At 42.3% G+C, this 57671-nt stretch carries 47 protein-coding genes (2 of these 47 cut by a window edge); 10 read left to right on the forward strand and 37 right to left on the reverse strand.

Annotated features, from left to right (window positions below; genetic code table 11):
* From C2869_RS20985 to C2869_RS21020, 7 genes are all read right to left on the reverse strand, one after another.
* A protein-coding gene (locus tag C2869_RS20985) for a DUF3570 domain-containing protein (protein WP_108604769.1) crosses the window boundary here: on the reverse strand, positions 1–1045 show its 5' portion. Its footprint begins 149 nt before the window's first position; only the first 1045 of its 1194 coding nucleotides appear in the window; the start codon lies at positions 1043–1045; its stop codon lies beyond the left edge, outside the window.
* A 14-nt stretch (positions 1046–1059) separates the two neighbouring features.
* Positions 1060–1272, reverse strand: a complete 213-nt coding sequence (locus tag C2869_RS20990; protein WP_108604770.1) for a DUF4266 domain-containing protein — start codon at positions 1270–1272, stop codon at positions 1060–1062.
* Between the two features lie 52 nt (positions 1273–1324).
* Positions 1325–1819 (reverse strand): TlpA family protein disulfide reductase, encoded by a 495-nt coding sequence (locus C2869_RS20995; protein WP_159084264.1) that lies wholly within the window; start codon positions 1817–1819, stop codon positions 1325–1327.
* Positions 1820–1898: 79 nt separating this feature from the next.
* Positions 1899–3230, reverse strand: coding sequence for a DUF1501 domain-containing protein (locus tag C2869_RS21000; protein WP_108604772.1), 1332 nt, complete (start codon positions 3228–3230; stop codon positions 1899–1901).
* A 15-nt stretch (positions 3231–3245) separates the two neighbouring features.
* Positions 3246–7922, reverse strand: coding sequence for a carbohydrate-binding domain-containing protein (locus C2869_RS21005; RefSeq protein ID WP_108604773.1), 4677 nt, complete (start codon positions 7920–7922; stop codon positions 3246–3248).
* Positions 7923–8569: 647 nt separating this feature from the next.
* Positions 8570–8926, reverse strand: coding sequence for a Crp/Fnr family transcriptional regulator (locus C2869_RS21015; protein WP_108604775.1), 357 nt, complete (start codon positions 8924–8926; stop codon positions 8570–8572).
* A gap of 92 nt (positions 8927–9018) precedes the next feature.
* Entirely contained in the window at positions 9019–9588 is a 570-nt protein-coding gene (locus C2869_RS21020; protein WP_108604776.1) for a GNAT family N-acetyltransferase, read from the reverse strand.
* Between the two features lie 276 nt (positions 9589–9864).
* Between C2869_RS21020 and C2869_RS21025 the strand changes: the two genes are divergently transcribed.
* From C2869_RS21025 to C2869_RS21050, 6 genes are all read left to right on the forward strand, one after another.
* The gene (locus tag C2869_RS21025) at positions 9865–10746 is read left to right on the forward strand and encodes a mechanosensitive ion channel family protein (RefSeq protein ID WP_108604777.1); all 882 of its coding nucleotides are present in this window, start codon (positions 9865–9867) and stop codon (positions 10744–10746) included.
* Positions 10747–10943: 197 nt separating this feature from the next.
* Positions 10944–12182: a type II secretion system F family protein gene (locus C2869_RS21030; protein ID WP_108604778.1), complete on the forward strand. Its 1239-nt coding sequence runs from the start codon at positions 10944–10946 to the stop codon at positions 12180–12182.
* 1 nt (position 12183) lies between these two features.
* Positions 12184–13074, forward strand: a complete 891-nt coding sequence (locus C2869_RS21035) for a prepilin peptidase (protein WP_108604779.1) — start codon at positions 12184–12186, stop codon at positions 13072–13074.
* Positions 13075–13112: 38 nt separating this feature from the next.
* On the forward strand, positions 13113–13709 hold the full coding sequence (coaE, locus tag C2869_RS21040) for a dephospho-CoA kinase (RefSeq protein ID WP_108604780.1): 597 nt from the start codon (positions 13113–13115) through the stop codon (positions 13707–13709).
* Positions 13710–13855: 146 nt separating this feature from the next.
* On the forward strand, positions 13856–14602 hold the full coding sequence (gene zapD, locus C2869_RS21045; RefSeq protein ID WP_108604781.1) for a cell division protein ZapD: 747 nt from the start codon (positions 13856–13858) through the stop codon (positions 14600–14602).
* A gap of 40 nt (positions 14603–14642) precedes the next feature.
* Positions 14643–14885: a DNA gyrase inhibitor YacG gene (locus C2869_RS21050; protein WP_108604782.1), complete on the forward strand. Its 243-nt coding sequence runs from the start codon at positions 14643–14645 to the stop codon at positions 14883–14885.
* Positions 14886–15339: 454 nt separating this feature from the next.
* Here C2869_RS21050 and mutT read toward each other — a convergent pair whose 3' ends face one another.
* From mutT to C2869_RS21065, 3 genes are all read right to left on the reverse strand, one after another.
* Positions 15340–15735: an 8-oxo-dGTP diphosphatase MutT gene (gene mutT / locus C2869_RS21055; RefSeq protein ID WP_108604783.1), complete on the reverse strand. Its 396-nt coding sequence runs from the start codon at positions 15733–15735 to the stop codon at positions 15340–15342.
* 269 nt (positions 15736–16004) lie between these two features.
* On the reverse strand, positions 16005–18713 hold the full coding sequence (gene secA / locus C2869_RS21060; protein WP_108604784.1) for a preprotein translocase subunit SecA: 2709 nt from the start codon (positions 18711–18713) through the stop codon (positions 16005–16007).
* A gap of 55 nt (positions 18714–18768) precedes the next feature.
* Complete coding sequence (locus C2869_RS21065; protein WP_108604785.1) at positions 18769–19704, reverse strand: M23 family metallopeptidase; 936 nt, start codon at positions 19702–19704, stop codon at positions 18769–18771.
* Between the two features lie 30 nt (positions 19705–19734).
* Between C2869_RS21065 and C2869_RS21070 the strand changes: the two genes are divergently transcribed.
* On the forward strand, positions 19735–20211 hold the full coding sequence (locus tag C2869_RS21070; protein ID WP_108604786.1) for a DUF721 domain-containing protein: 477 nt from the start codon (positions 19735–19737) through the stop codon (positions 20209–20211).
* Positions 20212–20287: 76 nt separating this feature from the next.
* Here the strand turns inward: C2869_RS21070 and lpxC are convergent, their stop codons facing one another.
* The 22 genes from lpxC to C2869_RS21180 form a co-directional block, all read right to left on the reverse strand.
* Positions 20288–21199 (reverse strand): UDP-3-O-acyl-N-acetylglucosamine deacetylase, encoded by a 912-nt coding sequence (lpxC, locus tag C2869_RS21075; RefSeq protein ID WP_108604787.1) that lies wholly within the window; start codon positions 21197–21199, stop codon positions 20288–20290.
* A 274-nt stretch (positions 21200–21473) separates the two neighbouring features.
* Positions 21474–22658, reverse strand: a complete 1185-nt coding sequence (ftsZ, locus tag C2869_RS21080) for a cell division protein FtsZ (protein WP_108604788.1) — start codon at positions 22656–22658, stop codon at positions 21474–21476.
* 95 nt (positions 22659–22753) lie between these two features.
* Positions 22754–23986 (reverse strand): cell division protein FtsA, encoded by a 1233-nt coding sequence (gene ftsA, locus C2869_RS21085; RefSeq protein ID WP_108604789.1) that lies wholly within the window; start codon positions 23984–23986, stop codon positions 22754–22756.
* 2 nt (positions 23987–23988) lie between these two features.
* Positions 23989–24771, reverse strand: a complete 783-nt coding sequence (locus tag C2869_RS21090) for a cell division protein FtsQ/DivIB (protein ID WP_228710720.1) — start codon at positions 24769–24771, stop codon at positions 23989–23991.
* A gap of 15 nt (positions 24772–24786) precedes the next feature.
* A complete protein-coding gene (locus C2869_RS21095) occupies positions 24787–25707 on the reverse strand; it encodes a D-alanine--D-alanine ligase (RefSeq protein ID WP_108604790.1) in 921 nt (306 codons plus the stop codon).
* Positions 25704–27122, reverse strand: a complete 1419-nt coding sequence (gene murC / locus C2869_RS21100; protein WP_228710846.1) for a UDP-N-acetylmuramate--L-alanine ligase — start codon at positions 27120–27122, stop codon at positions 25704–25706. Before murC ends, C2869_RS21095 begins: the two co-directional genes overlap by 4 nt.
* Before the next feature lie 41 nt (positions 27123–27163).
* Positions 27164–28237: an undecaprenyldiphospho-muramoylpentapeptide beta-N-acetylglucosaminyltransferase gene (murG, locus tag C2869_RS21105; protein WP_108604792.1), complete on the reverse strand. Its 1074-nt coding sequence runs from the start codon at positions 28235–28237 to the stop codon at positions 27164–27166.
* Positions 28227–29534: a cell division protein FtsW gene (ftsW, locus tag C2869_RS21110; RefSeq protein WP_108604793.1), complete on the reverse strand. Its 1308-nt coding sequence runs from the start codon at positions 29532–29534 to the stop codon at positions 28227–28229. Before ftsW ends, murG begins: the two co-directional genes overlap by 11 nt.
* Positions 29524–30858: a UDP-N-acetylmuramoyl-L-alanine--D-glutamate ligase gene (gene murD, locus C2869_RS21115; RefSeq protein ID WP_108604794.1), complete on the reverse strand. Its 1335-nt coding sequence runs from the start codon at positions 30856–30858 to the stop codon at positions 29524–29526. Before murD ends, ftsW begins: the two co-directional genes overlap by 11 nt.
* Positions 30859–30899: 41 nt before the next feature.
* Complete coding sequence (gene mraY, locus C2869_RS21120; RefSeq protein ID WP_108604795.1) at positions 30900–31982, reverse strand: phospho-N-acetylmuramoyl-pentapeptide-transferase; 1083 nt, start codon at positions 31980–31982, stop codon at positions 30900–30902.
* The gene (locus tag C2869_RS21125; RefSeq protein WP_108604796.1) at positions 31976–33337 is read right to left on the reverse strand and encodes a UDP-N-acetylmuramoyl-tripeptide--D-alanyl-D-alanine ligase; all 1362 of its coding nucleotides are present in this window, start codon (positions 33335–33337) and stop codon (positions 31976–31978) included. Before C2869_RS21125 ends, mraY begins: the two co-directional genes overlap by 7 nt.
* A complete protein-coding gene (locus C2869_RS21130; RefSeq protein ID WP_159084265.1) occupies positions 33334–34860 on the reverse strand; it encodes a UDP-N-acetylmuramoyl-L-alanyl-D-glutamate--2,6-diaminopimelate ligase in 1527 nt (508 codons plus the stop codon). The genes C2869_RS21125 and C2869_RS21130 overlap by 4 nt, the downstream gene beginning before the upstream one ends.
* Complete coding sequence (locus C2869_RS21135; protein ID WP_108604798.1) at positions 34853–36595, reverse strand: peptidoglycan D,D-transpeptidase FtsI family protein; 1743 nt, start codon at positions 36593–36595, stop codon at positions 34853–34855. The genes C2869_RS21130 and C2869_RS21135 overlap by 8 nt, the downstream gene beginning before the upstream one ends.
* Positions 36592–36921: a cell division protein FtsL gene (gene ftsL, locus C2869_RS21140; protein ID WP_108604799.1), complete on the reverse strand. Its 330-nt coding sequence runs from the start codon at positions 36919–36921 to the stop codon at positions 36592–36594. The genes C2869_RS21135 and ftsL overlap by 4 nt, the downstream gene beginning before the upstream one ends.
* On the reverse strand, positions 36914–37858 hold the full coding sequence (rsmH, locus tag C2869_RS21145; RefSeq protein ID WP_108604800.1) for a 16S rRNA (cytosine(1402)-N(4))-methyltransferase RsmH: 945 nt from the start codon (positions 37856–37858) through the stop codon (positions 36914–36916). Before rsmH ends, ftsL begins: the two co-directional genes overlap by 8 nt.
* Positions 37858–38319, reverse strand: a complete 462-nt coding sequence (mraZ, locus tag C2869_RS21150; RefSeq protein ID WP_108604801.1) for a division/cell wall cluster transcriptional repressor MraZ — start codon at positions 38317–38319, stop codon at positions 37858–37860. Before mraZ ends, rsmH begins: the two co-directional genes overlap by 1 nt.
* A gap of 441 nt (positions 38320–38760) precedes the next feature.
* Positions 38761–40857, reverse strand: coding sequence for a TonB-dependent receptor plug domain-containing protein (locus C2869_RS21155; protein ID WP_108604802.1), 2097 nt, complete (start codon positions 40855–40857; stop codon positions 38761–38763).
* Between the two features lie 258 nt (positions 40858–41115).
* Positions 41116–41586 (reverse strand): Lrp/AsnC family transcriptional regulator, encoded by a 471-nt coding sequence (locus tag C2869_RS21160; protein WP_108604803.1) that lies wholly within the window; start codon positions 41584–41586, stop codon positions 41116–41118.
* A gap of 41 nt (positions 41587–41627) precedes the next feature.
* On the reverse strand, positions 41628–42926 hold the full coding sequence (locus tag C2869_RS21165; RefSeq protein ID WP_108604804.1) for a cysteine desulfurase-like protein: 1299 nt from the start codon (positions 42924–42926) through the stop codon (positions 41628–41630).
* An 86-nt stretch (positions 42927–43012) separates the two neighbouring features.
* A complete protein-coding gene (locus C2869_RS21170) occupies positions 43013–43663 on the reverse strand; it encodes a 2OG-Fe dioxygenase family protein (RefSeq protein WP_108604805.1) in 651 nt (216 codons plus the stop codon).
* A gap of 589 nt (positions 43664–44252) precedes the next feature.
* Entirely contained in the window at positions 44253–47228 is a 2976-nt protein-coding gene (locus tag C2869_RS21175; protein ID WP_108604806.1) for a DUF748 domain-containing protein, read from the reverse strand.
* A gap of 49 nt (positions 47229–47277) precedes the next feature.
* Positions 47278–49455 carry a S9 family peptidase gene (locus tag C2869_RS21180; RefSeq protein ID WP_199915606.1) on the reverse strand — a complete coding sequence of 726 codons (2178 nt, stop codon included), beginning with the start codon at positions 49453–49455 and terminating at the stop codon, positions 47278–47280.
* Positions 49456–49932: 477 nt separating this feature from the next.
* On the opposite strand from C2869_RS21180, the gene C2869_RS21185 reads away from it, so the two are divergent.
* The 3 genes from C2869_RS21185 (at position 49933) to C2869_RS21195 (ending at position 52244) form a co-directional block, all read left to right on the forward strand.
* Positions 49933–50280 carry a PDZ domain-containing protein gene (locus tag C2869_RS21185; protein ID WP_108604807.1) on the forward strand — a complete coding sequence of 116 codons (348 nt, stop codon included), beginning with the start codon at positions 49933–49935 and terminating at the stop codon, positions 50278–50280.
* A gap of 102 nt (positions 50281–50382) precedes the next feature.
* The gene (locus C2869_RS21190; protein WP_108604808.1) at positions 50383–50775 is read left to right on the forward strand and encodes a hypothetical protein; all 393 of its coding nucleotides are present in this window, start codon (positions 50383–50385) and stop codon (positions 50773–50775) included.
* A 107-nt stretch (positions 50776–50882) separates the two neighbouring features.
* Positions 50883–52244, forward strand: a complete 1362-nt coding sequence (locus C2869_RS21195) for an MFS transporter (protein WP_108604809.1) — start codon at positions 50883–50885, stop codon at positions 52242–52244.
* Between the two features lie 388 nt (positions 52245–52632).
* Here C2869_RS21195 and C2869_RS21200 read toward each other — a convergent pair whose 3' ends face one another.
* From C2869_RS21200 to C2869_RS21220, 5 genes are all read right to left on the reverse strand, one after another.
* Entirely contained in the window at positions 52633–53295 is a 663-nt protein-coding gene (locus C2869_RS21200) for a hypothetical protein (protein ID WP_108604810.1), read from the reverse strand.
* Positions 53296–53444: 149 nt separating this feature from the next.
* Entirely contained in the window at positions 53445–54110 is a 666-nt protein-coding gene (locus tag C2869_RS21205; protein WP_108604811.1) for a hypothetical protein, read from the reverse strand.
* A 1-nt stretch (position 54111) separates the two neighbouring features.
* Positions 54112–54402, reverse strand: coding sequence for a hypothetical protein (locus C2869_RS21210; protein WP_108604812.1), 291 nt, complete (start codon positions 54400–54402; stop codon positions 54112–54114).
* Positions 54403–54478: 76 nt separating this feature from the next.
* Positions 54479–56473, reverse strand: coding sequence for a hypothetical protein (locus C2869_RS21215; protein WP_108604813.1), 1995 nt, complete (start codon positions 56471–56473; stop codon positions 54479–54481).
* A 322-nt stretch (positions 56474–56795) separates the two neighbouring features.
* Positions 56796–57671, reverse strand: the end of a protein-coding gene (locus tag C2869_RS21220; RefSeq protein ID WP_108604814.1) for a TonB-dependent receptor. 1569 nt of this gene lie beyond the right edge of the window; the window shows 876 of its 2445 coding nt (coding positions 1570–2445); its start codon lies off the right edge, out of view; the stop codon is at positions 56796–56798.

The raw sequence follows: 57671 nt of genomic DNA on the forward strand, positions 1-57671 counted from the left end.
TAAGGCCAAGCGTTATCGCACCATAGGATGACAAACGGTAGTCTGTCGATTGCAAACCATCAGAGCGAGCGACTTCATAAAAGTTTTCATAAAAGTAAGCCTGTGACTGACTATAAAAACGCAACGAAGGCACAACTTGCCAAGAATCAGCCAAGTTTTGATACCAAGCCAATTCGAAAGTGTGTGAATTAATCTGCCAATCGTCATCGTAATAACGGTAATCCGCATGCAGCGCGGCATTAACCTCTGGAATAAAGTAACGCAAACGCGTACTTAAAGTTGTTGCTTGGCGCTCGGTGGGACGGGTATCAACAAAACTTGCGGCTTGACCACTACCTGGCACCACAATTTTATAAGGGTCGGACAAAAAGCCCGATTTATCAATTAAACCTAGTCCCACTTGCAACTGCATATTCTTATTTAATACACGAGTTAAGCCGGCATAGACAGACCAACTGTCTTTCTCGGCAAAATTGACTGATGGACTTGTTACACCAAAAGTCGGGGATATTTCGTCTTGCGATTGATCTGCGGCCAAGTTAAGCGTTGTGAGTTTATCTGCTAACTCGTAGCTAAGTTCAATACCATAGCTACTAGATTCATAATCATCCTCAGTTGAGCGAGCAATCACAGCAGCCAGTGAATAGTTATCGGCAACATAAGTTAATTTAGCTGAGCTATCTTTGCGGGTATCTTCAATCGACGCACCACTCATCACTTGTACCACTTGGCCGTCAGCATTCTTTTGCGTAAAGTAAGGTGATGCCCCCGACATTTTTTCAACCTGATAATTAACGTCCAGTTGAAATGAATCTGAAAGCGGAGCAATGAGTTGAAATTGATTCACATCAATATCGTAACGCTCACCAGCACTACCTTGTTGCAACTTATTGCTGTCAATCCCTTCCTCTTGATAAGCATGATGACGAACACCAATTTGAAAATTGTCAGCGACACTTGCGGCTTGAACATTGATTGCCGGCAGAGCCATCGCCGCCCCAGCCAGCGAAGCTAATGCGGCATGTCTGTTATTGTTATTTTTCATTTTTAACGTCCTTGCTAGTTACATCCACAACCGCCACCAGCAGTGCTAGTGCCGCCAGACGAGGCTTCTTTACTAAAATAGACTTGCTTGTTCATTGCGGCCTGCATGCTATCCGGCTGCCAATTCATTTCAGGCTTAGCTAAATTACCTTTTTCCCATGGCTTAACGTTAGCGCAAGCGCTAAGCAAGAGGCATAGGGCGAGTAAACTCATTAAGGAAAGTTTCATAAGAGTCCTTACGTTATTGTTATTAGTGCTTATAAATTAAATGATGTCTTAGTTATTGGCGCACAAGCGCATTAATTTGCTTAACTATTTTGTCTTTAGTTTTACTCTTAAACCCTAGGTGGGTTGCGACGATTTTGCCATCGCTATTGATCAAAAAAGAGGTCGGCATGGCCATAACATTAAATGCACTAGCCGCCTTGCCATTTTGGTCATGCAAGAGCGTGAAGTCAGCTTGTTGCTGTTTTAAAAACGTTTCGGCATCGTCTTTAACTTCATCAACACTAATAGCGACCACTTCTACTCCTTTATCTTGATATTTCTGCTGTAGCTCCTGCATAAATGGGAAGGATTTTTTACAAGGTCCACACCAAGATGCCCAAAAGTCTAAATAAACAATTTTACCTTTAAATTGCGCTAAACTGGTTAACTGACCATGGGTTAAACTAGGTAGGTTGATAGGGGGCGCTTGTTTAGCTTGAGCACTGCCAACCAGACAAAAAATGACAATAGCACCCAGCTTACTTAAATTTTTTAATTTATTTAACAAGATAAAGCGGTTCAAGAAGATAACGCAGTTAAAAAGCAACATAACTCATCAATTATTTATTTCAATTAACCTATAAGACCTAGACAACTTGCAAACTATTTCGTGGATCATTTAATTGTGCGGTTTGTTGACTCGAGGCAAACAGATCAAGTTGGCTTTCTTCTCGTAACGGAAAGGCGCTACTAATAACCCCGTGATCAACACCAAACAATTTGCGCCCTGCTGCCATTACATCTTTGGGTAAAATGATAATGCCATTGTTATCATCACGTTCAAGTGTTACTGGGTTTATCTTTAAAGCATTGTGACCTTCATCTGTCACACCAACCACACGATTACCCCATGAGGCATTTTTTTGCATAAAGATGGTACTCCCTATAGGCCAATGATCTTTACCATTACTGTCGTTATATCTTGGCGTACGCCCAAAGTCTGAAGCAATCACCACCACCAACCTGTCGGCGATGTTTGCAGCTTCTGCCTGCTCCCACAAATAATCAACGCCTTGGGTTAAGTAGCTAAGCTCTGTGCTATGTAGGTTATCGTGATCATCATGGGTATCAAACCCCCAAACGATCATATCGGCACTGGCACTCACACCGGAAATAAAGCTAGCCACAGTCACATCAACTTGCTGCTGAAACTGCCCCAATGAAGTGTTGTCGTAGTCACGACCTTGTAACACGGCTAAGTTATCGCGTAAGTCACCTAAAATAGCTCCGTTGGTCACTGAAGAGCGAAACACTTGGCGATTATATTGCTGGCGCGGGGTTAGATTAGTGGCATCAGCCAACCTAGTATTGCGTGCTTGATGATAATTTAACACTCGTTGCCAATCTGCTGATGGAATATGGCTAGTGGTAGGGTCCCAGCGCTGGCCGTTAGGATTAATAATATTAATCAGGGCACTGGGGTTATCTAATCGACTACTGCGGATCAAGCGTGCAGTTTCGCCGTAACCACCATGGTTAACATAAGCAATGGGTAAATCCGGTGCATGAATTGACGCAGCTAACGCGGTTAAACTAGGATACCCTTCTGCAAGGCGGCCACTAAAGTTATGCACGACGCCAGCATCGTGCGAATTTGTTTGCGCATCCACGCCATTGACTACCATCATATGTTGGTAGTATTTATCGAAAAATGCTTGGTTATCAGCAAACGGGGCGTAGCGTATATTACCTGCAGTTTGAATATCACCGGTACGCGCCCAATGATTAATTTCTGCTTCTCCGGGGACGTTCAACTTGGGATCACAAAAACTAGTTACATCCCATCCCCCTTGAGCTTGCACAACAACATAATAATTACCCGTGTAATCTTCTGGTGCAGCAAAAAGGTTAAACGATGGCGCAATACCTGTAACTAAACCAGCAGAGGCGCTCATTTTTAAAAACTGTCGACGATCCATATTATTATCCTCTGCTTATTCGTGAATATACCGGTAGTCCATCATTAAATAGGCGGTTACTGTGCGCCAAGCGGTTAAAATACCATTCGGATCACTACCATCAGACCAATGCTCTAACCGGCAGTGTGAACCCTCTTCGGAAATATGGCGCCAAGCATTTTGTTCATTTATTCGGCGGTTTTTATCCTGCCAAGTATCAATAAACAATTGATACGTATGAGTTAACTCAGCGGAGCTTAAACTCAAATTTTCGCCGAGTAATAATTGGTGAAGCGATAATATTTGTTGTTTTATGGCTAACGTACCATTCGTTTCAGCGTTGGGATCCGTATCTTTTAGTTGCACTAAAATTTGCGCGCTCTCATCTCCGGCTTGCTGACCATAGGCTTGAATTTGAATATGGTAGTTACCCGTAACAGCAGTAAAATTGGCTATTATTGAGCTGGTTGCACACAAGGTAACATCGTTTTCTGCCTGCTGAGCTGCATTAAAACTTTGGTAGGCACAACCACCTTGTGTCGTCACTTGATTGGTTGTGTCTGCAATTAAAGTTCCGAGGTAGTCATCAACAATAATTTGCTGATTAGGTCCTGTGATAGTCAAACGATTAAGCACTAAGTTTCTATCACCTAAGGTTTCGGACCAAAAGTCATTGGTAAAAGTTAAGCTCAGTACCTTTTCACCGGCCTGCACATTGGCTTGCAAATCAATAGTCTGCATTTGATTAGCGGAATCTGCGTCAACAAAGGTTTGTAAGGCGGTTTCGATACCCGGCTCTGTCACTGTCTCGACCGAGTTAAACAAATGTCGTTGGCCTTGCGGTTGTTTAAAATCATTAATGACGATAGGGCATGACGCTTCCACCGCATGAGTGGTAGCAACACTTGTCATGACTGAGCTAACTTCTCGTGCGCGCTCTGTCACATTATCTGAATCAATGCCACCATAATAAATACGATATTCCTCTAGTAATGAGTTGTTTTCTTGCCAATCACTTACCCCCCAATCAAATCCAGTTAGGGCTTTGGTTTTAGCGACTAGTTCTTCCGGTGTTAAAAGCTTTTCAGCGCCCACATTTGCTAATTCGATTAAACGGTCGTTTGTCATTACGTCATGACTCGCGGTTGCCCTAAACCAATTGCTGACGATCATATCAGCCAACAAATCTTTTAAGTTTAAGTTGTTGGCTCGAAAATCGGTTGCTAATTCGCCAATAAACCGTGTTTGAGCATCAAACAAATTGCGCTTCGCGCTATAATCCGCATCACTTTCACTTTGCGGCGCAGTGGCTGCTGCCGTGCCATATATGGTCGGCCACCAAAACTTAATCGTTGCTTCGGCAAATCTATCGTCGTTAACTATTTGCTGTGCAGCCCAAGATAAACTTGATGTGGCATCAGGCGCATCACTGCCATTAAACCCTGGGGTGCGCATATCGCCGTACCAAGAATCGCCTTGTTGGTATAGCTCGTTACGAATATCGCGCCCTAAATCTTCATCCCACAGCCATTTATAAGAATGCGGTAATGAATCTTGCCCGCCAACTTGATCACGGTAAAAACCTTCATCACCATAGTTCTGATATGCACCAGCTAATGGATCTAACGTTTGGTGACATACACTACAATTTTCGTTATTCAATGTTGGGTTATTGGTATCTGCCAAGGCATCTGGATCCATCGTTCGGCTAGCAGATTGCTCGATATCAAAACCTAAGAAATGGAAATAGGTCCAACGGCTACGCGCGCGATTACGATTAGTTGCGGTTGACGGGTAGCGTTTTAAAAATGACAAGGTGTTAAGTACACCGGCATGCGGAAAATCTGTGACCAAACCTTGTTCATTGTATTCAAGAACGCGTAATTCTTCATTCCAGCCAAATGTTTGCCAATCAGCCATGCGCACATAACCTTTATCTTGCGCCGGCAGCCACTGCTCCGTAGTGGTTGAGAAATCAGCATCCGTTAGCATAATTTCATCGGTCGCTGCATTTACCATAGTATAATTGGCGGTTAATATTTCAGAATAAGGCCGGTCATTTTCCACCACATAAGCAATTAACTCTAACGGAGCGCGAGCAAGGCCATAGTTAATAGCCCAATTACGCTCGCGGGTTTGTTGACGCCTTTCATCTGAATCTTCACCTTGATATTGCTCGGCTAAATCAAATAACCAATTGGTATATTCTGGGTAGCGACTGTCTAAACCATTAATTAAACCGCGCCATGGCACTAGCCATCTATCGGTCAGTAATTTGTCGTTAGCTCCGCGCAGAATAAACTCATGAAACGCATCACCTGTCATTAAACCGCGAATTGTTGCTTTTAGTTCTTGTTCACTGCTGCCTTGTACCGCTGCATACTCAGCACTGGTAGGCTGCCGTCCCGCCAAAATCAATGCTGCTCGTTTGAGTGTACTCAAGTTATCTTCAAAGCTAACCCCATCAAAGAAAGGGCGCGCTTGGCTTGGTGGGGCATCAACTTGTCCACCTAGCGCCACGAGATATTCACGTAAAGCGTTATATTCAGTATCGTTTGAGATAAAAATAACACTGCCACCATGGCCATTTAACCCCTGAATTTTATTAAGAATTAACTGCGCATTACTGTCATCTTGCGCAATAAACGATGCAAAGACTTGATGATTATGAAGCAAATGTTGTGTTTCACTAGCGCTGATAAATTGAATGGCAGTTGATTCGGCAGTTCCAGACTCTACATGACAAGTCACGCAACGATTTTGCACTACAGGTTGCGAAATTGTGTCGTTAAATAATATTTGTTCTGCGGTTAACGCTATGTCGTCGTTCGTTTCGCCCGATGACGCGTCGCCATCATTAGGTTGGTCATTGGTGCTATCATTTGTTGTGTCGTTACTAGCGTCACTATTTGTGTCATCGCCAGCATTATCATTTGAGCTATCGCCACTGTTGCCGCTATTATTACCATCAATTGGAGCGTCATCTATTGGTGTATCATCTATCGGAGTGTCAGTATTGCCATTCTGTGGATCATTATTATCTGGGTTCTCATTAGAACTATTATCACTCGGTTGATCGCTAGGTAAACTATCTATTTGTGCACCTAATGCTGTCAAGTAGGCACGCAATGCTAAATTCTGCTCACTACCCACACTAAAAATAATGCCACCACTATGAGTAATATCACCCTGGGTTTTATTTAAGATGAGCTGAGCATTAGCAATATCCTCCGCTAAAAAATCCACTAAAGTTTGATGATTAGTGGTTAAATATCCCTGTTGACTGCTCATTACAAACTGCAACCGAGTCGTATCGGCGACACCGCCATCTACGTGACATGTAATGCAACGAGATTGCACCACAGCCACGGATAATGTGTCGTTATACAATACCTGTTCAACACTGAGTGGTGGGGTATTTTGATCCGGCGCTGAACTATCGTCTCCAGTACTGTCATCCCCTGTAGCATCATTCCCTGTACCATCACCTCCAATACCGTCCGCGCTACCATCATTTGGCTGAGCGTCTGCAGTCAGTGTACCGCCAATATCGAGCAGGTATTGTCTAAGCGCTGTGAATTGAGCTGAATCAGATGAGAATATTTGCCCGCCGCTATGTCCCAGTCGCCCTTGCACTTTATCTAATACTAATTGTGCATGGTTTGCTTGCTGGTTGATCAAATTGATAAACTGATTGTGATTGCTAATTTGATGATCTGGCGCTTGATGATCGCTTTGCTGACTCGAAACAAACAACAAACGCGTTGTACTGGCGATGCCAGTTGCGACATGACAAGCGATACAACGCGCCTGTACTACAGGCTGGGAAATTAAATTATTGAATGTGATTTGCTCAGGAGTCAACTCTTGTGGCGGGTCGCTCGGCGTTGCATTTCCATCATTGCCATTGTCTGTATTAGCGTCTGTACCAGTGTCACTCGAATTAGCATCTCCTAAATTATCTCCACCAGCACTATTATCATCGCTCGAACTATCATCACCAGTTGACGGCTGCATTGATGAGCCACCATCACTATTGGTATTGTCACCCGTGTTAGTATTACCTTCTCCACTGTTACCATCAGCACTATTACCGCTATCATCGCTCTGGGGCTCATCCGGTTCTTGAGTTACGCAACCTGTACACTCTTGCTTTAGCATGCCAACAAAGGTGGTAAAGTGTTGTAACTCAAGGCTGTTGAGCGCTAATTGCACGCCCCCCAAATGACTCACTTGGCCGCTTGGCTTTTGCAATAACAATTGCTCACCGGTAGGAACATTTAGCGCGAAATCTTTTAGCGCTTGCTTATTAAATAAATCAGTTGTTGCAGAACCTGCTGCAGCTTGCACACTAGCATCAAGCAAAATCAAGCGCGAACTAGCGGCAAAGCCATTGGCCGTATGGCAAGAAATACAAGACGCAGCTATGATATTTTGCGCGATGTTTTGCTGATAATAACTCAGTGTCTGGACTGGCGTTATAGCTTGTTCTGAAGGCGGCGCCGTTGGCGGCTCACTATCTGGCGTAGCATTGCCATCACTTGGGGGATTATTGTTTGGTTGCTGACCAGCGTTTTGGTTATTTTCAGGTGTTTGGTTATTTTCAGGTGTTTGGCTAACATCACCACTGGTTTCACCGCCACCACCACAGCCTGTGATGTAACCAAGCATAACCAATACGAGTGCTATTTTTATCATTGTTTTAGGCAACATTTTAATCAACTCGGTACAACTTTATCCGACACAAACAGCATAGCTTAAATTTTCATGGGAAAGCTGTGCTTTAATTCACAAAATGCAATAAACCTTGATTGTGGGTAACTATTCATTATCTCAAGCAACGGGTTTCTACATCTACAAATTACAACAGAATAAGCTGTAACTATTCAGCGTGTTTGTAAATAGAGCTAAATTTTTACCACAGGTATAAAAAATTACCGTCATACCTGAGAAATCAGGTATCCAGCGCCTTTGTTAAAGTAAATTCAATTCTGTGTACAGTACAAAGTCGCTAGATTACCGCATTTGCAGGTTTCTTGTTCCTGACGAAACCTAAGTACCTACGTCCTGTAGGCACGGCAAAGACGAGAGTAAATAGCAAAACCATAGCCTGTAAAACCAATAACGCTGAATACTTGTAGTAGGCGAGACTTGGCTTCCAAGCCCCTACTTTTGGTAGTCTTGCTCTTTTGGGCAGGAAAGTTTGCAGGCTCTGCAAGCATAAATGCTCACCTACAAAAGAAAGGTTTGCAGGCTCTGCAAGCATAAATGCTCACCTACGAGAGAAAGGTTTGCAGGCTCTGCAGGCAGGAAGTGCGACTAGGAAGCTGTCGCACTTGGATTAAAACTAGAGGTAGTATTTATTTTTGTAGTGCAACCAAGCGCTCAGTTGTGTCTTTTAAGCGCTGCGCCAACCCTTCAATCAAACGTAACGCAATACCACTATTACTTTTAATTAAGGCTTTAAATTTTTCTTCATCGTAAGCGAGTAAGCTCACGTCGGAATCAGCAACCGCTGTACAGGTCCTTACATCAGAAGTTAACAGTGCCATTTCACCAACAAACTCACCTTCACCTAAGGTCGCGATTTCCACCGTATTGTCAGCATTTCCTTTAGTCAAGCGGATCTGTCCGTGGCTAATCACATACATTTGACGGCCTTTTTCACCCTCTGTAAATAAAGTTTGGCCTTTGCGTAACTCAACCGTATTTTCCATGGTATCAATAAATCACTTAATCAATCGTTATTAACTAGCATAAATTGCCAGCAACTAGACTGCAACTAAAGCCTTTAAAACTCACCACAAAATTACAACAATTTGCGCATCGGATACCACATTATATCTGGACACTTAGTACCGACTTGTGGGGCTTTAACCGTTTCAAAACCTACTTGCTGCATGGCTTTAACTCTGTGCTGTGGACAATCCAATGCGATAGACTTGGCACCTAGATACGCAGCCTGTTCAATCCGACATTGAACTAAATTAGCTGCCACTCCCAAACCACGGTAGCCTTCATCTACAATTAAGCGATTAAATGAAGCGATTTTCTGTGGGTATAAATCATCTAACCCTTTATACAACTCACCTTCAGGTAAATCAGATAACGAATTGTGAATTGACAAGCGAGCGCTGGCAATAACTTGTCCTTCTACACTCGATAACCAGTGCCACGCCAATTCATCTTGCGCTTCAATCCACGTTTGCGCTTTTAATGTATTCGACATATTCATATTAGCCGTTCGCCATTGCTGAAAGCGGAATCGGCCAACACTCTCGATTAATCTTGTATACTCAGGGTGAGATACATCAAATTGCACAGTAACAACGTTGGCAATACGCGCCAATTTCACTTGTTGATCAACAACGGCTTCCATAATTTTTCCCTGTGGAATATTGCTATAAAGGTGTCCGACATAAATAAGCTAACGATTCATGGCGTTCCACCACATTAAGTTTATTCAACTCGTTTCACTCTAGGTCTTTTTAAGTGCTCCCAAATCACTCATTTTGCCAAGTAGATTGTAGTTTATTTAAAGTTAAAATAAACAGGGGTTTATGATTATTTAAATTAATACCTGAAAATTAATGTTTGAATAAAGGACTTGAGTAATAATAAAAGCACGACAATAAAAAATTCGTATAAAAAACACATGCAACCCACTTCGACAACCCAATCACAAACGCCGAGCTTAGCACCCAGTGAGTTACTGCAAGATGAAATTGACCAAGTTAATAAGGTTTATGAAATTATTATCGAGTTTTTTACCAATTATAGTTTTCAATTAATTGGTGCCATCATCATCTTCTTTGTTGGCTACTATATCGCCGGCAAAGTCAGTCGTTTCGTTCTCAAATTATGTGAAGGCCAAAGACTTGATGTCACTCTGAGTCGCTTTTTAGCCAATACTGCCAAAATGCTGCTAGTTGCTATGGTGCTAGTTGTCGCGTTAGGTAAACTCGGGATCAGTGTCACCCCGTTTATTGCTGCAATTGGCGCTGTTTCTTTAGGCGCTGGTTTGGCGTTACAAGGCTTACTAGCCAATTATGCAGCAGGCTTTAACATTATTCTCATTCGACCATTTGTGGTCGGTGATACCATTACCGTGCAAGGGGTTACTGGCATAGTTAAAGAAGTCTTACTGGCTTACACCATACTGGTTGATGAAGATGAAGTAGAAATAACCATCCCCAATAAACACATTGTCGGAGAAGTGATTCATAATTCCAAACATGACTCTTTGCTTGAACTCAGTGTCGGTATTGCCTATCAACATAACCCTATTGAAGTCGTTAAGTTAATTGAGTCAGCTATTTCACCGCTGAGTATTTGCAGTCAAGCTCGGCAACCGCAAGTCGGGATAGCCAGTTTTGGTGATAGCAGCATTAATTTGGAAATTCGTCTCTGGACACCAACTATTTCCTTGTATGCGGCAAAATTTGAAGCCTATGAAGTAATTTACCAAACCTTAGAAAAACATAATATACGGATCCCATTCCCGCAGCGCGAAGTTAAATTGGTTAATTCTCAATAGCTTCTATAATATAGTCAAAGCGATCAGGCTATAGGGAAAGCCGTCAAGCTTCGCCCCCATGAGCATATACTCTATATGTGATTGGGGAGAGTAAGCGCAGACAATGAACCATAAGGCCTGAGCGAGAAGACGATAGTTGCTAAACAAGCTAAATCGGAATAGGGTTAGCCCATCATTGATAGGATTGCATAACGACAATGGCCAAAAAAAGAAAAACAACACCCAAAATTGATGAACAGGCCATCTTTACTTGGAAAGGAGTGAACCGGCGAGGCGACAAAATTGCGGGTGAATTAGCCGCAGACTCAATTACCGCAGCCCGTTCACAATTGCGTAGTCAAGGTATCACGCCAAGTGTAGTCAAAAAAAAGCCAAAACAATTCTCTTTTGGTAGCCCGAGTATTAAATCATCAGATATTGCAGTTATTAGTAGGCAGTTAGCCACTATGCTTAGCGCAGGTGTCCCTCTAGTACAAGCGGTTGAGCTAATCTCCAAAGGCCATGACAATATGGCCGTTCGTAAGCTATTATCGGATATTAGCATTGAAATTTCCTCAGGTACTCCACTTAATGAAGCTCTGCGCAAACACCCTAAACACTTCGATGATTTATATTGCGATTTAGTACTAGCGGGCGAGCAATCTGGCGCTTTAGAAGGCATTTATGACCGAATTGCCACTTACAAGGAAAAAGCAGAAAATCTAAAATCCAAAATCAAAAAAGCGATGACCTATCCTATTGCTGTTCTGGCAATTGCAACTATCGTCACAATTATACTATTGATCTTCGTTGTCCCTCAGTTTGAAGAAATATTTTCTGGGTTCGGCGCTGAATTACCAGCGTTTACTCAATTAGTCATTGGCATGTCCGAAGCATTACAACACCACGGGCCTAAATTATTAATACTGTTAGGAATCGGACTATTTTTCTTTCTCAAAGCTTATAAAAATTCGCGTAAACTGCGTGATAGCCTAGATGGTTTATTACTAAAAATCCCCGTGGTCGGTATTATTTTAAATAAGGCCTCTTTAGCGCGCTTCGCTCGTACCTTAGCGACCACCTTTGCCGCTGGGGTCCCTTTAATTGAAGCACTTGATTCTGCTGCTGGCGCATCTGGCAATGCAGTGTACCGCAAGGCTATCCTCAGTATAAAAAACGAAATATCTGCCGGTATGCAAATGAACCTAGCCATGCGCAACACCAATTTATTTCCACCTATGGTGGTACAAATGGTACAAATTGGTGAGGAATCAGGTTCAATTGATAGTATGTTGAACAAGGTTGCCAATATTTATGAAGCTGAGGTCGATGATATGGTAGATGGCTTGTCTGCTCTTATTGAACCTATGATCATGGCCATTCTCGGTGTCGTGATTGGTGGCTTAATTGTTGCCATGTACCTACCAATCTTCCAAATGGGTAAAATTGTTAGTTAATATGTTTGAAAATATCTCTTTAATGTTTGTGCAGTACCCTGCCATTTGGGTGACGACAGCACTGCTAGTTTGCTTATGTATAGGTAGCTTTTTAAATGTGGTGATCCACCGCCTACCTAAAATGTTGGAAAAAGAGTTTTTATGTGAATGTCGTGAATATCTCACAGATGAACTAAAAAAACCTTCCAACGACCAACAAACAGACCAAACCTATAACCTAGTTAAACCTAATTCAACGTGTCCTAGCTGTAATACCGCCATTAAACCTTGGCATAACATTCCCATTTTCGGTTGGTTAACACTGCGAGGTAAGTGTGCCAATTGTCAAAATCCAATTTCAGTGCGCTACCCATTAGTAGAGTTGTTAACGGGTGTCACGGGTGCATTTGCGGCTTGGTATTTTGGTTACGGATTAGCCGCATTTGCCGCCATTATTTTTACTTGTTTAATCATTGCGATGACCTTTATTGATCTGGATAGTATGTTGCTACCCGATCAACTAACACTACCATTATTATGGTTGGGTTTATTAGTCAACTATCAGGCTATTTTTGTACCACTGCATGATGCGGTTTTAGGTGCAGTATTGGGCTATTTAGCCTTGTGGTCTATTTTTTGGTTATTCAAACTGGTAACAGGTAAAGAAGGCATGGGATATGGTGACTTCAAGCTTTTAGCCGCATTAGGTGCATGGATGGGCTATCAAGCTTTATTGCCGATTATTCTTATCTCTTCCTTTGTCGGGGCTGTCTTAGGCATTATCATTTTGAAAACACGTAAAGACGAAGAGCAGCGCATTCCTTTTGGTCCCTATTTAGCTATAGCCGGTTGGATTGCCTTTTATTGGCGCGACAATTTGATCCACTTTTATTTGCATAACTTTGTTTATTAAATGGGTTTATTAAATGAGCCTATTGATAGGTCTAATAAATGGCTAATTTAGTTATTGGATTGACCGGAGGCATTGGCTCAGGAAAATCCGCAGCCTGCCGTTTTTTTGCTGATAAAGGCATAGACATTGTCGATGCCGACATTATCGCACGCCAAGTTGTCGCTCCGGGTTCTCAAGCCCTAAAACAAATAAGCCAACGCTTTTCTGCTAGCATCATCACCTCGACAGGTGAACTCGATCGCCAACAACTGAGAAATATCGTATTCAAAGATGTAAAGCAAAAAGAATGGTTAAATCAGTTGCTGCACCCGTTAATTAGACAAGAAATGAGCAGTGCGGTTAACGCTTGTCAGTCAACCTATTGTATTTTAGCCATCCCTTTACTTATCGAAAACGAACTATTTGATTTAGTTAATCGAGTCGCGGTTATCGACTGTGAAGTGGAGCAGCAAAAACAACGGGCATTATTACGCGATAACAGCGATGCAACAGTTATCCAAGCTATCATTGACTCACAAGTCAGTAGGGAAGTCCGCCTAAAACATGCCAATGATATTATTGATAATTCAAAAGATTTAGACTATTTAGCTCAACAAATCAGCAAAATGCATGAATTTTATTTGTCATTAGTCTAAACTCTTGAAATAACTTGAGTTAAAAACTCTAAAACGCTAACAATATTCGAAAATCCGCTCGGTTCAAAGTTTAGAGCTTAAACAAAAACGCATAGGATGCGGACCAACGAATATACGTTTACACAATCAAAACTATAAATTTCGACATGGCGTATATAAAGTACGAATTTCCACTAAATGAAAAAGTCCGCACCTATTTGCGAATTGAACATTTAATTCAGCGAATGCATGCCAGCGCTCGAAACCTTGATGAGAAATCACTTCTGCATTTCTTTGAATCTTTATTTGCCGTAGCCGAAGTGATCGAGCGCGGTGATTTACGTGGCGACTTACTAAAAGATTTAGAAAAACATGAAAAGAATTTAGTTTCATGGTCGCAACACCCAGACATTGATTCTTCGGCTATCAACGGCTTGATCCAACAAGTCATGAATGCAACCAATAACCTCACTAAATCAGGACGTTTAGGTATAGAGCTAAAAGAAGATAAATTTCTTGGTTCAATAAAGCAAAGATTCGCTATTCCGGGCGGCACTTGCTGCTTTGACTTACCTCACCTACACTTTTGGCTACACACAGCCAGAGAAACCCAGCAAGCCGATATAGAAAAGTGGTTAAGCTATTTAAAAACCCTAGAGCAAGTGGTCGGCTTAGAATTAAAATTTGTGCGAGAAAGCGGGCGAGTCCAACAAGCGATCGCTGAAGGGGGCTCTTTCCAAGATGCCACCGGCAATACTGAATTAATTCAAATACAGCTAGAGCAACACTTTAAAGCTTACCCTACCGTCAGTGGCAACAAACACAGGTTTTCTATTCGCTTTATGCAGCTGTGTCCGGAACAAGGCAAAGCCGCCTGTGAACAGGATATACCCTTCACACTAGTTTGTTGTTAAAATCATTTTATAAATATCCACGTTTTCACTTGCGAGAGCTATGTTAAAAGTAAACTGCCCCACCTGCGATACTCAAGTCACTTGGTCAAAAGAAAGCCAATATAAACCATTTTGTAGTGAACGCTGTAAGTTAATCGACTTAGGAGAATGGTCAGAAGAAAGCCGAGTAATCAAGGGGCAGTCATTAAAACAATCTGTCACTGGTAAGGTCGATGAATTTGATATTGAAGAAGAACTGGCTAAGTTTAACCCTGATGGCGAAAGCTTTTTCCTTGAAGACTAAACATACTAGTACTCCGACACAAAAGTGATGACATGCTGAACTCGTTTTTATTAGCAATCTAAGTAGAAAAGCGTGCCAGATTAAAGGCAAGTTCCATTATAGAGCCGAATTTATTTCGGCTAACACAAGATTTGTCGATGTAAAATCGACCCTACAATTTAGCAAGTGGTTATAAATTCAACCGTTCAACACTTTTAGTTAAGATACTAACACTAGCACTGTTTCCAGAAAGAAATGATCAGTTGAATCACTCGCATAATTTACTATCACTAGTGATGTTTTTAGCCATATTTAGATTAAATAAACAACTTCAGGCTGAGCTTGTCGAAGTCTTATTACTTTCTAATTTACCGACACTTCGACTGCTTCGCGCTCAGTGTGAAAGTGATCACCAATGTTTTCAACAAATCAAAATTAAATTGAAAAGGCACTAGCGCCAAGCACGATTATCAGACTAACCCAGTGTTTGGTTAATAGCTTGTAGTATGGCTTGATTTGCTGCGGGAAATTCATAGTTAGCTAATTCGGCTACAGGTACCCAACGCACTTCTTGTCCTTCAACACCACGAGCTGATCCGGAAAATTGCTCAACTAACCAAGTATCTAATCTAACCTGCTTATCACCATAATCATGCTCGATTAAGATTAAAGGCTGACCGTGTTCAAGCTCTAAATCTACTTCTTCTTTAAACTCCCTCACTAGAGCCTTAAACGTCGATTCACCCAACTCAACTTTACCACCGGGGAATTCCCACAATCCGCCTTGATGCTGCTCTTTAGCGCGCTTAGCCAGCAAAATCTGCTTCTGCTCATTAACAACTACACCAACAGCAACATTGACAATTTTCATCGTTGTATTAACACCTTTAATAAACTCAATTTATACTCTTCTCGCTCAGGTCTTATGGTTCATTGTCAGCGCTTACTCGCCCCAATCACATAGTAGAGCATATGCTCATGGGGTCTCGAAGCTTGCCTGCATGGATGCAGGTAAGGGGCGAGAGCTGGACGCGGTAGCTTTGACGGCTTCCCCTAAAACCTGATCGCTTTGACTATATAAACAAAAATCGCCTCAAATGAGGCGATTTTTACAACTTAATAATTTTAGATACAGATTTATTAAGCCAGGCGACCATGGCAAGCTTTATACTTTTTGCCTGAACCACATGGACACGGATCATTTCGCCCTATTTTAGCGCCTTCCCTTACCATAGGACGGTCTGGAGTCGCATGCTCACCTTTGGTTAATTGATCAGCATTCTCATGCTCATACTGCTTTTGCATCGCTTGAGATTCACGACGCTGCTGCTCAACCGCTTCCGCGTCAGATTCATCACGAACTTGAACCTTAGATAAAATATTAACCACATCAAATTTTAACGCATCTAGCATTTGCGAAAACAATTCAAATGACTCACGCTTATATTCTTGCTTAGGATTTTTTTGTGCGTAGCCACGAAGGTGGATCCCTTGACGCAAATGATCCATAGCGGCTAAATGCTCTTTCCAATGCGAATCTAACGACTGCAACATAATACCTTTTTCAAATTGGCGCATAACTTCTTCACCAACATGATCTTCCTTCGCTTTATATTCGGCTAATATTCCTTCAACAATTTTCTCACGCAAAGATTCTTCGTATAACTTGTCGTCTTCTTCAAGCCATTTTTGCAGCGGCATATCCACCATAAAGTCTGCTTTTAAACGCTCCTCTAAACCTGGAACATCCCATAATTCTTCAACTGACTGCGGTGGAATAAAGCTATCAACAGTACGATTAATAACATCTAATCGAATATTATCGATAGTTTCTTTGATATCGCCTTCGTTAAGCAATTCATTACGCTGTTCGTAAACCACTTTACGCTGGTCATTGGCAACATCATCATATTCAAGTAACTGCTTACGAATATCAAAGTTACGCCCTTCAACTTTGCGTTGGGCATTTTCAATAGCGCGAGTCACCCAAGGGTGCTCTATCGACTCACCACGTTCCATACCCAATTTTTTCATTAAGTTAGAAACACGTTCCGAAGCGAAGATACGCATTAACGAATCTTCCATCGATAGATAAAAACGTGACGAACCTGCATCCCCTTGACGACCGGCACGGCCACGTAATTGGTTATCAATACGGCGTGATTCATGACGTTCAGTACCTATGATGTGCAAACCACCATTTTTTAATACTAAGTCATGCGTTTTTTGCCACTCTTCTTTAACCTGTTTAATTTGTTCTTCAGTCGGATTATTTAACTTTTCAAGTTCAGAGGCTAAATTACCGCCCAGTACTATATCGGTTCCTCGACCTGCCATGTTAGTGGCAATCGTTACAGCGCTCGGTTTACCGGCTTCAGCAACAATTTCGGCTTCTTTAGCATGGAACTTAGCATTTAGTACATTGTGCTTAATTTTGGCTTTCTTAAGCGCATTTGACAGGCGTTCTGAACTTTCGATTGATATTGTACCAACTAACGTTGGACGACCCGCTTCAACACAAGCTTTAATATCTTCTATGATAGCTTCAAACTTTTCTTCTTCGGTTAAATAAACCAAATCCGCCATATCATCACGAACCATAGGTTTATTAGTCGGCACAACAATCGTTTCTAGGCCGTAAATATGATTAAATTCAAACGCTTCTGTGTCAGCGGTCCCCGTCATACCGGCCAACTTGTCATACAAGCGGAAATAGTTTTGGAAAGTGATAGAAGCTAATGTTTGGTTCTCATTTTGAATATTAACGCCTTCTTTAGCTTCAACCGCTTGGTGTAAACCTTCAGACCAACGACGCCCTTCCATTGTCCGCCCTGTATGCTCGTCAACAATAACAATCTCACCATCTTTAATAATGTAGTCAACGTCCTTTACATACAAATGGTGCGCTCGCAATGCAGCATTAACATGATGAAATAATGCAATATTACTCGCCGCGTACAGTGAATCATCCGCTGCAATAATGCCTTGTTCTTTTAATATTTCTTCAACACGCTCTTGACCACGTTCAGTTAAATGGACTTGCTTGGATTTTTCATCAACCGTGAAATCACCTGTGCTTTCAACGCCTTCTTCGTCTTCTTTGTCCTGTTGCTCAAGCATAGGTACAACAACATTTAGGCGTTTATACATCTCAGAACTGTCTTCCGCTGCTCCCGAAATGATTAAAGGCGTACGCGCTTCGTCAATTAAAATTGAATCAACTTCATCAACTACCGCAAAACTTAAATCACGTTGTACTCTGTCTTGTGGACTAAAGGCCATATTGTCGCGCAAATAATCAAAGCCAAACTCGTTATTGGTACCATAGGTAATATCGGCTGCATAAGCTTCGCGCTTTTGTTGCGGATCAAGACCAGGAATATTACAACCAACCGTTAAGCCTAAGAACTCAAACAAAGGTCGACTCCAGTCAGCGTCACGCTTAGCCAGATAGTCGTTAACCGTCACTACATGCACAGATCCACTTAATGCATTTAGGTACGAAGGTAGCGTCGCCGTTAACGTTTTACCTTCACCTGTACGCATTTCTGAAATTTTACCTTGATGTAAAATCATGCCACCAAGCATTTGCACGTCGAAATGACGCATACCAAATACTCGTTTACTGGCTTCACGTACCACAGCAAACGCCTCAACTTGCAATTGCTCAAGTGTTTCGCCTTTGGCTAAACGTTCTCTAAATTCTGCTGTTTTCGCTTTTAGCTCGTCATCAGATAAAGCTTCAAGACTAGGCTCTAGTGCATTGATTTGATCGACGACTTTTTGCAGCTTCTTTAAAACCCGATCATTACGACTACCAAATACCTTGGTCAAAATTTTTGTGATCATGAAATTACCTTGGAATTCACGCATCCATGGTTAGATAAGTTTCTGCGTGATTATTTTAATTTTTATCTCGACGGTAAACATACTTAAGCGGATCAACTTGCTTACCGTTTTTCAATACTTCGTAATGAACATGCGGCCCTGTCGAGCGACCTGTACTGCCCAATACACCAATTTGCTGGCCTTTAGTAACAACGTCACCTAACTTGACCAAAACTTTTTTATTGTGACCATAGCGAGTCCGCAACCCATCACCATGCTCTATTTCTACTAATTGGCCAAAGCCATATCGTTTTCCAGCCCAAGTGACAACACCTGCACCAGTAGCAATTACTTTATTACCCTCTTCACCGGCAAAGTCTATTCCTTTATGCATAGCGGGCAAACCACTAAACGGATCTTTACGCATACCATAATACGAAGACAACCAACCACTATCGATTGGCCGACCAGAAATATAACTCTGCTGATCTATATCGTGGTTACGTAGCACAGATTCAAGTAGTCCAAGCTGCCTTTCTTGCTCATCAAGGTCTTTTAATAAGCTATCAATGTCGGTAATTAAAGAATGGGGGTGTTCACTTGGCAAGTTTGCTAAAGAAACTTCACTTACCGGCCCACCTGTTGCAGGGGCTAATTCAAAATTAAACTCATCACCTTCAAGCTTCGCCTGAGCTTGAACGCCAGCACCTAACGCATTCACTCTCAGCATTTGTGACTGTAACTCACCTAATTTAAGTTTAAGTGCAGCTAATTCAATTTGGGTTTTTTCTTTTAATTGCGTGACTTGGCGCTTTTGCTCTACTAACAAACCACGCGCTTCACGAATATCTTGTAATCTATCTTTATCGGCTGAACCCAATAACCAAGAAACAAGGTATAATACTAATAGAGCCGTTGTAAAAATAACCGATAGTAAAGCAATCCAATGGCGTCGATCTAATCGCCATTCGAGTTCGATATTGTGTTTTTTATAATAAATCGAAAACGCCATTACTAACTATATTCTCAACACGTAAAAAAGATGAAACGTCGACCGAAATCAATAGAGCAGGTATTAAATGAAACCTGGCCAAATAGTCAATTTTCAGCCGCACAAAAAAAAGCTGATTATAACAGCCAGATTGAACGCGAGCTAGCGCTTTGCCTGCCCAAAGAATGGCAGGATAAAGTAATCGTACAAAAATATCAAAATGGGATATTACACTTAGGGTTAACGAGTGCCGGATTAAAGATGCGTTTTAACGCGATACGCTTAGATTTACTCAGCCATTTAAGACAGTCTATACCGGATCTGGTCAGCATATCAGACAGCATAGTTGTAACAACTAGCTCACCAATAAGCAATCACAGTAAAAGTAGCTCTGCCGAATCAGCGCATCAAAAGCACCACTCTCTATCTGACAATTCGGCACAAACTCTGCTCAAAACCGCAGAGCAATTACCTGACAATCTAAAACAAGCGCTACAAGGGTTGGTAAAGGCGTCACGAAAACACTAAAGTAAAATAAAAGGTAATATAGGTAGGCTTGCCGAAGCCGAGTTTGTCACTCGGCTAAGCTATATAAATAAGCTGATTAAACAGCTTGTGCAGGTAAAAATTGCAGAGGCGCTTGTGATTCTTCGGTATATTCAATCCATTGCCAAGCATCTTGGTTTTCTACAATCGCACGTAGCAATACATTATTTAATTCATGCCCCGATTTATGCGAGCGCATCTCACCCAATATAAAGTGGCCAGTCATGAACATATCGCCGATAGCATCTAGGATCTTGTGCATCAAAAACTCGTTGTCATAACGCAAGCCATTGGCGTTTAGCACTTGGAATTCATCCAAAACTACCGCATTGTCAAAGCTACCACCTAATGCCAAATTCAACGAACGTAGGTATTCAAAGTCTTTCATGAATCCAAATGTTCTGGCACGGCTGACTTCGCGAATATACTCATCACTTGATAATTCAAATACACAATGCTGTTTAGTTGCCGCAATCGCAGGGTGATTAAAATCAATACCAAAATCAAGTTTAAAACCTTGGTAAGGAACAATTTCAGCCCACTTATCATCCAGTTCAACTCGAATGGGTTTATTAATTTTAATATAACGTTTTGGAGTACTTAGCTCTTGGATCCCAGCTTCTTCTATTAAAAAGATAAATGGGCTAGCACTGCCATCAACGATAGGTACTTCATTGGCATCTAATTCAATAATGACATTATCAACACCTAAACCAGCCAAAGCTGACATTAGATGCTCAACTGTTGAAATCGCTATACCTTGCTCGTTAGTCATACAGGTACACATGCGAGTGTCTGTCACCGCGAAAGGACTAACCGGAAAGTCGACTACAGGTTCGATATCAACGCGACGAAAAACAATACCTGTATTAGCTGGAGCTGGCAGTAAGGTCATAGTTACCTTCTCACCTTTATGCAAGCCAACACCGGTCGTTTTAACGCTGTTTTTTAAAGTTCTTTGATAATTCATCAATATTTAATCTTATTTATCCAGATTAATAGAGCCCAAGGCTCGATGGTAATATTGTGTATAACTTAGTTTACCACATTCACCATTAACACAGTAATGCTGGAACACTTCTCAAACTATAAAAAGTGGTTAAGCGTCACAGAATTCAAGATAAATAACCATTTACCTTTAAATTCACCACTAAAGTTCTCCAACGGAGAAACCCGCGTATGGCTAAGCCATACACGGGAAAGTAGTAAGTAGATTGTGATTGTTAGGCAATCAGCCTTGCAGATTAATCTGCTTGTTTACGTAAAAACGCAGGTACGTCCAAATAATCTAAACTTTGCTGTTGTCCTGGTTGAGACGCTGGTGTTGATGCAGCAACAGGATCCGCCACGCGAGATTCCAAATTCGCATTCATATCAACAGCAGCCGAACCCACATTAGCCACTCTAGGGACAGAAACAGGTTCAATTGCAGGTTTACTTGGTGATACCAAAGAAATATCAGGCTTACGATCGCCAATACCTGTCGCAACCACAGTAACGCGTAATTCTTCACTCATTTCAGGATCGATAACAGCACCAACGACAACCGTAGCATTTTCAGATGCAAAGGCTTTTACTGCATTACCAACCGTTTCAAATTCTTCAATGCTAATATCCATGCCCGCAGTGATATTAACTAGGATGCCTCGCGCGCCGGCTAAATCAACGTCTTCTAATAAAGGAGATGAGATTGCCATTTCAGCCGCTTCTTCTGCACGGTCTTCACCTTTAGCGACACCTGTACCCATCATTGCGGTACCCATTTCCGACATCACTGTACGTACGTCGGCAAAGTCAACGTTAATTAAACCTGGGCGAGTAATGAGCTCGGCAATACCTTGCACCGCACCAAATAACACGTCATTGGCTGCCTTAAATGCATCCAACAAAGAAGTGCCTTTACCTAACACTTTCAATAACTTGTCATTAGGGATTGTGATTAACGAATCAACACTTGCCGCTAACGCATCAATACCTTGATCGGCATAAGCCATACGCTTACGACCTTCAAATGGGAATGGTTTAGTTACAACAGCAACCGTCAAAATACCCATTTCTCGCGCGACTTCGGCAACGACAGGTGCTGCACCCGTACCCGTACCACCGCCCATACCTGCGGCAATAAAAATCATGTCTGCGCCATTGATCACATCGCGGATCGCGTCACGATCCTCTTCTGCACTTTGACGACCGATTTCAGGGTTAGCACCTGCACCTAAACCTTTAGTCACATCACGACCTAAAACAATCTTGTTTTCAGGCGCTAACTGTGAATTTCTTAAGGCTTGCGCGTCCGTATTTGCGGTTAAAAACTCGACACCTTCAATGGTGTGTTCAACCATATGCTCAATGGCGTTACCGCCACCTCCACCGACACCAATAACTTTGATGACAGCTTCATCAGCTTGCTCACTCATTAAATCAAACATGACTCTCTCCACTTACTTACTTTTTTATGTTTATTCCCAAAACGAAATTTCCAAATTTAGCTTCCACGCTTGTCACCCCAAGGCAACAACCGCGACTAAAACTCACCTTTAAACCAGCTATGAATGCGTTGCCACAAGCCAGCCGAGCTATCTTCAACTCGGTTGGCATACTGGTTATTTATTTGATCTTTACCGTAATGCAACAAACCGATAGCCGTTGCATAACTCGGATCATCTACATACTCAGTTAACCCTTTAAGATTAACTGGGCTACCTAAACGAACCGGCATTTGAAATAAGTCTTCGGCAAACTCGACAGCACCTTCCATTTTGGCCGTGCCACCGGTCAAAACGATCCCTGCTGCTATTTTATCTTCTAAGCCGCTTTTACTGATCTCTTCGCGAACCAACTCAAATAACTCTTGGTATCTAGGTTCGACAACTTCTGCCAAAGTGTGGCGCGACATAGAACGCGCTGGTCGCCCACCTACGCTAGGCACTTCAATACTTTCTTCTATGCTAACCATGTGGCGCATTGCGCAAGCGTATTGCACCTTTAATTGCTCCGCATGACTCATCGGCGTACGGAAAATTTGCGCAATATCTTTAGTGACTTGATTACCCGCAACGGCAATAACCGCGTTATGTCGTATAGCACCATCCACATAGATAACTAAATCAATAGTGCCGGCTCCAACATCAACAACAGCAACCCCAAGCTCTTTCTCGTCATCTGTTAGCACTGAATCACTGGACGCAATTGCCGAGAACACCAAATCATCAACGCGTAACCCGCAACGTTCAGCACACTTAACAATATTTTTTGACATGTCGTCAGCACAGGTCACTAAATGCACTTTAGCTTCTAAGCGCACGCCCGACATACCAATTGGGCTTTTAATCCCTTCTTGAATATCAACACTGTAATCTTGAGGCAAAACATGTAGTACCCGACGTTCAGCTGGCAAATGCACTGACTTGGCGGTATGGATCACGTTATCCACATCATCTTGTGTCACTTCATGCTCACTGATCGGCACCATGCCATTTTCATTTTGGCACTGGATATGTCGACCCGATATCGCGATATAAACCGACGATATTTGGCAGCCTGACATCAGTTCAGCTTCTTCAACAGCTCGCTGAATCGATTGAATAACTAGGTTAATGTCATTCACACCACCTTTATCCATACCTCGCGATGCATGACTACCGACACCCACGACACTCACCGCACCGTCTGGTAAAACTTCACCAACGACAGCGACGACTTTCGCTGTGCCTATGTCCAATCCCACTATTAAATTTCTGTCCGTCACCTTAGACATAATCAACTCTGATCTTCATTATTCTGTTTTAATCCAACCGCAAACCCAGTGTCATAACGCAAGTCGACATAATCTAAATTATGCGCCCGCTTCAACTGCGGGTAATGTTGCAAAAATCGCTGACTTCTATTAAGCCAATCTTCTCGTCCTAAATTAAGCTTAACCCCGTCTTTTAGCGTTATTTGCAGAGCATGCCGTTCAGACAGCGACATTTCGTTAATGGTTACGTGATACAAAGCCATTAACTCACTTAACTTTTGATAGGTTTCTAATACTTGATTTTCGTCCCCTTCTGGGCCAAATAACCAAGCTAACTCTCGTTGTAACCTATCCGTATCTGCTTGAAATACATCACCATATTCATTTAACAAAAAATCCCCGTTCCAATGTACTTGTGGATTTTGCTCTGTAATGTAAATTTTCAATCTATTCGGCCACTCTTTGCGTACCGATACGCTGTATATCCAATCCAGCGCTTCTAATTGCTGCTGCGCTTTATCGACATTTAATGCAAAAAAACTTTGACTCATTTGCAACTCTAACGCTTGCAACACATCTTGCTTAGTCAAATAGTCTTGCTGCCCTTGAACGACGATTTGCTTAACCGGTAAGCGATTTTCATCAACCAGCCATTCACTGACATATTCAATTAACCACAGTGAGCCAATCAGTACCCAAAAGAAAAACACTAAACCAGCCCAAAACGGCCAACCGGCTTGCTCAATTTGTTGCCGCAACTCAGGCATTTTGGGCTTTTGAGTCGCTTGTGTTTTTTCTACGCCCATTACGCAAAGCCTGCGTTACTTCGCCGAATCTAATATTCGACAAACAAGCTCAGCGAAGTCGATACCTTTAGCTTTCGCCGCCATAGGAACCAAGCTTTTTTCTGTCATCCCTGGAACCGTATTGGCTTCTAATAAATAAAACTGTCCGTCTTGATCTCGCATGACATCGACTCGCCCCCAGCCTTCCGCAGAAACCGCAGCAAACGCCTGTTTCGCCAACGCCTGAATATGTGCTTCATCCGCTTCATTTAAGCCACTCGGACAAAAGTACTGGGTAGAGTTTGCTAAATATTTAGCTTCATAATCATAAAATTCATGCGGCGTTTGCATGCTAATACTCGGCAGCGACTCTTGCGCTAATATGGCAACTGTGTATTCAGGACCATTAATAAATTGCTCAACTAAAATGTCACAATCGTAATCTGCGGCTTTTTCTAATGCGCTTTTTAACCCTACAGCCGTATCGGCCATACTCATGCCAATACTCGAACCTTCTTTCGCCGGCTTAATAAAAACCTTGCCATTCAAACGTTCCAGTATTGCTTGGTAATCGACACCAGCGACTTGCTCGCGCTTAACCATTACGAATTTAGCAGTTGGTAAACCTGCACTTTGCCAAACTTGTTTGGTTAAAATTTTGTCCATGCTCAATGCAGAACCCAGCACACGTGAGCCGGCATAGGGAATTTGCAAGTACTCTAAAACGCCCTGTATAACACCGTCTTCTCCACCGCGACCATGCAACGCATTAAACACACGCTCAAAACCCAGTTCTTTAAGTTTCAATGGCGATATCTGCTGAGTATCAAATAGGTGCGCATCCACACCAACACTGATTAATGCCTGATGAACCGCAGTTCCTGATTTAATTGATACGTCGCGTTCTGCTGAAGTCCCGCCATAAAGAACAGCGACTTTGCCAAATTTTTCGCTCATGCTGATACTCCGTGTTCAAGCATAGCTTGATGTTCAAAATTCAAACTAACTAGCAATTTGGCAATGCCACCAATATTACCCGCACCTTGCGTTATCACAACATCCCCTGCACGTAAGGTTTTTGCTAAACTTGCTGGTAACATATCTGGCTTTGCAACATAAATAGGTTCAATTCCCGCGCGTTGACGTATCGAGCGACACAAAGACCGACTATCAGCCCCAGGAATAACCGCTTCGCCAGCACTGTAAACTTCAAGCAAACACAATTCGTCAACCTGCCCCAACACATCAACAAAGTCTTCATACAAATCGCGAGTACGGGTATAACGATGAGGTTGATAAGCCATAACTAAACGACGTTCAGGATAAGCCGCACGCAAAGATTGCAATGTAGCAGCGACCTCTGTCGGGTGATGCCCATAGTCATCAATAAAATCAATTTCACCACCTGCCACACTAAACTGGCCATGATGTTCAAAGCGACGCCCTATACCTTCAAACTTATTAAGCGCAGCCAGAATGACATCATCCGCTATCCCTTCATCACAAGCGACTGCAATAGCGGCCGTGGCATTCAATGCGTTATGACGCCCCGGCAAATTCAACTTAACCTTAATCGCCGCTTTTTGAGGCCGCAATACCGTAAACTGGGTCGCTTTACCCGCTTGGCTAAATTCGGTAATTCGATAATCCGCCAATGATGAAAATCCGTAACTTAAATAGTTACGTGCAATTTTCTGAGCCATTTCAACCACAACGTCATCGTCAAAACACAATACCGCCATGCCGTAAAAAGGTAGGTTATGCAGAAAATCAACATAAGTTGATTTCATATTTTCAAAATCGCCGTCATAGGTATCCATATGATCCGGTTCGATATTGGTAACAACCGAGATCATGGGTTGCAGGTGCAAAAATGAAGCGTCAGATTCATCCGCTTCCGCGACCAGATAACGACTTTTACCTAATCTAGCGTTAGTGTTAGCACTGTTTAAACGCCCGCCAATAATGAATGTTGGATCCAGCTCGGCCTCTGCGAAAATACTGGCAATTAAACTAGTGGTTGTCGTTTTACCATGCGTGCCTGCCACCGCAATACCATGGCGGTAGCGCATTAATTCCGCTAACATTTCAGCACGTTGGATAACTGGTATACGATTTTGCTTAGCCGCTACCACTTCTGGGTTATCTTTTGCTACCGCACTCGAGATAACAACAACATCAGCTCGGCTAATGTTGTCTGCTTGATGACCAATCATAATGTTGGCCCCCATCGCACTTAAACGTTGGGTATTGGCACTTTGCGTAATATCAGAGCCAGAAACCTGATAGCCGTCAGTGAGTAATACTTCGGCAATACCACACATACCCGAGCCACCTATCCCTATCATGTGGATAGATTGCACTCGGCGCATTTCTGGTATTTTAAATTCAGATACTTGACTCACATTTACCTCTAACTTACTAAATCTTTTACATATTGACTGACTCGAATACTCGAATCAGTGACAGCTACCTTTTGACAATTACTCGCCATCGTTGGCAATAAATTGGGTAGCTCAATTAACTCGGTTAAATGACCGGCTAACTTACCTTCTAACAACGCCGGTTGAGGCAGTAAAATACCCGCCTCGGCGTCCACTAAAATTTGGGCATTTTTAGTTTGATGATCATCCACCGCATGCGGCAAAGGCACTAAAATGCTTGGCATACCGGCTAAAGCCAACTCAGAAACCGTTAATGCGCCAGCGCGACATATCACCAAATCTGCAGCTTGGTACGCGGCTGCCATATCATCAATAAACTCAACGACTTCAACCTGACTTTGCACATCAGCATAGGCTTGCTGTACCGCAGCTAAATTACCTTTACCGGTTTGATGCACAACCGACACCATTAAGCCCTGCGACTCCAATTGTTTCACCGCTAAAGGCACCTGCTGGTTAAGCACTTGCGCCCCTAAACTGCCACCAACCACCAAAAATCGTAATTGATGCTCAGCTTGCTGCTTCTCGGTTAATTTAATCGAGCTGCGCACCGGATTACCCACAACAGGACAACCACGCTTTAAACCTTTGGTTTTGCCAAATGCCACTAAAGTGGTATTGGCAACCTTACTTAATAAACGATTAGTTAAACCCGCCGCGGCATTTTGCTCGTGGATCAGCAAAGGTTTAGCCAATATTTTTGCGGCAATACCGCCCGGCATTGCGGCATAACCACCAAAACCAAGAACAACGTCCGCCTTGCGTTTTGATAAAATGCGTAATGCTTGGCAAATCGCCTGTAACACCATAAATGGCGTCAGCAGCTTGCGAATAAATCCCTTATTGCGCACACCTTTTATTTCAATAAAATCAATTTCAATACCTTGTTTAGGAACCAGTTGCGCTTCCATACGATCAGCCGTACCTAACCAAGAAACGGTCCAGCCTTGCGCGATTAATTGCTCTGCAACCGCTAAACCAGGAAAAATATGACCACCAGTGCCGCCAGCCATCACCACAGCATGTTTAACTTTATTCGTCATCAACATGCTCCTCGCGTGGATTGCGGGTTAAATTTTTCTTTTTCGGCTTTTTGCTTGACCGAGTCGCTTGCACACTTTCAAGTCGATGCTCGTAATCAATTCGCATAATGGCTGCAATCGCAATACTCATCACTAGTAAGCTACTACCGCCATAACTCACCAAAGGTAAGGTTAACCCCTTGGTGGGCAACATACCCGCACTAGCCCCAATGTTAACTGCGGCTTGAAAGCTAATCCAAATCGCCATGGCATAGGCAAAATAACCTTCAAACTGCTTACCCGCCGCTAAAACACGACTACCTAAACTCAAAATTTTACCCACTAACCAAAATACCACGGCCACAACTAGCATTACGCCGATAAAGCCTGTTTCTTCGGCTAACACAGCAAAGACAAAATCGGTGTGCGCTTCCGGTAAAAAGTGTAATTTTTGAATACTATTGCCCAAGCCCATGCCAAACCAGTCACCTCGCCCATAGGCCATAAGGCTCTGAGTTAACTGATAACCACTGCCAAACGGATCGGCCCACGGGTCTAAAAATGAGGTCACACGCCGCATTCGGTATGACTCGCTTAAAATCAAAAACACCACTGCGCAGCAGCCAGTCATAAACAAAGCGAAAAACTGGATTAATTTAGCGCCAGCCAAAAAAAGTAACCCCACTGTCGTAGCAAACATCACCACCACAGTTCCCAAATCAGGTTGCATTAATAACAATACGGCTAAAGCAAACATCACCAAAAGGGGTTTGATAAAGCCTTTTAAATTTTCTTTTACTTCGCTTTCACGTCTTACTAAATAGCCAGCTAAATAAACAAAAAAGAACAGCTTAGCCGGTTCTGCTGCCTGAATATTTAAAGGCCCTAAAGCTAGCCAACGCGTACTACCGTTCACATTTTTCCCGACGATTAAAACAGTAATTAACAAGCCAAAAGCTATCATCAGCAAATACGGGTTAAAGCGTTTCCACCACGCCATTGGCATTTGTACAACCGCCATAAATGCGATAAAACTTAGCCCTAAATACACCAAATGGCGAATGGCAAAATGCAATGGGTTGCCAAATAATTTACTCGCCACAGGAATAGAGGCTGATGCCACCATTAACAACCCAACAGCCAACAAGGTACAGCACAAAATAACCAAAGTTCTGTCATACAAAGCATGACCTTCACCTAAACCAAATAACTCATCCCATACTTCTTGTACACGCTCTTTAAGCGTCGGCTTAACCTGTTTTGAGCTAGCACTATTCGCTTTAATTGACGCTGCATCAGCAACTAAATCACTGCTCATTTAGTGCCTCCACTGCTGCGACAAAAGCCAAGCCTCTTTGCTCAAAATTTTTGAACATATCTAAAGATGCGCAAGCCGGTGACAATAAAACGGTATCCCCTACCTGAGTTATCTTAGCTGCCAATTTAACCGCGTCTTGTATACTCGATACGTGTTGCGCATTAGCTTTCAATGCAGCTATTTGTTGGCCATCACGGCCCAGCGTGATCAAATGATCGACATTCGAGTTAAGTACACTTTGCAATGGTGAAAAATCAGCATCCTTCCCCACACCACCTGCAATTAAAACTAATTGACCTTCAATATTGGCTAACCCTGATAGCGCCGCAAGTGTCGCACCGACATTGGTCGCTTTTGAGTCGTTAACCCAAGTTACACCTAATTTCTCACTGACTTTTTCACACCTGTGCTGCAAACCAGAAAATTCATTAAAAGCAATTTCTATGAGTCTTGGATCGGCATTCAATGCATAAGCAACAGCAGTTACCGCAAGCATATTTTGCTGATTATGCAGCCCCACTAAACGACTCTGTTGCAAACTACACACGGCATTACCTTGTAAACAAGCATGCCCCTGTTCCACTTGCCAATCAGCTTGGCAGTCAACCCCAAATGAAATAGCATTCGGATGTTGTTCAGGGTAAGTTTGTTGGTCATCGTGATTAAAAATTGCTAATCGAGCATTTTGATAGATAGCTCGCTTTGTTTGTGCGTAGTGCGCTAAATCCGCATAGCGATCCATATGGTCTTCACTCACATTCAACACTAACGCAATATCAGCCGCAAAACTTGGGCAAAACTCCAGTTGAAAACTAGAAAGCTCCAATACAATGATGTCACTACTATCAGACAAACAGTCCAATGCTGGGCGACCTATGTTGCCGCCAACACTGGTGGTAATTTCAGCTTTATTAAGCGCTTCACCTAATAAACTAACAACGGTCGATTTACCATTAGACCCCGTAACAGCAACAACTTGTTTATCAGTCAAGGCTATGCCATGGGCAAATAATTCAATTTCATTTATCAGCTCAGTACCATTAGCTAACACGGTTTGGTATATATCCGCGCGCGGATCAATACCAGGGCTCATTAAAACGAAATCAAATTGCTGTAAATATTCAACACTCGGCTGACCTAAGGTTAAATCCACCTGAGGTAAAAGTTGCTTAAGCTCGTCTATACCCGGCGGCAAACTACGTGTATCACAAACACTTGGTTCAATACCTTGCTCAACTAAAAAACGCACGCACGACATGCCACTCAGTCCTAAACCAAGTACACAAAAACGTTTATGTTTATTGAGCTCAAACCATGTTTGCATCTATTAACTCGAGTTACCTTTAAACCACACTGATTGACCGACTAACGAATTTTCAAGGTTGCCAAACCAACTAAAACCAACATCAGACTAATAATCCAAAAACGCACGATCACTCGTGGTTCTGGCCAGCCTTTTAATTCATAGTGATGATGAATAGGTGCCATGCGAAAAATCCGTTCACCGCGTAACTTGTAACTACCCACCTGTAAAATTACAGATAAGGTTTCCATCACAAACACACCGCCCATAATGAACAAAATCAACTCTTGTCTAACTAAAATGGCGATCACACCTAAAGCGGCACCTAACGCCAGTGAACCAACATCACCCATAAAAACTTGCGCTGGATAAGTGTTAAACCACAGGAAACCTAAGCCAGCCCCGACAATAGCGGTACACACAATCACCAATTCACTGGTTAACGCAATATGCGGTAAGTTCAAATAGCCAGAGAAATTCGCGTGCCCTGTTACATAAGCAATAATGGCAAACGCACTGGCCACCATAATGGTCGGTACAATAGCTAATCCGTCTAACCCATCGGTTAAATTCACCGCATTGCTGGTGCCGACGATGACGAAATAACACACCAGTAAATACAAAGCGCCTAACTGCGGTAAATACTCTTTAAAAAATGGGATAATCAATACGGTTTCGTTCGGATCATGTGCCGACCAATACAAAAAGAAAGCCACACCAATAGCGATAACCGATTGCCAAAAGTACTTCCATTTAGCAATCAACCCTTTTGAGTCTTTACGGATCACCTTGCGATAATCATCGACAAAACCAATAAGGCCATAGCTGACAACGACAAACAAAGTCACTAACACGTAACGATTGGACAAATCGGCCCACATTAAAGAAGCAAAAACGATCGATCCCAAAATCAAAATACCGCCCATCGTCGGCGTACCCGATTTTGAAAAATGAGATTCCGGACCATCATCTCGTACAGTTTGACCAATTTGCATACGTTGCAAATAGCGGATCAATTTAGGCCCTAAATACAAAGACAGAACTAATGCCGTCAAAATGCTCAGAATGGCTCGCATCGTTAAATACGAAAATACATTGAACCCAGGTTCAAACTGGGTAAGCCATTCTGCTAACCAAACTAGCATTCGGCGACTCCTGATGATTTCATTGCTTCTATTACTCTTTCCATTCGCGCACTGCGCGAACCTTTCACTAAAATGGTTGTGGGTTGATTATCTAAACTGGCTTTTAACGCCGTCACTAACGTTTCAAGTTGATGAAAATGTTGTTTACTGTCATGCCCCTCTTGGGCTTGTAAACTCATCTCACCAAACGTAAATAAATCCTGTATGCCTAAGCTTCTAGCATAATTACCAACGTCCTGATGCTCTTTGCGCGCGTAATTACCTAATTCAGCCATATCCCCCATTACGAAGATTTTACGCCCTTCAACATTGGCTAAAACATCCAACGCGGCCTGCATAGATGCCTTATTGGCGTTATACGTATCGTCTATCATGATCAAATTATCAGTGATTTGAATACGATTAAGTCGACCTTTGACGCTGACATTTTTATTCAAACCGCTCACAACAGTCTGAATATCAATTCCCGCAGCTAATGCACAACTTGCCGCTGCCAACGCATTTGCGATGTTGTGAGCTCCCGGTAATTGCAAATTAATGGCATAGCCTTGACCTTGAAAATTCAGTTCAAACTGGCTAGCAAAGGCATTCATACTCATGTTACTGGCATACAAATCGGCTTGTTCGTTTTGCAGGCTAAACAAAGTGACGTTTAGTTGAGCCAAACGGCTTTGCCATTGCTGTTTAAATTCGCAATCATAATTGACAACCGCTTTGCCACTTTCAGACAAGCCGCTATAAATTTCACCCTTTGCTTGCGCCACACCACTGAGTGAGCCAAAGCCTTCTAAATGCGCACCCGACACATTGTTAACTAAAGCAACATCAGGTTTAACTAAATCGACACTGTAAGCTATTTCACCAATATGATTAGCGCCTAGCTCAACCACAGCATATTCATGCTCAGCGGTGAGCTCTAATAGGGTTAAAGGCACACCAATATCGTTGTTCAAATTACCTTTAGTTGCCAACGTATTGCCGGCTAGCTGACATATAGACTGTAATAATTCTTTAACTGTGGTTTTGCCACAACTGCCTGTTATTGCGATTGTTTTAACATCACACAGGGCTTTAACACCTTTGGCTATTTTGCCTAGCGCCACTCGCGTATCATCGACAATAATTTGCGCGACATCCGCGTCAACTTCATGTTCAACCACTACGGCACTAGCGCCAGCGCTAACCGCTTGTTCAATAAACGCATGCGCGTCAAAGCGCTCACCTTTTAATGCAACAAACAAGGAGCCTGTTTCAATTCGGCGAGTATCGGTACTGACTTGATGGATCTGGTGATCTGAGCCTTTCAGTTGCCCTGATGTCATTTCAGCAATAGCTAACAGAGATAAATTAATCATGCGGCTTGCTCCATGAGTTGTTGCACATACTCTCGTTCATTGTAAGCGTGCTTTATCCCTGCTATTTCTTGGGTTGTTTCATGACCTTTACCGGCAACCAAAATAATGTCTTGCGCTTGTGCCGCTTGCACGGCCGACTGAATAGCCAATTTGCGGTCTAACTCAACAACAACTTTTTGCTTATCTTGGTCGCTTATGCCCTTTAAAATAGCTTTAGCGATTAATTCAGGTGACTCAGAACGCGAGTTGTCATTAGTAACAAAGATTTTATCTGCATACTTAGCGGCAATTTGCCCCATCACAGGCCGCTTATCTGTATCGCGATCACCACCACAACCAAAAACCACAAACAATTGCCCTTGCTCGGTCAAATGACGGCGACAAGCCACTAAGGCCTTTTCTAAACCGTCTGGAGTATGAGCAAAATCAACAATCACATTAGGTTGACTGTTTTTCCCAAAATGTTCCATACGACCTGCTATCGGTTTAACTTGCGCAAAAGCCTTTGCAATATCGGCAAGCGAGTAATTCATTTCCAATAAACACGCCATGGCAACCAACGCATTCTCAATATTAAAATCACCATAAAAAGGTAAAAATAAAGATGCGGTTTCACTTTCTGAGCTAATAGATAATTCAAAACCATCGGCTTTAGCGTCAGCTTGGGTAACTATCAGATATCGCCCGTGCGGATTGGTTTGATTTAAAAAATAACTGTTTTCATCACTAGCCACTCGACTAACAACCCGCACCGACTTTGCTCCACTCATGACTTGATGAGCTAACTTTTGGCCCCAAGAGCAATCTAAATTAATGACAACATCTGCGCTCTCGTAGTCACTAAACAATTTTGTTTTAGCCGCAAAATAACCTTGCATATCGCCATGAAAATCTAAATGGTCATGCGACAAATTAGTAAACGCGGTAACCTGAAAAGCCAAACCCTTGATACGTTGCTCAGCCAAAGCATGGCTTGATACCTCTAAACAACAAACATCTTGCTGCTTAGCAATAGCCGTCAATAAATCATGTAACTCAATGGCAACCGGTGTGGTATTTAACAGTGGTTGTAATTTATGCTTGGTTTGCACACCTAAAGTACCAACATAAGCCGCGTCTCGATCCAGCAACAACAAGGCTTGAAAAACCATATTCGCCACTGTTGTTTTACCATTGGTTCCTGTAACACCAATCAAGGCTAATTCAGCAATATCGGCTTGACTGACGCAGGCCGCAATGTCAGCTTGTAGGTGTGATAAACGCCAAATAAAAATGACGGGCACTGAATTTACGGTTTGTCTAACCCCATGCTGCGACGATTCATCTGCATCCGCTAGAACAGCGACAGCACCTTGCTGAACCGCCTTAGCAATAAAATTACGACCATCAAATTGAGCGCCTTTTAGCGCGATAAATACTGATTGGTTATTAACTTTGCGTGAATCTAAATGCAAATGCTCAAAAGCAATACTCGGCAAATTCACTTGGCAAATGTCATTGAGCATAGTCAAGGATTTAGGCACTTGGCTTTCCTCCCTGACTCTTGGCAATGGTGATTGTGTCTTTTTCGTTATCCGGTAATTCATTAAGAATGCGCATCGCACCTTGCACGACTCGGCTAAAGACAGGCGCGGCAACCGCACCTCCGCCATATTCATCACCTTTAGGGTTATCAATAACCACAACGGTAGCTATACGTGGTTTACTCACTGGGGCAATTCCGGCAAAGGTTGCGTAATAATCACTACCGTAACCACCTGCAATCGCTTTACGTGAGGTTCCGGTTTTACCGGCAATTCGATAGCCTTCAACCGCAGCTCGCGTACCCGTACCACCTTCTCGAGTCACTTCTTCCATCATGCGTAAGACTTGACGTGTGGTACTGGCCGCATACACTCGCTCGCCTTCAGGTACGGTATCTCGCTTTAAAATGGAAAGAGGGCGTTGAATGCCCCCAGCTGCTACCGTCGCGTAAAAGCGCGCTAATTGTAATGGCGTCACTTGCAAGCCGTAACCAAACGACAAAGTGGCAAGTTCAAAGTCCGACCAGCGCCGCCTATCATGCAGCACCCCCTGACTCTCGCCAATAATCAAACTACCGGTATCATTGCCAAAACCGGCGTTATAAAAAGTATCCAAATAATTTTGCGCTGGCATAGAAAGCGCGAGTTTAGTCACACCGACATTGCTCGATTTTTGTAAAATCGACACTAAATCCATTTTGCCGTGATTACGCCCATCACGCACAATACGGCCGCCAATGCGCATACGCCCTGGTGAGGTATCAATTAAATCTTTCGGGCCAACTGAGCCAAATTCCAAAGCCGACAACACCACTAAAGGTTTTATCGATGAGCCTGGTTCGTAGGCATCTGTTACTGCGCGATTACGTGCATTGCGAGCTGAATAGGTTTGACGATTATTCGGGTTATAAGACGGGCTATTAACCATGGCGAGTATCTCACCTGTGTTGACATCCACCATCACCACAGAGCCAGAATCCGCATCATGATACTGCACGGCTTTTTTCAACTCTTGATAAGCTAAGGCCTGAATACCTTGATCAATCGATAAGGTAACGTCTTGCGCTGGACTCGCATCTTCTTCAGCCAACACTTTAATAACTTGACCACGTGCATCTTTCATCACGTGTTTTTTACCGTTTTTACCCGTTAGCTCACCATCAAATAAGCGCTCGATGCCTTCAATACCCACATCATCAATATTGGTTAATCCGACAATATGGGCACTCACTTCACCATACGGGTAATAACGCTTTGACTCTGGACGCAAGTAAACACCGGGAATATCTAATTTATCGACATACTCAGCCATAGCAGGGGTAATTTGACGACCTAAGTATATAAACCGCCGTTGCTTTTCAATAGCGGCATTGACCGTGCCCAACAAAGATTCAACCGGTGTTTTTAATACATCAGCTAAGGCTCGCCATTCTCGCTCTCGGCTCATACCGTTATGGCGTTTGATAATCACAGGATCGGCAAATACAGTGTTAACCGGCGCTGATATAGCGAGTTCTAAACCATTGCGATCTTTGATCATGCCACGATGAACGCGATCGGCTAAATAGCGATGTGTACGTGCATCACCTTGTTGACGCAACATATCAGGCTGGATCACTTGAATGTAAGCGGCTCGCGCAATAATTGAAGCAAACACAAGCAAGATCACGCCAAAGACGACATAAAATCGCCAGCGCCCTACAGCTTGCTTTTGTTTATTAATTCGCTTATTCATTCAAGTTCGATAATTCGTTCTTCAGCCCTATCTGGGCGTTTCATTTCTAATTGCTTCGTTGCAATTTGCTCAACTCGGCTATGCTCAGACAACGCATTTAGCTCAAGTAACATGTGGCGCCAATCGACACCCAATCTATCTTGCTTATCTTGTAACTTTTGTACTTCTGTATTTAATTGCCGGTTTTTCCAAGCAAAATATACCACTGCGTATGCACTCGACATGACGCACAACACAAGAAAAATAACCAACTTGTGTTCTAGCCAATCTTTAATAATCAGCCAGGCTAAATTTGGCTGTTTGGCTTGCTTATCTCGGCTAGCCACTTAAACGTTCGGCAATCCGCAGTACTGAACTGCGTGCGCGCGTGTTCAGTTCAATTTCTTGCGCTGATGGCTTGATTGCCTTCCCTATGGTTTTAAATTTAATATGCTTACTCAACTCATCATCAGTAACAGGCAAGCCGCGCGGCACAGCTTTCGCCTTACTTTGCTCAGCCATGAAGCGCTTAACAATGCGATCTTCTAATGAATGGAAGCTAATCACCGACAAACGGCCACCCGGTGCCAAAATATCAATCGAATTGGCTAACGCTTGTTTAATGGCATCTAGTTCACCATTAACTTGAATACGAATAGCTTGAAAGCTACGGGTGGCAGGGTGTTTACCCGGCTCACGCTTTTTAATAATGCGTTCAATTAATCCCGCTAAATCTAAAGTGCGCTTAAATGGCTTGTCATCACGGTCATAAACAATTGCCGCAGCAATTTTGCGAGCGAAGCGCTCTTCACCATATTCTTTAAGCACGTAAGCAATATCATCGCGTTCTGCGGTGCGTAACCATTCTGCTGCCGACTGCCCTTGGCTTGTATCCATGCGCATATCCAACGGGCCATCACGTAAAAAGCTAAAACCGCGTTCCGCATCATCAAGTTGCGGCGAGCTAACTCCGAGATCCAACAAAATACCGTCTACCTTGCCAAGTAGGCCCATGTCAGCCAATTTACTTGGCATATCGGCAAAATTACTATGCACAATTTGAAAGCGAGGATCGGCAAAATGCTCACCGGCAAAAGCAATCGCAGTGGGATCTTGGTCAAAAGCAATTAAACGACCATTGTCGCCAAGTTGCTTTAATACCTGACGGCTATGGCCACCACGGCCAAACGTACCATCAACATAAACACCGTCAGGCTTAATCGCCAAACCATCGACCGCTTCTTGCAGTAAAACACTAATATGCCCAGCGGCTGCTTGTTCCATTAAAGCGATAACCCTTGTAAAGCCGGACTCAATTCAGAGTCAGGTGACTGCATTGCTAAAATGTCGTCTTCCATTTGTTTATCCCACTCTTCTTGCGCCCAAATTTCGAATTTATTAATACGCCCTGATAACAGCAATTGCTTTTGCATGCGCGCATAATTACGTAACGGCGCTGGAATTAACAAACGACCATTCTTTTTATCAATTTCCGCTTCATTCGCGTTACCCAGTAACAAACGTTTCACTCGGCTTTGCTGCGGATCCATATCCGACAACTTGATCAACTTGCGTTCTACCTGTTCCCATTCATGCAATGGATACAACATTAAACAGCGTTGATTAACACTAATTGTGCAGATCACTACACCGTCAGACTCCTCCTGAAACAGATCGCGATAGCGGGTCGGGATCGCAATCCGACCTTTATCGTCCATCGTTAAAGAATGAGAGCCTCGAAGCACAGTTTCAAACCTTGCAATTAGTTAATTTAAAATCCACATGGATCCACTAAAATCCACTTTTTTCCACAATGGCAAATTTTCGGCGTCGAGGCCATGTTTGTCAAGGCTAAAATCTGCCTAAACACCTGTCTATAAACCCAGTAAAAATCAGCATTCTCGGCAAAACCTTGAAACCAGTGGAGAAAAGTGGAAATGTGGGTAGGCGTTAGATGAAAAAAATATTAAAAAGCCACTTTAAGAAACATATGGCTATTAACCGGTGATTACAGATCTAGGGGTAGTAAAAATTAATATAAGCAGGATTGTTAAATAATTAGAATATTGTGAACTGGTTAAGTCTAGCTAACTTAATCAAACAAGCAGTGCCAAACCAGTAATGATGAATAGCGTTACACTTCGTTGCCCAGCAATATTTTTAAGGTCAGAACGTTTCAATAACGGTTATCGCAAGCTCAATACGATACCAGCAAATAAACTACGCCCTTTCATTGGGTAATCATCTGGGTAACCTAAATCTAAAGCAAATAAAGGTGAGTTGGGTGACGGTTGGCGAATGTCGTCATCCAAGGCATTTTTAATGCCTAGAGTTGCACGCCAATTATTGCTAACTTGCCAACGCAAAGTAATATCTAGCTTATTGTAATCCTTGATTTTAGAACGAGTATCACCCGTTTGGCGTTTGCGGTCGGCAATTAAATAGCTTTGCGCTAACATACTCAGGCTATCATCAAACTGATAATCTAATGCTAAATAAGCCATCACTCTGGGTACATTGGCTTTATCTTCGTTACTCAAGGGCAATTCAGATCGCAACCAAGAAAAATTGCCACTCACTTCAAGTTGATTGCTTGCTTGCCAGTTTGCTTCAAATTCAAAGCCATAGCCGTCTTGTTGCCCTATATTTTGATACACAGCTGCATTATCGAGCTGGATCAAATCAGATGATTGATACTTAAATACATTGAGGGCGCCAGCTAAGGTTTCTGACACTTTATAATCAACAACTAACTCTAGGGTTTGAATTTCTTCCGGTTTAATATTCGGGTTACCCAAAGTTGCTGGATTATTAATATAGGCTAACTCAGCAACACTAGGGGCTCTAAAAGCGCTGCCATACAGTAGTTTAGTGGTTAATGCTGAACTCGTATTCCACACTAAGGCCATTCTAGGATTGGTTGTACTACCAAAATCTGAGTAGTGATCGTAACGAATACCTGCGGTTAATTCCCAATCATCAGCCAACTTCCATTCATCTTGAATTGATACGTACCATAAATCTCGTTTGTATTGGGGCGTATAAACATAAGGAGTGCCTGTTACGTCAATCAGTTGATCACTTATGCCGTCGGCAGGTATCGAATTTTCATCCAAAATACCAGGTCCAAAGTTTTTGACTTCTTCAACATTGATCAATTTCTGTTCATTCAAGCCAATAGCAAAACGCAACCTATGGTTATCCACCCCTGTATAAAGGTAAACACCATCAAGTTTATATTTTTGCGTATCACCTCGCGGCGCGCCAATCACACCATTAGGAAATTCAACTGGCGTAAAAGGGGGTTGAAAAATATTACCATCTGTCCCGACAGGCCATGTACCCGGTGGAAAAAGCTGAAAGTAAGCGTTGGTTTTATTTAAAAAATAGGTGGCGTCTATCGTAATATCTGAATACGTCGAAAAGCTATGATGCCATTGTAAATTAGACTTATATGCTTCACTTTGGTCGCGATCGATATTATTACCGGCAACACTGACACCGTTGCCCATTTGTTGCCCAGTTCGCCAATACCAATTTTTTAATACAAAATCGCCATATGACAAATTGACATGCAAGTTATCTAATTCTCTACCACGATCCATCACGCCATACGGGGTGACTCTGCCAGAATCATTACCTTGCTCTTCACGGGTAAAAGACCAACTCACGTTTAAATCATCTACCGCCCAATGACCATTCATCCATAATTCTTGATAAGCAAACGACCCTAGATTTGCCCCCAATTCAACCTGATTAAGGTTAGCATGCTCTTGGGTTATGATATTAATCACGCCACTAAAAGCATCAGCACCATACACCGCAGAACCAGGTCCTCGTATGATCTCGATTTTCTCAATAAAGTGAGTTGGGTAACGAAAAGCAACGGGCATGGAAGACGAAGTTAGATTAGAGATTTCCACACCATCAATAAGAATAAGTACTTGCGGGGTAGACGAGCTTTGAATACCGCGAAAACTATATAAACGGCTCAAACGAAATTCAGATGCCATAACATGTAAACCAGGCACCTTTTCAATGGCTTCGGCCAATGTTCGAGCGCCACTAGCGGCGATATCGTTAGCAGTTATAACCGACACCACAGCAGGCACTTCAGATAACCGCTTAGCCGTACCTGTTGCTATTTTAACTTTTAACAACTGGCTTAAGTCCATTTCCATTAATTGATTATATTTGAACAACTCATCAGCAACGACTGAACTTGATCCCAATATAGCCAATCCAATAGCAATCACCTTTTTGACTTCGAACCTGTCTTTCATTTAACCCGCGCCAATTTTTTATTCAATGCGTTCCACACAAATAAGCATAGAATGAAGCCAGCCACTTTTCACCTGTTTTATTTTTCAAGTTTAGAAAGGGGGGGTAATTAATCTAGCGATTTCTATGAAAATAGTCGTTTTTACGTACCACATTTTTGTTGGCGAGCATTTATGCTTGCGAAGCCTGCAAACCTTTTCACCCAGCAAAGCAAGACTACCGAGGGTTGTAAGTCCAGTCACAATAACAAAAACTTAAAACTAAGGCTGCAACGGCAATTGAGTGGTGTTTTTAACTTCGGTCATACTTATGTGACTTTGAGCTTCGTGGATATGGGCGAGTTTGAGCAATTTATGGCGTAAAAAGAATTCGTAGCTGTCCATGTCTTGGGTGACGACTCGTAAAATATAGTCCATAGCACCAGACACCGTCCAGCATTCAACCACTTCAGGAAAACCAACAATGGCTAACTCAAACTCTTCAAGCGAATTACGGCCGTGGGAAGACAGCTTAATAGTGACAAAAGCAACAACCCCCAAACCGACTTTGTGTCGATCTAATAACACCACGCGGTTGGCAATATAGCCTTGTTGTTGCAAGCGGTTAATGCGTCGCCAACAAGGCGATTGCGACAAGCCAATTTGGTCGGCGATTTCCGCTGCGGTTAAATTGCCGTCCTGTTGCAATAAGGCCAAAATTTTGCGGTCGGTTTTATCTAAATCATCTAACACTGGTTTTTATTTTTAAGCAAAGATAACTAAAGTATAGATGCTCAGTTAAGGATCATATCCAGTTCATTAAATAAAACATCGATTTCATCTCGCGTGTTGTAATGCAGCAATGAAAAACGCAGTACGCCCGACTCATTGGCTAATGCTAATTGTTCAACAATGCCTTGCGCATAAAAATGACCATACGCACAATAAATGTTTGCTTGAGCTAAAGCACAACAGACTTTGGCATGATCATTATTTGCCAGTACTAACGAAAAAATAGGCACACGTTGCTCTGTCGTTTTCTGGCCTAGCAAATTAGCGCCACGCAATTCGGCTAGTTGTTGCATAAAATAACGACTCAACTCGTTTTCATGGTTTTGAATATGGGTAAATGCATTTTCTAGCTTTTGCTTGCGATCCGCCGGTAACATATCTTGCGAACCAATATCATGCCCACCAGAATAAAAGTCTGAACTGGATGCCAAATCAATAGTGACAGGCTCATCTTCAATCAGGGATTGTAAGTAATTAATACAGGCGATATAAGCCGCCATGGCTTCAAAATTTTGCGTGCCCATTTCCCAGCAATTAGGCGACTGTTCAGACGCTGGAGCCACCTTGTTGGGTAGCAATAATTGTAACCACTTAGGCTTAGCGACCAACACACCTAAATGCCCAGCAAAATGCTTGTAACCTGATGTCACTAAAAAATCGCAGTCCAAATACTGAAAATTGATTTTGACATGCGGCGCTGCCGCCACGGCATCAACAAAGACTTGAATATGAGCAAAAGCACGGGCCATTTGCACAATATGTTGCACATCGACTACTGTGCCAGTCACATTAGATACATAAGGGATCGCAATTAAGCGCGTGTTAGCATTTAGCTTGTTGGCTAAAACGCTATAGTCTAGCTGCCAAGTCTCGCGGTCAATTGGAATGGTATGTACGGTTACTCCACACGCCAACGCTGCGTTTAGCCAAGGTGAAACGTTGGCATAGTGGTCCAGCGCAGTAACAATAATCTCGTCCCCCGCTTGCCATTGCTTGGCAATACTATAACTAAAATGAAAGATCAGGCTCGTTGCGTTAGCACCAAACACTACGGATTGTGCTAATTGACAACCTAAAAAATCACAAGCGGCTTGTCGAGCCTCAACCACCAATTGCTCAGTTAATCGACTCGTGGCACTAGGGCTGCCTAAATTAGCATTACCTTGAGTTAAATAGTCGGCGTAGGCATTAATCACCGTTTGCGGCGCTTGGCTTCCCCCCGCGCCATCGAAATAAATCACGGGTTTACCTTGGCGCAGTCTATTTAACGCAGGAAATTGATTGCGAGTATTAGCATTCATTGTCAAACAGCCATTGTCGAAATAAATTTCGACAAAGATTCAACTGATCATTTGTTTCTGGAATAAGCACGAGCTCACTCACTAATCTAATCACAAGCGGTTAGCACAAACACATCCATGTAAGCATTTTGTTCATCGGTCGCTGAGATCGTCGCGGCACCGTGCCAAAAACGCTTATCGTTAAGAATAATGAACTCACCATGATCAAACGCATAACTCATTATCGGTTTAGTATCGCGGCTTAAATGTACGTTTATTTCTCCACCTGTTATATGTTCACGGCGAATGACAAAAATGCCTATTTTATCAAAACCATCTTGGTGTACACCTTCTGGCGCGACTGGAGTGTTGTGATTGGCCGACGCAAGAACGCGAATTTGATGCACATCGATATCAGCATGGTCTTTAACATGTGCCATGGTTTTAAAATAATGGAACATTTCAACAAAGGCTTCACTTTCCACCACCTCATCTTCTATCTCTTCGTAGTCTCGCACCACATCACCTTGAAAACGATTATAGACAGCAGACTGAGTAAATTTTTTATGGGGTAAATGAGTTAAATCGTCATTCACGCATTTGAAATGCGAAAAGCGCCGCACACGAAATGAACCATCTTTATATGGATTTGACGGTAAGCGTTGGAATGAATCAGCTAAAAAGGCTACGTTTTCAGGATCAAGTTGACCCAGCTCCAAAAAGAAATTTTCGTCATTAAAATGGTGGACAGCGCTCATGAAGATCACCTTATCATTAGACTTTAGGGCAATGATAAGTTTAGTAACTGAAAGGCGAAATTTGCTTGTTATTTATGCGCATACCCAATGTTTGTTTGCATAAATAATTTAATATTTAGTGAAATCTTAGATTAGTTTTTTAACTTCGTAAGCAGCAGGTAACCAACCATCTCAAAGCTGAAAAATCCTAAAGCAAGAGAGAAGACGCTTGCGGGAATCAAAACGTATCGACAAGGTTGGGTTTGCGGGCTCTACAAGCATAAAAACTCATCTACAAAATGTTTGCAGGCTCACAAGCATAAAAACTCATCTACACAGGTTTGCAGGTTCACAAGCATAAATGCTCATCTACAAAATGCTTGCAGGCTCACAAGCATAAAAACTCATCTACAAAATGCTTGCAGGCTCACAAGCATAAAAACTCATTTACAAAATGCTTGCAGGCTCACAAGCATAAATGCTCATCTACAAAATGCTTGCAGGCTCACAAGCATAAAAACTCATCTACAAAATGTTTGCAGGCTTACAAGCATAAATCACTTATACGCCGCTTATGCGCCAATTTAGGCAAACCCAACGCCAATTTCGCCTACGACTTAAATACCAATCGAGGTTTGGCGTCTTTTTCGGTTTCCAGTTCTGGGGTACAGAGTAAAAGTCGTGAAGAAGCGATACCTTGCTCAACTACGTAATTTTTAAAAACTTGCTGGCGCTGTTGCGATACCTTTTTAATTTGTTCTATTTCATCTTCCGTTGGCTTGCTATTGGCTGCGGGAATGTCAGTTGGCGTACCAATTGCGCATACTTTTAATTGCGCATCGTCTTTTTTGCGCAGCACATTAACAAAGTTATCGGCAAATACTTTTTGTTGTTGGTCTAATTCTGTTTGTCCTGCCGCATAAATTAAATCGTTAAAACGTAATTTAAATACTTCATCACCAGCCATCATCACCACAGTAACCACATTAGAATAAGGCACTAAGGTTTCGATTAAGGCCTTTTTTCCGGCTCGCACAATAGCTTTTTTAGCTAATATTTTCACAAAGCTCGATATACCATCGACCGAGGGACTGTCAGTTGTACCACTTATCGGTAAAGACAAATCAATTTTATCATCGCTGTCTTTGATCACACCGACCGCTAAATTAAGCGGCATGGAGATCACATCCTTACTTTTACTGGCGTTAGGCTTGTTAGCCACGGATAGTGCCAAGCCTCGTAACCCGACATCAGCACCGCCATCTAGCTTGCCTTGCTTGGCAGTTAACTTCACATCTAAATCAAACTGTCCGGTTTTAATCTCATGACCTAATGCACCTTGAATGTAGGAAGACAATGCTGGTAGCTCCAACTCACGCACTTTAGCGGTTAGATTAACGTTAGGTTTAGCTAAAAACGGCGTAAATTCGCCTTTGGCGCTAACCGAAGTAAACGGCGGGTTTTTAACCATTAAAGTCAAAGGTGTAGCTGTTTGCGGCTGTTGGTTATTAATTGGCCCAACTTGCAGTTGTGTAATTTGATATTCCTGCTGAAAAGCCGGTTTCACACTATTATCTTGAAAAGCAATAATGCCGGGCGCTGTTAACGTTATACCAGCCAAACGCAGTGTCATATCTTGTTCATTGGCCTGCGGAGTATGTGGATCAGCTTGCGTTTCTGAACTCGATTCTGGCTGTTTCGGGTTAGCTTCGGCCGGTTTTGACTTTGTCGCCTGCAATTGCGGCATTAAGCGCACCACATGTTGCAACTGCTTGTCTGGCGTTAATATTAGATTAGTTTGAAAACCATTGACCGCTAATTCGCCCAAATCAACAGATGCGATCTGCCCTTGTGATAGCGCCACATCAATAGCGCTCAAAGTGATAGTTGGCACTTGCATCATTGGCTTGTCGAGCATCGGCGTATCTAGCATCGGAGTGCCTAGCTCAGATAAGCCACTCGCCTCTTGCTGAAGTTTGTCAGCATCAACCAACTTTTTCTGTGGAGCAGAAATCGACTCTAATATTGGCGTTAAAGCTTGTAAGGTATCAAGCCTAAAATGCTTAGCCGACAAAAGCACATCTTGATTAGCACTCACATTAACATTAAGTCGCTGTAAACTAAGCTGCTCAATACTTAATAATTCGCCTTGTGGATTATTAATCACAATACTAGACACCTCTGGTGTCAATCCGAGTTGCAAGGACTTATCGGTTTGTAAGTGAGTTTGCACATTTTGCAAAGATAGCGTGTCAATATTCACTTGCTCTGTCAATTGGCGACTAGCGATCACTCCAACTAAATCGGCGTTAACATCGAGTTTAATATCGCCCGCCACAGCGCGCTGCGCACCTAGGTGATGTAACACCAGTTTATCAAGCCGCATTTGCTCACCATTAGAGGTTTGCACCTCTACTGTATTTAATTGGCTGTTGGCGTTAAACGTAACATTGCCGTCAGGCTGTATAGCTGCGGCAATATCATTAATAACCAGTTGCTCAAAACTGGCTGAACGCAATTGCGGATGGCTAGCCTGTAGGTCATTTAAAACTAATTTCGCTGCAAGTTTAGCGTTAGCAAGCTTACCTTGTTTTACAACTAGCTCAGTCTGTTTGGCGGTAAACTGAAATTTTTGCCAACCCAAAGCTTGCGCTTGTTGCTGACCACTGAATTCATCAAGCTGCAAAGAATTGTCTTTCAGCAACAACTTGATTTCAGGTTGCGTACTAAATAGTTTAGTCACTTCCACTTGGCTATTTAACGCTAGCTTCAATTTACCTTGCAAGCTGGTTATCAGCGCATATTGCTCTGCCGGTAGTTGCGCCTGAAAAGGACTTAACCAAGGAGTAAAATCGGCTAAATTAAATTCGTATACACTCAGGCTATTGTTTATTTTAGCTTGCCCAGCGACTAAATCGGCTTGAAGCTTAGCATCCAACCCAATTTCGCTGCGCCCCAAGCGCCAATCAAGGCCGATATGATAATTAGCCCGTTTTTTGGTCAGCGCTACTTTATATATCTGCGTCATATCCAAACCTAGCTTTAATGCTTTGTCGGCTTGGTTAGCACGAATATAACTATTGCGGATCACACTAGGTTCAATAATAAAATGCCAGTCGCCCAAAACCGCCAAAGGATTTACTTTAGGTGCCGCGGCAACATCAGGTTTTGTCGGCTGTGTTCCGGTATTAAGTAAAGCCAAATCAAGACCGACAGCCTGCTTTAATTGCATTTGCTGATCAAAATCCAGTTCAACTTCTAAACCATTAATGACTAAGCGCTCAACGGTTATTTGTTGTTTAAATAAACTGCTTAGCTTGATATCCAGCTCGAATTCATCCAGTCGCAATACTTGCCGCTGTTGTTTATCAAACGCCAGTCCATCGACACTGAGTTTGCCTAAAAACGGATTGATTCGCACTGTGGACTCAGGGCTAATTTCAATGCCATGTTTATTTAAATAGGGTTGCGCGCCCCAATGAAAAAACAAAGGCGAAAACAACCAAATGGCCAGCAAAAGGCCTAATAAGGTTAATCCGACAACCTTAAGTACGCGATAACAGGTAAATAATAGGGTGGTTAGCATTAGGTTTTGCTTATTCTCTTAGGTTGTTTTCTTGGGTTATTCTCTTAAATTAATCATGAATTCCATGAGCGAGCAGCATAAACGCAAACTCTTGGGCATCGTCTTTTAATCTAGCGTAACGGCCAGAACTGCTAAAATGTCCGGCGCCCATGTGCATGCGCATAACCAGTAAATTATTATCCGTTTTATAGGCGCGCATTTTCGCTGTCCATTTGGCGGGTTCCCAGTATGTAACTCGCGGATCATTAATACCACCTGTCACCATCATAGGAGGATAAGCCACTTTTGCAATGTTGTCGTACGGGCTATAACTGGCGATTGTCGCATAATCCGCTTTTGAAGTGATCGGGTTACCCCACTCAGGCCATTCAATAGGCGTTAATGGTAAGCTGTCATCTAGCATGGTATTGAGCACATCAACAAACGGCACGCCCAAAATCACACTGCGCCACAAATCAGGCCTTTGCACTGTCACCGCACCCATTAATTCGCCACCCGCACTGCGGCCTGAAATAGAAATATTGCCTTGGCTCACATAGCCTTGTTTAATCAAAAACTCGGCGACATCAATAAAATCATTAAAGGTATTACTGCGTTTATCTAACTTGCCATCCAAATACCATTGATAGCCTAATTCATCGCCACCACGAACATGAGCAATTGCATAACTAAAACCACGATCAAGCAAACTTAAATTCACTTTGGAAAATTCCGGCGTCATTCCCATGCCATAAGCGCCATAGGCATATAAGTGCATAGGCTGCGAACCATCTTGCTTAAAACCTTTTTTATACACGATAGAAATAGGCACTTTCATGCCATCGCGGGCTGTCGCCCATAAACGCTCAGTTTGATATTGACTAGCATCATAACCTGAAGGTATGTCTTGTTGTTTACGCAACAACAACTTTTTACTGGCTAGTTGATAATCATAAACCGTGTGCGGCGACACCATAGACTCATAGCTAATTCGCAAGTGTGGTTGGGAAAATTCCGGATTATTTCCTAAACCAGCACTGTAAACCGCCTCAGGAAACTCAATAGTGTATTCAGCACCATCATAAGCACGTAAGCGTATTTGCTCGAGTCCGTTAACTTTTTCTTCAATCACTAACTGTTCAGCAAATGCAGTTACGCCTGTTATGTAATGGCTATCACTACCGGCAATTAAGGTACGCCAATTATCATAAGTCGGAGCAAGATCCGCCACTGTCGCGACTCGAAAGTTTTTATGTTGATCATTACTACGAATAAAAAACTGCCCATGAGCATGATCAACATCGTATTCCATTTTAATATCGCGTCCGGCCAGTAATTGCGGCTTAGCTGCAAAGTCGCCACTGGGTAAAGTATAAACTTCACCAAAGGTGTGGCTGCCAGTGGCAATCAACACATATTGGCCTGAACTTGTTTTGCCTAAATGAATAAAAAAGCCGCTATCTTTTTCTTCATATATAGACACATCAGTTGCATCCGCTTGGCCTAATGTGTGAGCTTTTACCAAATAAGGTCGCCACTCATCACTGACTAATGTATATAAAAACTGCTGGCTATCAGCCGACCAAACTAACTCGCCACTGGTTTGCTCTATCTTGTCGGCCTGCAACTCACCTGATAGCAAATTTTTTACACGAATACTAAAGCGCTCAGAGCCATCGTCATCAAATGACCATGCTAAATATTGGTTATCAGGGCTAACGCTAACAGACGCGACACTGTAAAACTTTTTACCTTGGGCTTGAATATTCTCATCAAGGATCACAACTTCATCGCCACCCGCCAAAGGTTTACGCAGCCATACCTTGTATTCCTTACCTTCAGGAAAATACCAACGGTATTCGTAACCATTTTTAACCCAAGGCACTGACGTTTCTTGCGGTTGCTCACGGCCCTTAAATTCTTGATATAAGCGTTCAACTAAAGGCTGTTGCGGCTCAATAAATTGCGCAAAGTAATCATTCTCTTGCTCAAGATATGCGATCACATCTTTATCATCGACCTTGGGGTATGAAGGATCTTTAAGCCAATGAAATGGATCACTTAGCTCAAAACCGTGATACGTATTTGTGTAATTGCGTTGCAGGGCTTTTGGCGCTTGGCTATTCAGCGCTGGCAATCGCGGGAAAGTAACAGTATTAGACAAAACCTTAGGTTCCTTAAGTTCTAAATTCACGAGCCAAAATAACAATAAAGCACTCAAGCTTAATCCCAATAATGCTTTATTCACTCTTATCCTTGGCCATAGCCTTCTCGCTCAGGCCTTATGGTTCATTGTCTGCGCTTACTCGCCCCAATCACATAATAGAGCATATGCTCATGGGGTCTCGAAGCTTGACGGCTTCCCCTAAAACCTGATCGCTTTGACTACATCAAAATCAAATGACTGATATTTTGGCAAAAACGACGATTAAAGTCAGTAAAACCCATCAAGACATTCAGACAAAACAATTCGTAAACGGCAACGAGTAAAAAGTCACGTATTTGCGTAACTTTTAGGCATATAGCTCAACTTTACATAAATGATCGGGATCAACAATTTAAAAACTTTTATACTATTCAACGGAACTATTTACGATCTTTAGTACCTAAGGCTATAAAAATCACTATTTATGTACTTTTTTAAACATTTATTTAACAAATTATTGAACTTTTGCCTTAAGCACCGTCTAATAAGCACGGAGACAAGATCAACATTGGGTGTAATATGAAAATGCAAACAGGATTAATCGCCTTAAGCTTATCGTTTGCTGGTAACAGCTACAGCGAGGAAGAGAAAGCCAACCTCGGGTTAAATTTAGATGTCGGCGTTAGCGGATTTTTTAGTTCCGTGCTTGAAACAGCCGAAGTGTCTTTTGTCGAATCAGATTCGCCAGCAGCCAAAGCTGGTTTACAAGTCGGTGATAAAATTGTTGCAATTGATGACTGCCAAGTACCTGGGTGCCTAACATCAGACGCCAAACAACGGCTAAAACGTCAACCTGGTGACTTAGTGCCTATAGTGATCCAACGCGATGACGATATTCAATTTTATACAACGCTAAAAGTCGAATAATGTAAACATAATTACATTCCGTTATACTGTCGTCAGCTATCAGCATTGACGCCGATAAGTCATTGCAAATCACCCAATTGGCAAATAAACGACATTACGGATATGAACAGCATACTTGCAAGTTACAAAATTTCGCTCGGTACGTTAAATGCGCTAACCCATGATATTGCCGAAGTGATCGCCGACGAAGGTATCGAGATCGACCTTGATATGGTGCACGAATACCACCAATGCCTAAAACAACACTTCACTTCTCCTTGCTCAGTATTAGTTAATAAAAAAAATACCTACACTTATACGTTTGATGCGCAGCTAACCATAGGGACAAGTGAACAAATTAAGTCCTTGGCGATTGTTACTTACAATCACGCAACCGAGATTACCGCCAAAAACTTAGCAAACTTCCCAAGAACAAAAAGTTGGGACACTCAATTTTTTACTGACCGGCAAAGCGCCATCGACTGGTTAATACAAAGGCAAAGCCAAGCCGATTAATCTCGCATAATCCCTAATTTCTGCTACTGCCATCAGGCAAACAATCTGCTACAATCGCGCGCTTATCAAACCCAGCAATCATAAATTCGCCAAAAATTAGTAGATCTATGTCCAATCAGCTTACCCGTTACGAAAAAAAGATAGCCTCAGCCTGTGCCAGTGTATTTGGTTTACGTATGTTAGGGTTATTCATGCTGATGCCTGTTATGGCGGTTTACGGTCAAGACTTGCAAGGCTTCTCGCCATTGTGGGTCGGGATTATCATTGGTGCCTATGGCCTTACCCAAGCCCTATTACAAATTCCCATGGGCTTGCTTTCCGATAAATTTGGTCGCAAACCCATAATCTTAATCGGCTTAGTTTTATTTGCGATTGGTTCACTGGTCGCCGCCAATTCCGATCATGTTATTGGCGTTGCGCTTGGCCGCTTTTTACAAGGTATGGGCGCTATTGCGGCAGCCGTTCTCGCGTTAGCCGCTGATGTCACTAGAGAAGAGCAACGCCCGAAAGTGATGGCAGTTATCGGCATGTGCATTGGTTTATCTTTTGCGGTGGCCATGGTACTCGGCCCATTAGTTGCAGCGAACGCAGGCATTCACGGTATTTTTTGGCTTACGGCTATTTTAGCTGGGGTCGGTATACTCATTGTGCTTTTCGCCCTACCGAATACGGTTAACCGAGGTGCCCAGCGCGATGCGATTGCTGTACCAGCCCAGTTAGGTCAATTAATTAAAAATAGTCAGTTACGCAGCCTAAATATTGGCGTGTTCTTTTTACATCTTCAATTAACGACTTTGTTCGTTATAATTCCTGGGTTATTAGTGGCTTCCGGTATGAGCTCCGAAAAACACTGGATGCTTTATCTACCTGCCTTATTATGTTCCTTTGTCGTCATGGTGCCATTACTCATTTGGGCCATGAAAAAGCACAAAGAAGCCGCCGTGTTTAAAATATCCATCAGTGTATTGGCGCTGTCCATGTTGGTTGTTGGCTGGGTTCAACAACAAACCTCGGTATTGATCGTAGCGTTAATCACGTTTTTTGCGGCGTTTAACTACCTTGAAGCAAATTTACCTGCATGGGTCAGCCGCATAGCACCAGCAGGACAAAAAGGTTCGGCAATGGGTATTTTCTCTACTTGCCAATTTGCAGGGGCATTTTTTGGTGGGGTTTTAGGTGGTTGGTTACTACAAAACACCAGCGAATTTGTCGCATTAGTCGCGATAGCAGCACTTGCCTTACCTTGGTTGTTGCTCAGCACCAAACTTAGCCTACCTAAACGCACCAAACCACGTACAGTCAAAGTCAATGTGGTCGATCACCATTCAGCCGAAACCTTAGCCGATCAGTTAGTTAAATTACCCGGTATTGAAGAAGCGGTAGTATTTGTTGAAGAACAACAAGCCTATTTAAAAGTATTGCCAGATGAGTTAGATCAACAGCAATTAGAGGCATTAATTAAAGCTTAACTCGTAGGCGAGACTTTAGTCTTGCTCTTTTGGGTTAGGTTTGTAAGCTTGGTTTGCTGGCTCTACAAGCATAAATGCTCGTCTACAAAGGTCAGGTTTGCAGGCTTGTGGGCGAGACTTCAATCTTGCTCTTTTGGGTTAGGCTTGCAGGCTCTACAAGCATAAATGCTCGTCTACAAAGGTCAGGTTTGCAGGCTTGTGGGCGAGACTTTAGTCTTGCTCTTTTGGGTTAGGCTTGCAGGCTCTACAAGCATAAATGCTCGTCTACAAAGGTCAGGTTTGCAGGCTTGTGGGCGAGACTTGGCTTCCAAGCCCCTACTTTTGGTAGCCTTGCTCTTTTGGGTTAAGTTTGCAGGCTCTACAAGCATAAATGCTCGTCTTGCAAAGGTTAACTGGCGTGGCGTGCGGTGTTAGTGTCGACAATTTCCACCACATACCAACCTTGTTCTTGCAAAGGTTCAATACGGGCAAATAAATTGGCTTGTGGTAATGGAAAACTACAAGGTTTGAATATTTTACGGTTAATTTTGTGCAGCATATCTAGCTGTATCGATAAGTTATTCGCTTCTAAAACAGCTTGGCCCGACAACTCGCTTTTCTGTTTAGCTAAATCATTTACACAATAAATACTGCCAAGTTTATCAATACAAATACTATTTTCTTGCTGATTCAAGATACGCTTTACAACTTGTGGCACCGACTTTTGCTGAAGATTGCTAAAATTAGTTACGTAATATTTAAATAACTCATAAGCTTGCAACATCATAGCATTAACGGGGTCTGCTGCAGTTAATATAACAACTAAGCCACCACAATTAATTTCATAGGTTTTAGCCGTCCCCCAAAATGCCGTGCTACTAGTGATTTTGGCATCAAAAACTGTGTTGCCATCTTCTTTGATATGAACTTCGAGCGAACGCCAAGCTAGTTTTTGCTCACATACCGCAAAGGCTGCTGCAACATCTTCATGAAAAAATTCATAGGTGTCATCTATGCCTTGATGAATAGCAACAGACACAGCAAAAACCGCTTGGGTAACTGTCATTTGCATAATTAACTCTCTGCTAACTCTTTGCGTAAAAGTTACATTTAGGCCATAAAACTAAGTCCTGAGTACTGACTACGCAATTTAATGTCGTACTGGCAATCCAAGAGGAAGTGACTTTGTAGAAAGAGTACAAAGCCACTCTCGTACGAACATTAAAACGCTGACGTTTGCACAACGTCGGCAGTTGTAGTCTCAAGTGGCTTAATATCTGATAAGTCACTAACGATATACAAACTACCTACCTTTAATGCTTTGCCTTTAACTATTTGATTAATTTCTAATGATTCAAAGCTGTCACAGCTCAAGCTTGGAAAATGCTGACCAAAGGCGACAAAATCGGCTTGGGTTAACCAATCTTCTAAATCAGCTTCGTAGTACACACCACCAAGACGGTCGCAAACAAAACCTGGCTGGTTAATATGCTTAAGTATCTTGTATGCACGCTCTAAATCAGCTGTTGGCGGGTAAAATGCCTCGCCATTTAACCAATCTTGCAATACGGCCTGTATTTCTTCATCGAATTCGGTAGCGCCGGTAAATTCAAAAACAAATTTAACAATGCCGTATTCAACTTTGACATCACTGCTAACTGCAGTATCAGCATCTAATTGACCAACGCTAAGCGAGTCGATCACCATGCCTTCATCCGACTGAATAACAATTTCACAGCGAGCCAACGAACCTTGTTCTTTATTTTGTACGCTGGTCATAAAATCTACAACCAAGCTTTCGATAGACTCTAGTTCATCAGCAGCTTCAACCACGCGTACCGACTCAATGATTAAATAATAAAGCTCTCGGGCTGTCGTCATTAACATCTTAAGAGTCCTCAGTGCGTGGTTCGATTAATGGTGATTTAGCATTTGGATTAAAGCTATCGTCTTGTAAGCGACCACCGCAAATAGGCAAGTGACACATATTGGCGTGTGTATTTATAAGAGTTCTTTTTTCAACAGTTGTTTCTGTTTTACTGCTAGTCGTAAATAACGAACCTAACTGTGAATTACTTTTTATTAACGCGAATGATACGGCCGCAATTAATGAAACAATAGCGACCGCATTAATAGTTGAATTTTTAGTGAATGGAGTAATGTTGTTTGAGATCTGCATTTTTTTATACCTTGATGCTTAAGTAAATTTCGAGGCTATAAAAACGCAGAAAAAGAAAATTTACACCTAATAAAACCTAATAACGCCTAATATTAACTCGATTTAGTTTCATATCACCGCTATAACTGTAGCCCAATACCCATTTCAAGTCCTTATCATAACGTATTGAAAATACAGTTATTTTCACATCATGACTAGCGGTCACCCCGTTACTAAATTCGGTAACTTGATTAAATCCTTGCAAACGCAATATTTTGTTTTTAAATACATCGTACTGTAGGTGGCCACGTACATTAAAGTTACTAATCTCTGTTTTTTCCGTTTTTGACTCAAGATCAAATGAAAATAAATCATCACTATTATTACGCAAATAATAAACATCGGCTGTTTTCGCATAACAGTCAGCGATAGGATCTCGAACATTTTCAGTAACCAACTGCATTGCTGAGTTAGTTAAATCTAGGCGATAAAGATTATTGATGTCGTATTCTTCAAGTGTGACAAAAATTTGTTGGTGGCAAACATCGGTGGCACCGGTCACGATATTGTCGGTTAACAAAGGGGTAAGTAAGCCAGTATCAAAGTTTAATTGATACAAGGTATTACTAGCCAAGACAAAGACTTGGTTATCCTCAGATAATAAAATATCGTCAATTTTATAGTTAGCAGTTAAATAGCTAACTTGGCGCGATACATCTTTACTGACATCTTCAAATATTTGATTAATACCAAAGCGATCACTGACAAAAAAGCAAGACGAACTAGAACAGCGATAGGTTTGGTCATTGGCTAAAGTCGCGATACGATCTTGGTATGTAGCGCCTTTATCTTTAGTTGACACCGCATCATGTACTTGGAACTGGCCCGAAGTATAATAAAGCTGCCCATTAAACACATAAGGGTTGATTAAATCAGCGTACAAATCACGTTGGAGAGGTAATTCATGGATTTGCTCATTATCCATATCAAATAAAAGTAAATCGCCATTACTTTCAAAAATCAAATTACCGTCAAGCCAAGTTAAACCATTGCTATATCCATCTAAAGTATGTAAAACCTGTGACTCTTGAGTTTTAGTTTTTTGCAAACGAATTTGTGTTTGGCCTGATACGTATCGAAAGTAAGCCAAGTGTGCCCCATCATTTGAAAGAGCAAGATCATAATCACCAACATTGCCATTGTTTAATAAAGTAATGCGCCGCTCGCTACCTGTCGTTAGAGCCTTTGCATATATATTAAATGGCTGGGAGGTATTTTCTCGCTTAGTAAAATAGAGCGTTTTATGATCTTTTGTCACCGCAAATCCACCTACCATTACCCCTGGCCCACAATCTGTAATAAATTTGGCTACAGCTAGATCTAAACTAGGCAATTCATTAGCAAATATCTGACAACGTCCATCCGTTTCTGTCTTAATATAATAAACATTATTATCAACAATATATGGGAAATAGTACGACGTTGTATCCGTCGACTGACCTAACAGCTGAACTTTTGACATGTCGTTCAAGTCTTGCAAATATAGGGAAAAACCAATATCACCGTGCTTACGGTGGGTATAAACTAAATACCTATCGTTAGCGGCAGAATGCAAAGCTTGTCCTTTCATTGAACTGACTGGCGTCGGTTCAGACAAAACCACATCTAGCTCATTGGTTGTAAAGAGAGAGGCAATGAAATACCCGACAAAAATCACTAGCGAAATAGCAATACCAATATGGGCTAACGACAAACGCTTACTTGGTATTTGCGGTTCAGCATCTTCAGCTAATTCAACTATATTGGCTTTAATGGTATAGCCTTTACGTGGCTCGTTAACCAAAATATCGGCACCTAAAATACCTCTCAGGTAGTTAATTTGCTGATAAATACTTTGTTCACTTACATGCCGGCCCCAAACTGCTTGGCCTATGTCATAAGTCTGCACATAGTCTTGTTGTTGGTGTAATTGACTGGTAATTAAAAAAAGTAAGACATCACTGGCAGTTGTACGCAATGATATTTGTTGGTCACCATCAACGATTTGTTGTCGTTGTGGATCATAAATGAGGTGGTTAATCTGGTAGCGCATCGCTAAGTCTTTTGAGTGTAACTCAAATATTGTTATTGAGAGTAATACAACGTAAAACTGACTTAGTACCTTAACTCAAAAGTGTTGAACGGTTGTATTCATTAGCATTTACTAAATTGCTAATAAAAACGAGCTCAACATGTCATCACTTTTGTGTCGGAATACTAAGACCCTTATCCCCTTCCCTTGAATTGTATTTAGCTGAAGCTGGATATAAGCTTAAACTCATAGTTTTGGCTGAATATTGGCCTAAAGAGCAAACTACAAAAAATCAACTAAGTACTTGTTTGGAAAAGGTGCTCGTTCTGAACAACTTAACTGGTCAGAACTGGTATTTTACATTAAACCCAAAAGTTCTAGGTTGCAGTGAAATAATACGTCCTTCATCACCTCGTGCTGCACTAAAACTTTTACGTGACAATTCCTGCGCCAATATCGCTCCTTCATTAAATATATTATCAAGATAGAAACTCAGGGTTAACTTATCTAGCTCTGTGACCAAAGACAAATTGGCAACACTAAAGCTATCAATGTTAACGGCTTCTATATCCGCTTCAGGTGTATTAGGGTCACCCGCATTAAAATACCCATTTAATCGATCGCCCGTATACTGCGCATTTAACATTAAGCTGTGCGCACCAAGTTCTGAAGTAAAAAACCATTTAACCGCGGCAAAATGCTTATTATCAGCAATACCAATTAACGGATTACCGACTTGTAATTCAGGTAACGCTGTATCATTTAAGGCTGATATTGCATGGTCAAGATAAGTGGTGGCCAAGTGTAATTCAACATGCTCTCCCAGCGACAACTTAGCTTCAATATCTAGCCCTTTAATCTCGGCTTGCCCACCGTTAGCTGTATAGCTTAACGAAGTTTGGCTATCTAACAAACCCAGTTGGATATCCGACCAGTCTTGTTTATATACAGCTGCTTTAACCGACCAGTCTTGTTGAGCGTATTTAACCCCGAGTTCAGTTGACGCGAGTTCATCCGACTTAAATTCAGTTAAGGGCTGCGTACCGTCAGCTTTAACTAATATACGATTTATTCCACCGGGTCTAAACCCCTGTGAATAAGAAAGATAGGTTTGTAGGCCAAATTTTGCGTAATTTATACTTGCAGACAACAAGTTGCGCTCATCTTGGCTAGAAAACAACCAGTTTGAAGCATAATTATTGGCAACCTGTTGCTGAAC

This window comes from Saccharobesus litoralis (genome assembly GCF_003063625.1).
In the GTDB taxonomy this organism is placed as follows: Bacteria; Pseudomonadota; Gammaproteobacteria; order Enterobacterales; family Alteromonadaceae; genus Saccharobesus; species Saccharobesus litoralis.

Coding starts and splice junctions, on each gene's coding strand:
- C2869_RS21155 (WP_108604802.1), bottom strand. CDS start 40,857: ATGAAAGACAGGTTCGAAGTCAAAAAGGTGATTGCTATTGGATTGGCT.
- rsmH (WP_108604800.1), bottom strand. CDS start 37,858: ATGGAACAAGCAGCCGCTGGGCATATTAGTGTTTTACTGCAAGAAGCG.
- zapD (WP_108604781.1), top strand. CDS start 13,856: ATGGCGTATATAAAGTACGAATTTCCACTAAATGAAAAAGTCCGCACC.
- C2869_RS21095 (WP_108604790.1), bottom strand. CDS start 25,707: ATGAGCGAAAAATTTGGCAAAGTCGCTGTTCTTTATGGCGGGACTTCA.
- murG (WP_108604792.1), bottom strand. CDS start 28,237: ATGACGAATAAAGTTAAACATGCTGTGGTGATGGCTGGCGGCACTGGT.
- C2869_RS21015 (WP_108604775.1), bottom strand. CDS start 8,926: ATGGAAAATACGGTTGAGTTACGCAAAGGCCAAACTTTATTTACAGAG.
- coaE (WP_108604780.1), top strand. CDS start 13,113: ATGGCTAATTTAGTTATTGGATTGACCGGAGGCATTGGCTCAGGAAAA.
- murC (WP_228710846.1), bottom strand. CDS start 27,122: ATGCGCCGAGTGCAATCTATCCACATGATAGGGATAGGTGGCTCGGGT.
- C2869_RS21215 (WP_108604813.1), bottom strand. CDS start 56,473: ATGCGCTACCAGATTAACCACCTCATTTATGATCCACAACGACAACAA.
- C2869_RS21030 (WP_108604778.1), top strand. CDS start 10,944: ATGGCCAAAAAAAGAAAAACAACACCCAAAATTGATGAACAGGCCATC.
- ftsW (WP_108604793.1), bottom strand. CDS start 29,534: ATGAGCAGTGATTTAGTTGCTGATGCAGCGTCAATTAAAGCGAATAGT.
- C2869_RS21200 (WP_108604810.1), bottom strand. CDS start 53,295: ATGCAAATGACAGTTACCCAAGCGGTTTTTGCTGTGTCTGTTGCTATT.
- C2869_RS21070 (WP_108604786.1), top strand. CDS start 19,735: ATGAAACGTCGACCGAAATCAATAGAGCAGGTATTAAATGAAACCTGG.
- C2869_RS21025 (WP_108604777.1), top strand. CDS start 9,865: ATGCAACCCACTTCGACAACCCAATCACAAACGCCGAGCTTAGCACCC.
- murD (WP_108604794.1), bottom strand. CDS start 30,858: ATGCAAACATGGTTTGAGCTCAATAAACATAAACGTTTTTGTGTACTT.
- C2869_RS21020 (WP_108604776.1), bottom strand. CDS start 9,588: ATGGAAGCCGTTGTTGATCAACAAGTGAAATTGGCGCGTATTGCCAAC.
- C2869_RS21190 (WP_108604808.1), top strand. CDS start 50,383: ATGAACAGCATACTTGCAAGTTACAAAATTTCGCTCGGTACGTTAAAT.
- secA (WP_108604784.1), bottom strand. CDS start 18,713: ATGATCACAAAAATTTTGACCAAGGTATTTGGTAGTCGTAATGATCGG.
- mutT (WP_108604783.1), bottom strand. CDS start 15,735: ATGAAAATTGTCAATGTTGCTGTTGGTGTAGTTGTTAATGAGCAGAAG.
- C2869_RS21135 (WP_108604798.1), bottom strand. CDS start 36,595: ATGAATAAGCGAATTAATAAACAAAAGCAAGCTGTAGGGCGCTGGCGA.
- C2869_RS20990 (WP_108604770.1), bottom strand. CDS start 1,272: ATGAAACTTTCCTTAATGAGTTTACTCGCCCTATGCCTCTTGCTTAGC.
- C2869_RS21050 (WP_108604782.1), top strand. CDS start 14,643: ATGTTAAAAGTAAACTGCCCCACCTGCGATACTCAAGTCACTTGGTCA.
- C2869_RS21175 (WP_108604806.1), bottom strand. CDS start 47,228: ATGCTAACCACCCTATTATTTACCTGTTATCGCGTACTTAAGGTTGTC.
- C2869_RS21035 (WP_108604779.1), top strand. CDS start 12,184: ATGTTTGAAAATATCTCTTTAATGTTTGTGCAGTACCCTGCCATTTGG.
- lpxC (WP_108604787.1), bottom strand. CDS start 21,199: ATGAATTATCAAAGAACTTTAAAAAACAGCGTTAAAACGACCGGTGTT.
- ftsZ (WP_108604788.1), bottom strand. CDS start 22,658: ATGTTTGATTTAATGAGTGAGCAAGCTGATGAAGCTGTCATCAAAGTT.
- C2869_RS21165 (WP_108604804.1), bottom strand. CDS start 42,926: ATGAATGCTAATACTCGCAATCAATTTCCTGCGTTAAATAGACTGCGC.
- C2869_RS21005 (WP_108604773.1), bottom strand. CDS start 7,922: ATGTTGCCTAAAACAATGATAAAAATAGCACTCGTATTGGTTATGCTT.
- ftsA (WP_108604789.1), bottom strand. CDS start 23,986: ATGTCTAAGGTGACGGACAGAAATTTAATAGTGGGATTGGACATAGGC.
- C2869_RS21170 (WP_108604805.1), bottom strand. CDS start 43,663: ATGAGCGCTGTCCACCATTTTAATGACGAAAATTTCTTTTTGGAGCTG.
- C2869_RS21210 (WP_108604812.1), bottom strand. CDS start 54,402: ATGCAGATCTCAAACAACATTACTCCATTCACTAAAAATTCAACTATT.
- C2869_RS21125 (WP_108604796.1), bottom strand. CDS start 33,337: ATGATTAATTTATCTCTGTTAGCTATTGCTGAAATGACATCAGGGCAA.
- C2869_RS21065 (WP_108604785.1), bottom strand. CDS start 19,704: ATGGCGTTTTCGATTTATTATAAAAAACACAATATCGAACTCGAATGG.
- C2869_RS21195 (WP_108604809.1), top strand. CDS start 50,883: ATGTCCAATCAGCTTACCCGTTACGAAAAAAAGATAGCCTCAGCCTGT.
- C2869_RS21090 (WP_228710720.1), bottom strand. CDS start 24,771: ATGGGCGTAGAAAAAACACAAGCGACTCAAAAGCCCAAAATGCCTGAG.
- mraY (WP_108604795.1), bottom strand. CDS start 31,982: ATGCTAGTTTGGTTAGCAGAATGGCTTACCCAGTTTGAACCTGGGTTC.
- C2869_RS21000 (WP_108604772.1), bottom strand. CDS start 3,230: ATGGATCGTCGACAGTTTTTAAAAATGAGCGCCTCTGCTGGTTTAGTT.
- C2869_RS21205 (WP_108604811.1), bottom strand. CDS start 54,110: ATGTTAATGACGACAGCCCGAGAGCTTTATTATTTAATCATTGAGTCG.
- C2869_RS21185 (WP_108604807.1), top strand. CDS start 49,933: ATGAAAATGCAAACAGGATTAATCGCCTTAAGCTTATCGTTTGCTGGT.